Annotated in this window: 34 protein-coding genes and 1 tRNA gene (1 of these 35 running past the window's edge); 14 read left to right on the top strand and 21 right to left on the bottom strand. The window is 48.4% G+C overall.

Going from position 1 to position 57,671, the window contains the following annotated elements:
* Positions 1-1,209: the final stretch of a hypothetical protein gene (locus tag U2F10_RS33705; RefSeq protein WP_499874571.1), read on the top strand. 1,977 nt of this gene lie to the left of the window's left edge; only the last 1,209 of its 3,186 coding nucleotides appear in the window; its start codon lies off the left edge, out of view; the stop codon is at positions 1,207-1,209.
* 813 nt (positions 1,210-2,022) lie between these two features.
* On the opposite strand, the gene U2F10_RS33700 is transcribed toward U2F10_RS33705, so the two are convergent.
* On the bottom strand, positions 2,023-2,829 hold the full coding sequence (locus U2F10_RS33700; RefSeq protein ID WP_163663119.1) for a hypothetical protein: 807 nt from the start codon (positions 2,827-2,829) through the stop codon (positions 2,023-2,025).
* 765 nt (positions 2,830-3,594) lie between these two features.
* On the opposite strand from U2F10_RS33700, the gene U2F10_RS33695 reads away from it, so the two are divergent.
* The gene (locus U2F10_RS33695; RefSeq protein WP_499057886.1) at positions 3,595-4,455 is read left to right on the top strand and encodes a ParA family protein; all 861 of its coding nucleotides are present in this window, start codon (positions 3,595-3,597) and stop codon (positions 4,453-4,455) included.
* Positions 4,448-5,374 carry a hypothetical protein gene (locus U2F10_RS33690; protein WP_163663113.1) on the top strand — a complete coding sequence of 309 codons (927 nt, stop codon included), beginning with the start codon at positions 4,448-4,450 and terminating at the stop codon, positions 5,372-5,374. Before U2F10_RS33695 ends, U2F10_RS33690 begins: the two co-directional genes overlap by 8 nt.
* Positions 5,375-5,435: 61 nt before the next feature.
* Here the strand turns inward: U2F10_RS33690 and U2F10_RS33685 are convergent, their stop codons facing one another.
* Positions 5,436-8,222, bottom strand: coding sequence for an NACHT domain-containing protein (locus tag U2F10_RS33685; RefSeq protein ID WP_499874570.1), 2,787 nt, complete (start codon positions 8,220-8,222; stop codon positions 5,436-5,438).
* A gap of 162 nt (positions 8,223-8,384) precedes the next feature.
* Here U2F10_RS33685 and U2F10_RS33680 point away from each other — a divergent pair.
* A tRNA-OTHER gene (locus U2F10_RS33680) sits at positions 8,385-8,525 on the top strand.
* A 75-nt stretch (positions 8,526-8,600) separates the two neighbouring features.
* The gene (locus U2F10_RS33675) at positions 8,601-10,205 is read left to right on the top strand and encodes a TROVE domain-containing protein (protein WP_499874568.1); all 1,605 of its coding nucleotides are present in this window, start codon (positions 8,601-8,603) and stop codon (positions 10,203-10,205) included.
* 81 nt (positions 10,206-10,286) lie between these two features.
* Here the strand turns inward: U2F10_RS33675 and U2F10_RS33670 are convergent, their stop codons facing one another.
* The 4 genes from U2F10_RS33670 to U2F10_RS33655 form a co-directional block, all read right to left on the bottom strand.
* Positions 10,287-10,565: an HU family DNA-binding protein gene (locus tag U2F10_RS33670; RefSeq protein ID WP_163663104.1), complete on the bottom strand. Its 279-nt coding sequence runs from the start codon at positions 10,563-10,565 to the stop codon at positions 10,287-10,289.
* A gap of 196 nt (positions 10,566-10,761) precedes the next feature.
* Entirely contained in the window at positions 10,762-11,211 is a 450-nt protein-coding gene (locus U2F10_RS33665; protein ID WP_499874567.1) for a YaiI/YqxD family protein, read from the bottom strand.
* Positions 11,212-11,315: 104 nt separating this feature from the next.
* A complete protein-coding gene (locus U2F10_RS33660) occupies positions 11,316-13,370 on the bottom strand; it encodes a cation:proton antiporter domain-containing protein (RefSeq protein WP_499057875.1) in 2,055 nt (684 codons plus the stop codon).
* A gap of 141 nt (positions 13,371-13,511) precedes the next feature.
* Positions 13,512-14,537: a tyrosine-type recombinase/integrase gene (locus tag U2F10_RS33655; protein ID WP_499874565.1), complete on the bottom strand. Its 1,026-nt coding sequence runs from the start codon at positions 14,535-14,537 to the stop codon at positions 13,512-13,514.
* Positions 14,538-14,690: 153 nt separating this feature from the next.
* Here U2F10_RS33655 and U2F10_RS33650 point away from each other — a divergent pair, with 153 nt between their 5' ends.
* Both U2F10_RS33650 and U2F10_RS33645 read left to right on the top strand, forming a co-directional pair.
* Positions 14,691-15,287 (top strand): hypothetical protein, encoded by a 597-nt coding sequence (locus U2F10_RS33650; RefSeq protein WP_490794532.1) that lies wholly within the window; start codon positions 14,691-14,693, stop codon positions 15,285-15,287.
* Entirely contained in the window at positions 15,280-15,957 is a 678-nt protein-coding gene (locus U2F10_RS33645) for a hypothetical protein (protein WP_163659712.1), read from the top strand. The genes U2F10_RS33650 and U2F10_RS33645 overlap by 8 nt, the downstream gene beginning before the upstream one ends.
* Positions 15,958-16,333: 376 nt before the next feature.
* Here the strand turns inward: U2F10_RS33645 and U2F10_RS33640 are convergent, their stop codons facing one another.
* Positions 16,334-21,835: a CHAT domain-containing protein gene (locus U2F10_RS33640; RefSeq protein WP_499874564.1), complete on the bottom strand. Its 5,502-nt coding sequence runs from the start codon at positions 21,833-21,835 to the stop codon at positions 16,334-16,336.
* A gap of 822 nt (positions 21,836-22,657) precedes the next feature.
* Here U2F10_RS33640 and U2F10_RS33635 point away from each other — a divergent pair.
* Both U2F10_RS33635 and U2F10_RS33630 read left to right on the top strand, forming a co-directional pair.
* Positions 22,658-25,102 (top strand): cadherin-like domain-containing protein, encoded by a 2,445-nt coding sequence (locus U2F10_RS33635; protein ID WP_499874563.1) that lies wholly within the window; start codon positions 22,658-22,660, stop codon positions 25,100-25,102.
* A 342-nt stretch (positions 25,103-25,444) separates the two neighbouring features.
* Positions 25,445-26,224 carry a DUF4114 domain-containing protein gene (locus U2F10_RS33630; protein ID WP_163698968.1) on the top strand — a complete coding sequence of 260 codons (780 nt, stop codon included), beginning with the start codon at positions 25,445-25,447 and terminating at the stop codon, positions 26,222-26,224.
* 10 nt (positions 26,225-26,234) lie between these two features.
* Here U2F10_RS33630 and U2F10_RS33625 read toward each other — a convergent pair whose 3' ends face one another.
* The gene (locus tag U2F10_RS33625; RefSeq protein WP_499874561.1) at positions 26,235-35,189 is read right to left on the bottom strand and encodes a CHAT domain-containing protein; all 8,955 of its coding nucleotides are present in this window, start codon (positions 35,187-35,189) and stop codon (positions 26,235-26,237) included.
* Between the two features lie 713 nt (positions 35,190-35,902).
* Between U2F10_RS33625 and U2F10_RS33620 the strand changes: the two genes are divergently transcribed.
* Entirely contained in the window at positions 35,903-36,916 is a 1,014-nt protein-coding gene (locus U2F10_RS33620) for a ParB/RepB/Spo0J family partition protein (RefSeq protein ID WP_499874559.1), read from the top strand.
* Between the two features lie 693 nt (positions 36,917-37,609).
* Positions 37,610-40,966 (top strand): cadherin domain-containing protein, encoded by a 3,357-nt coding sequence (locus tag U2F10_RS33615; RefSeq protein ID WP_499874557.1) that lies wholly within the window; start codon positions 37,610-37,612, stop codon positions 40,964-40,966.
* 271 nt (positions 40,967-41,237) lie between these two features.
* Here U2F10_RS33615 and U2F10_RS33610 read toward each other — a convergent pair whose 3' ends face one another.
* From U2F10_RS33610 to U2F10_RS33590, 5 genes are all read right to left on the bottom strand, one after another.
* A complete protein-coding gene (locus U2F10_RS33610) occupies positions 41,238-41,768 on the bottom strand; it encodes a phage tail protein (RefSeq protein WP_163666445.1) in 531 nt (176 codons plus the stop codon).
* 17 nt (positions 41,769-41,785) lie between these two features.
* A complete protein-coding gene (locus U2F10_RS33605; protein WP_163666443.1) occupies positions 41,786-42,313 on the bottom strand; it encodes a phage tail protein in 528 nt (175 codons plus the stop codon).
* Between the two features lie 12 nt (positions 42,314-42,325).
* Entirely contained in the window at positions 42,326-42,829 is a 504-nt protein-coding gene (locus U2F10_RS33600) for a phage tail protein (RefSeq protein ID WP_163666441.1), read from the bottom strand.
* 74 nt (positions 42,830-42,903) lie between these two features.
* Positions 42,904-43,419: a GNAT family N-acetyltransferase gene (locus U2F10_RS33595; protein ID WP_163666439.1), complete on the bottom strand. Its 516-nt coding sequence runs from the start codon at positions 43,417-43,419 to the stop codon at positions 42,904-42,906.
* A 90-nt stretch (positions 43,420-43,509) separates the two neighbouring features.
* Entirely contained in the window at positions 43,510-43,803 is a 294-nt protein-coding gene (locus tag U2F10_RS33590; RefSeq protein ID WP_163666437.1) for a DUF6916 family protein, read from the bottom strand.
* A 518-nt stretch (positions 43,804-44,321) separates the two neighbouring features.
* Between U2F10_RS33590 and U2F10_RS33585 the strand changes: the two genes are divergently transcribed.
* The gene (locus U2F10_RS33585; RefSeq protein ID WP_163661781.1) at positions 44,322-44,501 is read left to right on the top strand and encodes a hypothetical protein; all 180 of its coding nucleotides are present in this window, start codon (positions 44,322-44,324) and stop codon (positions 44,499-44,501) included.
* A gap of 4 nt (positions 44,502-44,505) precedes the next feature.
* Here U2F10_RS33585 and U2F10_RS33580 read toward each other — a convergent pair whose 3' ends face one another.
* The 4 genes from U2F10_RS33580 to U2F10_RS33565 form a co-directional block, all read right to left on the bottom strand.
* Positions 44,506-45,093 (bottom strand): alpha-ketoglutarate-dependent dioxygenase AlkB, encoded by a 588-nt coding sequence (locus tag U2F10_RS33580; RefSeq protein ID WP_499874555.1) that lies wholly within the window; start codon positions 45,091-45,093, stop codon positions 44,506-44,508.
* A 231-nt stretch (positions 45,094-45,324) separates the two neighbouring features.
* Positions 45,325-46,941, bottom strand: a complete 1,617-nt coding sequence (locus U2F10_RS33575; RefSeq protein ID WP_499874554.1) for a hypothetical protein — start codon at positions 46,939-46,941, stop codon at positions 45,325-45,327.
* A gap of 131 nt (positions 46,942-47,072) precedes the next feature.
* A complete protein-coding gene (locus tag U2F10_RS33570; protein ID WP_499874552.1) occupies positions 47,073-48,698 on the bottom strand; it encodes a tetratricopeptide repeat protein in 1,626 nt (541 codons plus the stop codon).
* Between the two features lie 213 nt (positions 48,699-48,911).
* Positions 48,912-49,943, bottom strand: coding sequence for a GNAT family N-acetyltransferase (locus U2F10_RS33565; protein ID WP_499874550.1), 1,032 nt, complete (start codon positions 49,941-49,943; stop codon positions 48,912-48,914).
* 138 nt (positions 49,944-50,081) lie between these two features.
* Here U2F10_RS33565 and U2F10_RS33560 point away from each other — a divergent pair, with 138 nt between their 5' ends.
* Positions 50,082-50,453 (top strand): four helix bundle protein, encoded by a 372-nt coding sequence (locus U2F10_RS33560; protein ID WP_499874549.1) that lies wholly within the window; start codon positions 50,082-50,084, stop codon positions 50,451-50,453.
* Between the two features lie 262 nt (positions 50,454-50,715).
* Positions 50,716-51,348 carry a Uma2 family endonuclease gene (locus U2F10_RS33555; RefSeq protein ID WP_499874548.1) on the top strand — a complete coding sequence of 211 codons (633 nt, stop codon included), beginning with the start codon at positions 50,716-50,718 and terminating at the stop codon, positions 51,346-51,348.
* 335 nt (positions 51,349-51,683) lie between these two features.
* Here the strand turns inward: U2F10_RS33555 and U2F10_RS33550 are convergent, their stop codons facing one another.
* The 4 genes from U2F10_RS33550 to U2F10_RS33535 all read right to left on the bottom strand — a co-directional run.
* Positions 51,684-52,847, bottom strand: coding sequence for a hypothetical protein (locus U2F10_RS33550; RefSeq protein WP_499874547.1), 1,164 nt, complete (start codon positions 52,845-52,847; stop codon positions 51,684-51,686).
* Positions 52,848-53,399: 552 nt separating this feature from the next.
* The gene (locus U2F10_RS33545; RefSeq protein ID WP_499874545.1) at positions 53,400-53,825 is read right to left on the bottom strand and encodes a hypothetical protein; all 426 of its coding nucleotides are present in this window, start codon (positions 53,823-53,825) and stop codon (positions 53,400-53,402) included.
* A 122-nt stretch (positions 53,826-53,947) separates the two neighbouring features.
* Positions 53,948-56,245 (bottom strand): hypothetical protein, encoded by a 2,298-nt coding sequence (locus U2F10_RS33540; RefSeq protein WP_499874544.1) that lies wholly within the window; start codon positions 56,243-56,245, stop codon positions 53,948-53,950.
* 404 nt (positions 56,246-56,649) lie between these two features.
* Positions 56,650-57,671, bottom strand: a 1,022-nt coding sequence (locus tag U2F10_RS33535) for a Tc toxin subunit A-related protein (RefSeq protein ID WP_499874543.1), incomplete at its 5' end; no start/stop codon positions are given.

Genomic DNA, 57,671 nt, shown 5'->3' with positions numbered 1-57,671 from the left:
TTAGATTCGGGGCATTATAGTTATCCACAAGGTACGCAGCTATCAGTAGGGGTATTTGTTTTTGAGAGTCGTACCTTTCTTGTTGATATCACAATATTCTGCAAACGCAGACCTGAAGCTTATGAACAATGGAAATTAAAAACATTCCAAAAGATTCAACAGGCCTATGAGCGACGGGTATTGGAATATGAGGAGAAGGTAGCTGCTATCAGAGCGGAGCAAGCCTTGGCGCAGGCTGCAGCGGAAGAAGAAAGAAGTTTTGGGGCTCCACCGTCTCTCAATCGCATAACGGAGCGCAATGAACTAAAGAAACATGCCATATCTATTGTCACCGGTAGCCGTTATGAATTTATCAATGCGGTAATGGATGGTGCTCCACCTATTTTTGATTTTGATGAAGCGCGGGAAGAAGGAAGTTTGATCCGATTCTTTGAGCAGGTGTTTGAATGGGAACAAATGCAATATGTGTTTTACCCATACTTCTGGAGCCGTACCAATACCTGGGAAGATCGGTTTACAACCGACAATCCAGATCCGCAATTTCGTGAGTTTTTAAAGGCAGGTGCAGCTCGGGTCGTGATTTCTGTACGCCCAGGGTTTGAAACAGCGTTACAACATTATCTAGATACGGGTAAATTGTGGGACGGACAAGGAGAACCACCACAAATTACCAGTCCCCTCTATGTATCGATTGTCGATGAAATTAAAGAACGTACGGGGGCACCACAGGGTGAAATTCTGGTTGGTGAACCGTGGGATATTCGTGTTCCTACTAATTTGCTTTATGTACGAGCCAACGATGATCTGCCAGCCTGGGTCCAGAACCCTCCAGGGAGCTGGCAGTGGGAATCAACAGATTCAGAGCCAACACCTGCCCTGGCTATTATGGGCTTAGCACTTGTAGATGCTCAAACTCAAGCAGATATCCAGTCAATAGAAAATGGTGATGTGCTCAGCATTAATGATATGCCATCTATGATTAACCTAAGGGCAATAGCTGATCCGAAATACGTTGGTAGTGTGGTTTTGAATCTTAACGATGGCCAACAGACAAGAACTGAGAACACACGTCCTTATTTCCTTTACAGTAATAATGGAGTTCAACCTGTATTAGGAAATTATACGCTAAGTGTAAAAGCTTTTTCCAAGCCAGAAGGTCTTGGAATAGAGGGCAGAGAGAGAGTTGTTCAGTTCTCATTTATAGAATGATTTTTGAAGAACTTAGGCAGTCGAATTTACTATATGTACAGTGGTCGATCCGAACTCTTTGGACGGATCGCGCGCAGCGATTCAAGACCTTTTAGACTTTGCGATCGCAATCCATCCATCCCTTTATTCTGTATCAGGGTGCGCTCTCAAATAAGATAACCACTGTTGTCTTTGTTCACTCGTGAGATGGGCTAGTGAGGATACTGAGAAGCATGCTTGTAGCTCTTGACCTATGCGTTGTGGTCCCCAATCTAGTTGTTGTAGCTGCTCAAGGATGTTGACTATGGTGGATAGCGATCTCACCTGTTCTCTAAAAAACCCTGACTTTCCAGAAGCAATGTGATGCCACTAAAAGCTTTTCAACCTGCTGAGGAGACACAAGTGATTTAATACAGAGAGACATGTCTTATAATTTTTCTGGCTTTAGGGCTGAATACAGTCCGTAGAGCTGACGAAGGTTGGCTGTAAACCTTGACTTACAAGGAATATAGGTTTTCGGTAGATAAAGTAGTGACTATATGCGGATAAGACTGTCTTAAAAATTGAGACAAACTTACATTTGCTCTAGCCCTAGCGGTTCCAATCACTATCGTTACCAAGACGGTGAAGTGATCGAATACGGAGAATTTTAGCGATTGAGACAAGCCGTTAAGACAGCCCTGCTAACAGGTGAGTCGATACGGATAATGCTGTCTTATTGAGACAAAACTTTCGAGTAATTCTGGCCCTTTGGCCTATAGGTGAGCCGATACGGATTTGCTTGTCTTATTTTAAGATGCTCGGTCTGCAAAGCTTTTAACGTAAGTGCTGCTTTCAGTCGCCTAATCTTTCAGAGTCTAATCGCTGTCTAAATTTCATCTGGGTCATGCGAATAGCTTCATCATGGGCCTGCTCCAAATCGTCGAGTTCAAAAATAGCCACTAGCTTTTCGCAATACTCAACCATCTCCAATCCCAGCGTCTCAGGAATATAGTTGCGAGCAATGTGCCGCGAACCCGAGACAGGCGCTTCCCAGATTTGTTTGATCTCGCTGGCATCCATACCAAACAGGCCACGATAGACATAGTTAGTCCACTTACCAAATTTGTAGGGACTGTTTCCCCCTTGTTCGGCGACGGCGTAGGCCCAATCCTTTCTGGCTGGCTTACCTGCCTGCCGAGCCACTAGCCATTGCTGAATTCGTTCACTATCCTCGCGAGTGTACGTTTGCTTGAGAAATGTGTAGGCCTCAGCATATAGACCTTCAGCTGCAAACCAGGCCAAAAAGTCGATCAGTCCATTTTTTGCCTTTGCCCGCAGCTTTCCAGGATTCTTTGCCCAGTCGCTGACCAATTCTACCCAGTCAGATGCTTCGATTACCCGGTAGGTATTGCCGTCATTTGCTTTGATTTCTGACACCCTAAACTGCTTGCCAGATGGGAGCTTGAGGTAGTTCACCCCTTCGATTTCTGACACCCTATCAGCAAAGGTTTGGGCCGGTACATTGGTATGGCGACTCATGGTGCGATAGCCCACACCAATGGTGGGTCGGTCGGGGCCAAGTCCGTCTGGATCGATGATCACAACCCTGAAGTCGCGATCCTTAAATTTAATGGGGACTACCTGACCAGATTCGAGCATTGTGTGGACTAATAAGTACAAAGGTATTGATTATTGAGAATAGCCCCATTATGGGCTGACTTTTAATCGGGGGGCAGAAATCAAGGCAAGTGGTTTTTGATATTACAGGGTTGGGTAAAGATGCCGAATTTACGAATTTTAATTTTCTGACACCTTCTAGTGCTTATGCAATAAGTGTTTGAGCCTATTAGCCCTCAGTTTTCTGACACCCTATTCTAAAGCGTTTCCGCTGAGTTTTCTGACACCCTTTAGGCCTTGTTTTGAACTGGTTTCAGCCAATGAGTGGCTAGATTTCTGACACCCTATTTAAAGTTTTTCTACGCTCCAGATAAATTCGGTATTATCCTTACCCTCGCAGGTAAATCGGTATCCATACCGTTCAAAGGCTTCATATTCGAACACTCGTCGAACTGAATTGAACGGCGGGCAAACAAAGCTATAACCCTTGCAAAGTAAGGATTGCACCATGAATGATATGCCTAATTTGATCGTTGAGCGAACGGTTATAGAGTAGGCATCGTACATAGCATTATGGCTGGATGTCTTCGCCCTACTCAGGTTGAAGTAGGATAGCTTTCTGCCGTGCCGCTGCCAGATCTGCGATCCTATGGTGTGAGATCAAAACCGTCCACACCATAGGGTCTTCAGTGTTGTATCCACTGCCATATTTTTCTTGTAAGTGCAGACGTCTGCACTTAATTGCACTAATTCACAATTTTATGGTTCAAAATTGCAATACTGATGTATCCTGTCCGGTGTACAGTTGTGCAATTGTGGATTGGGACAATGATTATCGCGATCGCAGCAATTAAAGGAGGCGTTGGCAAAACCACTATTACGTTCTGTCTAGCTGCCACCCTAGCCCATCTGGGCAAAAAAGTTTTATGCATTGATTTAGACCATCAGGGGGATCTGTCCTCCGCTATGGGCGTTGAACGCGACGCTTCATCCCCTGATATTGGTCAAATCCTCTATGCTCCCAAGCGAGATCAGGCTGATCTGATGGCTCAGGGCATTATCGACGTGCAGGGGTGGTGTCACCTGCTTACTCCAGGGATGGATTTAGGTGGATATCAAACTGAAATCGAAAAAGGCTTATCCAGTGAGAGTCGTCTAAGGGATGCCTTGGCTCAGTTTAATAGTATTTATGAGAACTACGATTACGTGCTGCTAGATACTCCTAAAGGGGAAGGTTTATTTACCAAAAATGCTTTAGTTGCCTGTGATGAGGTGTTAGTGCCAGTGCAAACTGAGTACTTTGCTCTGAAGAATATTCCAGAACTATTGCAAATGGTGAGTCAGATTGCTGATCGGGCGAATCCTGATTTGCGAGTTTCCACATTGGTTCCGAACCGCATGAAGTCCACCAGTTTGCATAAGAGCATCCACCAGCAAATTATCGATTGGGATGTGCGTACCCATTTGCCCCATCAAACAGAAGAGTCTTGGACCTCTCCTCCCATTCGAGATTTAACCGTGTACTCAGAGCTATCGGCTCAAGGGGAGTCTCTTTATTCGTACAGCTCTGTGAAAGAAGAACATCGTAAACCGTTTGTTGCGATCGCAGAGTATTTAGAATCCCTACGTAGTTCGTCTAATCTTCTGGAGGTAGAGACCGTTGGCTAAAAAAAGTTTTTCCAGGGTAGCGACTGTTGCTGAGAAAGCCCCCGTACCTCGCAAATTAGCGGTTGTCCCCAAACGTAAGACGACAGATGAAGTTGTCAACTTAGAACGTGTGGACCTGGCCGATCGTGAAAATTGGTTACGGGCACTCGATATTTGTCAGGCCAATAATGCTCAGCCCTTGAATACGCTGTTGCATGAAATTGAAACCTATCAAGGTCAGATTGATCAGGCTCTCCAAACAGCCCAGGCCCAAAGCACCATATATGCCTATGCCATTGGTAGTCGCTTAGATGTAATTGAAGAGAAGCATCTCTATAAGGAGAAAGATTATGATAATCTCACTGCTTTTATTAAAGGTGGTGAAGTGCGTCGACCCAATGGCACGCCTATTACCACACGCCAGGTGTGGGCCTATCGGCGGGTGACTCGTGGCTTAAAAGAGTTCTTGCAAATTGCCGAGTCCATTCGTGATGGCAAGGCATTATCTACTGAACTGGAACAACATCTTAAATCCTTAGGGAAACAGGTCAATAAAGATATTGTTGAGTCCTTTTTAGATTCCTATGCCGATAGTATTGCTGGTGTTCTGGAACTGGGCGTATCCAAGCTAGAACAGGTTTACCGCTTGCCCGAACCTGTTGCGTTAACGGGGTTGCTTGCGGGTAAGTTGCCCCTTGAAGAAGACATCATTGCAGTGCATGAGGTGTCATTTTCTCAACTAAGAAAAGCGATCAGTACCCACGAGAAACAACGTAAAGCTAACAATGGCAAGAAGACAGTTAGCCAAATTACCAAAGCTGATCGCATGCTAGATAACCTGAACCATGCTGTTGAAGAGTTGGATGCGTTAGTTCTTAGCGATCTACAACTGCAACGATTAAGTGCCCTTAGGGATGCGATTGAACGTATTTTGTCATAGTCTACGAAATCCTGGTTAATAGTATCCGAAGGTGCAGACGTCTGCACCTGAATGCACTAGTTCACAACTCAGTTTCAGTGCTCTGCCAAGCTGCAAGAAAGTCTAGATAACCTAAGGTATCTGACCAAGTCCAGAGTAATTTGAAGAAGGCTAATTGTTGATCTTTGTTTTCGGCTATGGTGGCTTGTTCGTATATGAGGCGTAGTTTTGAGACGAGTTGGGGTAACTGAGCATCAGTAGCCGCACGTTGTAATGCGTTGCCAGCTTGTTTACGTTGCGTTTTATTCTCGCTAGTGATCAGGTATTGCCATAGTGTATTTATGGCAATAGGATGTCCGGCTTGCAGCTGGCTCAGCTTTTGGGCTAGTCGGAGGCGATTGCGATCGCCCTTTTCTATCCGAGTCACCAGACTGTCAATTTGTTTAGCAATATCAGGCTGGTACTGCTGTTTCTTGCCGCTTCGGTGTTGTAAGCGTCTAGGAGATTGGGAGGATGACTCTCTGTTTATGGGGACGGGATGGTTGGGGTTAAGGTTGACCAGCGCGTCTAATGTCGGTTTATCTTGAGGATTATGGGCTAGTAAGTCTTCTAAAGTTGCTACAGGTAAGGGATGATGGGGATCAACCTTTGCCAATCGTAGGGCCGCTTTTCGTTTTGCAATAGGTTGTTGACTCCTATGAATAATCTCTTCTAGTGTTTCAATGGCTAAACCATGGCCTGGGGATAGCGTGCCCAAATGACGGGCCATATCCATTTTGAGATAGTCACTACGTGCGGTAGGTAATAACGCTTCAAGGGTTTCGACGGCGACCTGACTCTGTGGATCGTAGCTGCGCCCTAGGCTGTAGGCGGCCATCCATCGATCAAAGAAATCCTGGTTGGGGTCTTGCGCGAACTGGGTAAGCACCTGGGTCACCTGACTCAGATCAGACTCAGCTAAGGCCGCTTTAGCCACTTCGATCAAGATGGGTGATATCTTGCGTGTTAAGTTAAAACGCCATGTTATCAGTTGTTGAATGATGCCATGGGCTTTGGGAAACTCAGAATATTCTCCCAAGGCTCTACCGGCAAGTAGCCAGGTGCGATGCTCAAAGAATCCACCACAGTTATCTTGGAAGTCAAGTAAGGCATTAATTAGCGCCGTCTTGTCAGCGTTTTCGATATCACTACGACCTAACCAGAGAAGAATCACGGGTTGCCAGTTTGGTAACACCATGGGTAATTGAGCGTCCTTTGGCGTCGTAAAATATTGCCACCCTTCGATAGCCTGGGCTGCAAAATAATCACGAAATGTACCATGCAGAAAGCCGTAGACTTTTTCACCTGTGGACGTTGCCAGGGGCATTAGCCAACCTAGTTGCATTGCCCGTTCAAACCAGGGGAGTTCTTCGGCTTGCAGGTGTTGAGTGACCAGCGGGAGATTCAGCTGGGTGGTCGAGGCTTTGAGGGTGACAACGGCGAGTTTTGATAGCACCGTATTGATTTGATGCTGTTCTAGCAGCGTCGTGGGTGAGGTGTCTTGCTGCCAGTCATAAAGAGCCGTAACAAACTGCTGGTAGAGCTGGTGTTGTGTGTTGGGAAGGTGTCCGCTATTTCCTAACCGGCAAAGTAAGGCCAGACGTAGGGGATTACGGAGATTGTGGCGAAGACGCTTGTTTTCTGGAAGTGAGAGTTTTTGACACAGGGCTTGTCCTTGTTCAGGCTGGTGGGAAAACCACTGACGAATAAAGTGTTGGATTTGCTGCCGATACTTTTCATAACCCAGCAGTCGGTAAGTGGGCCAATGACCCAAGGTATTTTTGCCTGCATCCCAAAGGTTGAGGCGACAAGTGACGATAATACGCCCATTACTCAGCCAACCCTGTAGTTGATTGGCGAGTTGAGTAATGGCTAAACTGCCACGTTGGTCCATTTCATCTACAGCATCCAACAGCAGCCAACCATGGCCCTGTTCAATGTGTTCAGCTAGGGCGTTTTGTTGCTCAGGGGTCACTGCTCGCTGGTTTAGGGCAAGTTTAAGCCAGTCTTGTAAGACATAGTCTTCAATCAGTGTGGTTCCTAAACGAGCCAGGGGAATCACAATGGCTAAATCAGAGGTTTGCTGTAGAATCTGCTGTGCCAGCTGTTGTAAGAGTGTGGTTTTACCTGACCCCGGTTCTCCCACAATGGCCAGAGTTTGAATCGTGCTGTTTTGAAGATAAGTCAGCAGTTCAGCTGTGTTGATGGTTTCAATATCTGATGGTTGCTTTGTAGATTGTTCTAAGGTGTGATCCACTAAAGCCAGCGGGATGTGTAGCTTGGTTGGGTCAACTCCGGTGTCAGTAGGCTTAAGCAGATTAAAGGTCAGTCCTGTTTGAACGGTAGCCGCCAGGGCTTGCTGACAATATTGCTGCCAGATGTCGTGTTCTACTGGTTTTTCAGCTTGGCCTTCTGAGGGAACAGAGCGACGCTGTTCCCAGGTTTGATCAAAGGTGTTGAGTAGGGCGGTGCGATCTCGACGGTGGTGCCACAACGTTAACGTAAAGTGCCACACCTCTGACCCCCGACGGCTGGTGCGATTATCCTCTAACAGCTCTAGATGGTTTTCCAGATGGTGAAGGGCGGTTTTAATTTGAGCTTTTGTTAGGGCCTGATTGCTATCTGATAGATGGGTGAGGGTTTCAAGATTACGGATTTTGGTGCGAACGATCAGCTGTCGGTCTGTGGTCCAGTGAAGATTGAGTTGCGATCGCAGCCGCTCCAGCGCCACGTCATCCACCTCCAGTTCATCATTGCCATAGTCCACCAGGGCCATGAGCAGTGTTAATGTGCGCTGTTTGGCCACCGGACCATAACTGATTTTGGGCAAAGTTGAGGTCCCCCCCTAACTGACCAGCACCCCTCAATTGTAAAACTCCTATTAATTAAGCCTGTGAGCTGCTTGAACCAGCATTCGCTTAGGGGTAAATCGCTTGCCTATTCTAAACATGTCGAGGGGCAAACGGGTTCCAACCTAGCCCATGGACACCAAGTGACAGTAGCTCAGAGGATAGAGCGCCTAAATTCCTTTTTCAACCCCCTTATTCGTAAGGGGCCTTATCCGCAAGGGTCGACGAATTAGGTTTATCGCCTTCTAAGCGGGAGGTCGGGGGTTCGAATCCCCCCTGTCACATTGAATTCAGATGCGGGTGCAACTCCTGCTCTACTCCCTTGTCTAATTTTGATGATTGTCCAGGAGGGCCGATAAGTGAAAGCAAACTACACCTTTTTTACTAAAGCAAATCGAACACCTCAAACTCAGCCAATTCCTGGTCGACAGGCGGATATGATCCAGGGTCGTTCCGGTGGATATCAGTTCAAAATTGACCTGTGGCAACAGCTACGTCGTTGTTTGTTATTGGGCACCGCCCAAGGTAGCTTTTATGCCAATAAGCATGAGCTGACTGACGAGTTTGTCAATGTCGTCACCCAAGCTGTGGTTATCGATTCGGCCCGCACGGCACAAGAGATTCTCTATGCCAGCGATGGCCATGCCATTAATAACAGTGCGCCTCTGTTTGCCCTAGTGTTGTTGTCCATGGGAGAAACCCCAGCTGCCAAGGGGGCATTTCAGGAGATCTTTTTGCAGGTCGTGCGAACCGGCAGCCATTTCTATGAATGGCTTAACTACACCCGCAGCCTACGGGGCTTTGGTAAGCTGATCCGTGCCTGTGGCAAAACCTGGTTGGCTAATCCTGATGCCAGGGCCTTGGCCTATCAGTTATTGAAGTATCAGCAGCGTCATGGTTACACCCACCGAGATGCGTTGCGTCTGTTCCACGTAAAACCTGAGACACCCGATCATCAGGCCCTTTACCAGTGGGCTACCCAGGGATGGACTAGCCTACCAGAAGCACCTCCTAGTGAAGCGATGGCTCAAATTTGGTGGTACGAGCGAGTTAAGCGTGACCCATCCTTAACCCTGGAAGCCATTCGTCAAGGGCGATTGACCCATGAAATGATTGCCCCTGTGGGGAACATGGATCGCGAGGCCTGGCAGCTCTTGTTCAAGGATATGCCCATGGGGGCGCTCCTACGTAATTTAGGGTCGCTCACCCATTTAGGTGTCTTGACCTTCAATAGAAGCAAGAACTTGAGATATTTAGCAGAACGACTGCAGAGTAAAAAGAATCTGCGCAAAGCCCGGATCCACCCCATTGATATTCTCAAGGCGCTCAAGACCTATCAGTCTGGTGGCAAGCTGGGCCGCAGTCAGAAAACATGGCAGCCTATTCCCCGTGTGTTAGACATTTTAGAAACCGCCCTGGAGCGTTCCTTTGATGTTGTTCAGCCGACAGGTAAGACAGTCCTGCATGCGGTGGATGTGTCTGGTTCCATGTCCTATTACACGGTTAGTTCCGTTGGGTTAACCTGTTGTGAGATTGCCACTACGTTGGCACTGGCTACGGCTAAAGCTGAGCAAAACTATATTATTCGTGGTTTTTCGACGGAGTTTTGCGATCTAAAAATTACGGCTCGCGATAGTTTTAGTTCAGCCCTGGCGAAAGCGTCTAACCAAAACTTTGGGGGTACGGATGCGGCTGTAGCCTACGATTGGGCTATTCGTCATCGGGTTCACGTTGATGTGTTTTGCTTTTGGACTGACTGTGAAAGTTGGGCAGGTAAGGCCCATCCTAGTCAGCGTCTGGCGGACTATCGCCGTCGGGTAAATCCTCAGGCAAAGGCGATCTATGTGACACTGGCTCCTTACAAGGTGAGTCTAGTGGATCCCCAGGATCCTGACTCCTGGGACTTTAGTGGCTTTGACCCAGCCATGCCCAAAGCGATCCAAATGATTGCAGCGGGGACGTAAATAAAATAAAAAGATAGGTGCACCACTGACGCACCTATCTTTTGGTCTCAATGTTGATTTGAAAGAAACGTCAAGATGGGACTATGGATTTTTTACCCGCTCCTTAAAGGCCTTCCCTGCGGAAAATGCGGGAATAGTCGTTGCTGGAATCTTGATAACTTCACCTGTTTTGGGGTTACGTCCATCGCGTGCTTTGCGGTCCCGGGGCTCAAAACTGCCAAAGCCGACCAACGTTACTTTCTCACCATTGGCGACAGTATCGACAACCGTGTCAACAGTAGCGGAAACAACGGTATCAATAACACTTTTAGGTAGGTCTGTAGATGTTGAGATCGCGTCAATCAATTCACCTTTGTTCATAGCAAGTTAGCCTGAAACAACTGGCCTTGTTTTAGCATAACCCAAAGTAGAACACAAGTACTGTTTTGGGTTTCGCAATACTAATACGAAATCCTGACTGATAGCACCCGGTATCGAAGGGCATCCACAAGGGAGTGCCCCTACAGGATGGTCTATTTTTAATCGGGTTTAATAAATTTGGATTTGGTATGAGGGGTTAATGGAGGTATTTCGTTAAAAATCGATCAAGTTGGTTAGCAAATGCTTCACGGTCTCGATGATTTAACGGTGGAGGTCCCCCGGTTTCCACGCCGCTATTGCGTAGAGTCTCCATAAAATTCCGCATCGATAGCCGCTCTCGGATATTGCCCGCATCATAAAATTCACCCCTAGGGTTGAGGGCAATACCTCCATTCTCAATCACGTTTGCGGCTAAAGGGATATCTGCCGTAATCACTAAGTCACCGGGTGCCATGTGCTTTGTGATGTGGTTGTCTGCCACATCAGCACCTGATCGGACTAGAACTGAATCAATATGGGGAGATGCTGGAATTTGCATGGATGCATTTGCCACCAGGGTCAGACGAATCCCTAAGCGTTTGGCGGCTCTATATAAAATTTCTTTAATGGCATTTGGACATGCATCGGCATCTACCCAAATTTGCATATGGTCTAGCCTCCCCTAGGGAAATTTATATCTATAGTTTTGCATCTAAATCGGTGTTCCATAAATCACGACGCTTCCGGTGCACCATAGGGATCTGCGAACTTTCAGGAATGCGGTTCGCCAAACAGGACGACGGAGCAGGTAAGGGTATCAATCACCTGATGGGTGACATCGCTGACGGCCAGCCCGCCTGCAGTGCGGCGACGCATCGAGCGCAAAATCACGAGATCCACATGGCGAGCCGCGGCCAAAATGACGGCAGCCGGATCATCATGGCGGACACATTTGATGCCGTACTCGACCTGGTCTCCCTCGGCCATGACCGCGCGCAGTTGGCCTTTGAAACGTTGAAGGTCTTGGGCGGGACGAATGAGATCGCTGACGTGCAGCAACGTAATGGAGGCCTCATGGGTAGCCGCAAACACCTGTCCAAAGCGGATTGTGCGGATGGTTTGCGGGGTCATAATCTTGACGGGAATCAAGATGCGTTTTAGCTCAATCGGAGTTTTTTTCAACCGAGTCACCACCACCGGGCAGTGAGAGGCCCAAAGCACATTGTCGATTAAGCTGCCTAAGAGGCGCGCCCGCAACCCTTCGGTCTGACTGCGGCCCATCACCACGAGTTGCGCATCATACTCACGGGCGGTGCGGCTGATGCCCTCGGCAATATCGTCGTCGATGCGGATTTGCGGGCGGGCTTCGGTGCCGACGGCATCGCTGATGGCTTGGGCCGTTTGCAGGATTTGCTGGTGATAGGTTAGAGCGTTCAGCAATTGCGGATCATCCATGTGTGCATGGGCGGGGGCAATCGCCAGCGGCACCACATAGCCTTTTTCATGTTGGGCAATGAAGGCGGCCATCTCAATCAAATAACGCTGTGTTGAAAGATTTGACAACGGGACGACCACAACAAACGGTTTCGATGGTGTCCCCGCCGGTTCGAGCCAGTCATCCGTGCCATCGGTGACTAACGGTCCGACGGGGAGGGGCAATTGGCTAGCAAATCGGCTAGTTGTTGTCGAACCCACCAGGGACGTGACCAACATCAGCACAATCACCGCGTTGAAGACCGGAGCGGTGATCAGCCCCACCTGCAACCCGACTAAAGCAGCGGCCAATGTGGCAGCCACCTGGGGCAAAGACAGTGACCACATGGTCAAGATTTGCATGGGGCTATAGCGAAACCAGAGGCCCGCGATTGCCGCTGCCAATAACTTGGTCAACAACAGTACGAGCACAATGCCAACGGTCAACCCAAGGCGATCGGTGAACGCTTCGATAAAAATCGGCACATTGAGCAGCAATCCCATGCAGACAAAAAAGAACGGAATGAACAGGACACTGCCAACAAACTCCACCTTTTCTTTAACCGGGCCATCGCCCACCACGCCATTTACCGCTAAGCCCGCGAGAAATGCGCCCACGACCTTGTCGACATTTATCATCTGCGCCCCGACCGCCGCCAAAAACACCGCTAGCAGCACGAACAAAAATTGATTGCCCTGTTCACTGCCGGTACGGCGAAAGTACAGACGCCCGGCCCAGTTCAGGCCAAAGAGCACAGCAGCGGCATAAACTGCCAACCCCACCATTTGCAAGGTCAACGAGAACGGCGAAAAGTCACCTCCCTGTAGAGAGACACACACCGCCAGCACTAGTAACGCCGCAATATCGGTAAAAATCGTCGCACCGACCGTGACGGTAACCGACTCATCGCGGGTGACGCCCAGTCGCATGACGATGGGATACGCCAACAGCGTGTGAGAGGACATGAGTGAGCCAATGAGCACTGCCGCTACCCAGCCAAACCCCGTCCAGCGCCCCAACAAAATGCCCCCCATTAGGGGAATGGCAAAGGTGAGGAAGCCAAATTTCATGGCGCGATCGCGGTTGCGCCTAAATTCCTTCAGGTCAATCTCCAAGGCGGCCACAAACATGAGATAAACCTTGCCCACATCGGCAAAGAGCTTTTCGATATCGCCCGCTGGGTCGAGTAGTCCTAAAACACTGGGTCCCAGTACCACCCCGGCAAACAAAAGGCCGACTAAGCCGGGCAAACGCAACCGCTCAAACAAAGGCGGCAGAGTCAGGCTCACCAACAACAACGTAGTAAAGGCCACCAAAGGATTATCAACGACCAATTCCCTGAGTCCATCCAAGGCAGTACCTCCTTTAAGCTGAGAAAGCCGCAAAACTAGTCCATTCTCTGTCCTTTACGCTTCGTATGACAATCTCTTGGTAGAGAGTACGAGCAATCGTAGGGTGGGCGAAACCAGTAGACTCAAAATCAAAGCACAGACTCACTCTTGTCTGACTTGTGCTGCTCTATATATTTCCGCATAGAAGCAACCATCACCAGACGCCCCATAAATCTCTTCAAACGCTTCCTCCATTTTGAGATCCAAGGCTCGGTCACTGTACCGAGCAAAAATTTTGTCAGAGCGAATGCGAACTGCTCGCTTAGCCAACAATGGGTTCATGCCAGCAGCGACGAGAGACGTGGCAAAGGTGTGTCTCATGCGGTGAGGGTGGATATCGTCTAACTCACTGGCTTGCGCTAAATCCTTGACCAACTCATAGATGCCGCTGTACCCCAGGCGTTGCCCCCGACTGTTATTAGACAAACTAATAAACAAGGGAGTCTCCTGGCTGACGACGAACCCATGGCGTACCAACCACCCCAGATAACTATCCAAGACGGCGACCGCCTCCGGCTTTAACGGCACCAGGCCATCACTGCCCCACTTAGCCCCACGCACCCTCAACCGCCGTCCATCATAGTCGCTGATATCCAGACCGCACACTTCCCTGGCCCGTAATCCATGGCTGAGCACCTGGAGAATTGCCCGGTCGCGCACTTCAGAATCACCCCGGTAGGCCAGGGCCTCAAATAGCTGATTAATCTGAGTTTCCGGTAAATCCCGAGGGGGCTTAGCCGGTTCTTTGAGAAACTCAATGGTGAGGGTGGGATTGCGGGTGATATAGTCCTTGACGGTGAGCCATTTGAAGAAACTCTTCAGTGTGGCCAGGGCCTGATTGATGGTGGTTGGAGCCAGCGATCCCCCTCGTTTGCTGGGCCGGTTCTTCAGGTATTGCTTGTAGCGGTCAATGTCGCGGTGGGTAATGTCGTGCCAGGGTTTATTCTGGGTCCAGGTATAGAAGAGCCGGAGCTGCCGTTTATAGGCTTTGAGGGTACTGGCGGATAGCTCACGCGATCTCAAAAACTCCACTACCCGCTGCCAGCCCAAATCCTCAGCTACCCGAACCGGTTCCTTAGCTGCCTGGCCAAACTCAATAAAGGTGGGCTCAGGAATGTCACGAGTCATTGGCAACTCCCCTTCTTTGAAACAACCCGCAGGGTGAAACGCCCAATCTAGCGTAGGCCTCTCCCCATGGCTCAAATTCTACCCAAACTAACCCCCTTTTTATAGATTACGCAAAAACTTACACTAAAAATAGTCTGCTGAATTTGAGCTATCATGAAGCTTGAAACTAGAGCGTTTTGTCGATTTCTTGGTGTTGGGTGGCAGATGGCACGACGGATTAACCCAAAATGTGTGGCTTGTGCTCAGTTGAGTGTGGCCATGGCCAGGCAGCTCCATGGGGCGTCTGGTGATGGTTGCTGGGTGGAAAAGCGATGTCATCGGCGACGGTCTCACTATCGGAATCGGCAAGGTTTGAATGAAAAGCGGCGGGTGGAGTATCGCCAGCAGGTGGCTGCAGCCAGGGCAGATGATGGGGTGGAGCGAATTTCGTTAGAGGTGGTGGCGAGTTCGTTGCCCTATGCAAATTTGTATATTTGGCGGGAAAAACGTAAGGATGCGCCGGTCCATGCGATCGCAGCTACCGTTATCCAAAACGGTCAAAAAGTTTTAGAAGTAGAGCCCATCCACTGCGCCGGATACCGTAAGCGTCAGCTAGAACGCTACATGGAACAGAAGGTAATGCCCTATTTGAAAGAACGTTTTGGGATAACTCACTTTTCCAATGAGATTCGATTGGAGCCCATCGAGTGTCCCCTTAAGGATTGTCCCTTGAAAGAAAGTTTCGACTCTGGCGGGGGAGTGGATGATTGATGTGCGTCAGCTAGAGCTGGACCTCGGGGATGCCTTTGAGGAGGCGGTGGATATGCCAGAGGAGGCGAATATTTTAGAGCTGTGGCAGCAGTTTGAGAGAGTGATGGCAGAGTTGCCCTGGCGAGAGCAGTTGCGGATGGGTGGGGACGTATTGGCGCAGTTGGCGGAGATATGTGAGGCAAAGTCCGAAGTTCTTTGGGAGGACTGGCAGGATGCAAATAATAGTGATGGACCTGTGATGGATGGGGACTGGCTGCGAGGATTAACGCGGCAGACTCAGGAGATAGACTTTTCTGAGTTAGTGCGGCGGTCAGATAATTATTCTGCACAACAGCCAGACGATATTTCTGATGGTGGGTCTTTAGTGGTTGACGTGGATAAAAAAGCGATCCTGGCGCTGGTGGATGAGCTGACCTTTGAGGAAACCAAGAAACAGGCGTTGTCGGTTGCTCATTCCGAGGACGTATCAGCTTGGATTGCTGCCATTTCAGCTAAACGCAAGTTGGCCCCTCAACGGTTAATAGAACTACAGCAGCAGTTACGGATGCCGTTGGTAGAAGTTTGGATCGCGGCACTGCTCGGAGGGTTTCAGTTGGAACAGCGGGGAGAATTTTATGAGACAGAAGAGATTTGGATGAGTGTACCTTGTTTGAATAGAGGAAAAGGGTAACAAACCCGCCACAGTGAGGCATCTCTCAATGATTATCTATTTCTGGTAGTGGCACGGGTTTATCCCCGTCCGGAGATTTGCATACCCTATTTTTTCTCCAGTCCTGAACATACAAACAAAGTTATTCAAATATGCCAAACACAGTGGCATCTGTGCAAAACCCTGAACGGCTTAAGCGTTTTCCTATGATCGAGGATGTACGCCAGCGTGCGATCGCACGGCTTCCAGACGCAATTCGGGGATTTCTTGAATGTGGTGGTGATATCATCGTTGATATTCTGACCGATGAACTTCTCAACAACTTACAACTACTAAGGATTGAATCTACCTCAAGTCTTCAACAATCAGTAAGTAACTCAAGCAGCCAAAGGAGCTATCATAACCAGTTACCTACCAGAACAAAAGGACTCCAGAAATAGGGAGAGGCTAACTGCGGGTCTTGCATAAGGGCTAGCTGCGCCTGACGAAATGCTTCGGCTTTAGTAGTCTCCGGTTGAGCCAGGGCCTTATAAAACTCAGCCATAAAGGTGGCTGCGGCCTGGTCATTAATGGCCCATAGTCCAGCTAAAGTGCTGCGCACCCCAGAACGGATCGCCGTACCTGCAATGCCTAGCACCGCTCGACTATCACCCGCTGCGGTTTTACAAGCACTAAACACCAATAACTCTACTGGGGAGAGGTCGCTGCGGTTTCGAGCTTGCAAAACTCGACTCATTTCCTCCATGGTAAGCTTTTCATCCCAGGTGAGAATAAACGTATCCTCGACGGTTGATCCAAACTCGCCATGGGTGGCAAGGTGCACCACACCTGCTGGGGCTGTTTTGAGGCTGTTAAGAAGATTGGTCTTAGTCAATGCTTGGTTGAACAGCACCTGGTTGTTAGGAATTTGTGTGGTGACCTGTTGCAGTTCATCAGGCACAAAAGGTAGGGCAGAAAAACCAGAGCGAGCTTCACTTAGACCCCCAGCCAGCATTGCTAACCCTTGTCGCTGTAGAGGACGTGGCTCTAAGAGACTCAGCCCAGGTGAGAGAACGACATTGTATTTCTCGATCAGATATTGCTCACCGTCATGCAATGTGGTCAGGGGTAATGTGCGCAAGACACCATCAGCGACAAAGACCAGGCTTTCAATGTTTTGCTGAGCGAGATAGTCCTCTGCGGGACCCAGGATCCAATCATAAACCTGTTTAAGCTGGTCAGTGGTGTGAGGTCGTCCTGCCCGAATGGGTGATGTGAACGAGCTAAGTAATTGTCGAACCATTTTTTCAATCTCTGCAGAAGCAACGGATTGACTGTAATGTTGAATGTCATCACCCACGCTGATGATGACATCAAGCTGGTCATTGAGGAGAATGGGGTAGATGATGGCGGCGGTTGGATCCACTTCATCCGCCAATACAGGAGACCCTTGGATACAGGCATCCTGGAAATAGTCATTGACTTCAGCGACCTGCAAGTTCTCGATGAGTTGCCTAGCGTGTCTCAACTCGTCTTTCATAGGAGAGTGACTGCCATTTGTCTGGAGTAGAAGTTTGACAAACTCGCGATAAATGGGCTCAATATCATCCCGGAACGTGAACTGGACATCATCGCTACTAGCGATCAGATCTTTCCGTAGAATCTCCAGAGCCTCAATGGCAGCATTGTAAGCAGTAATGGCTTGGGCACGTTTTCCTTGGGTTTTTTGCAGACGCCCTAGTTGTAAAGCCACAGGATATATCACTTCGGGGGCTTGGAGTGTTTGGGCCTGGCGAAATGCTTTTTGAGTGAATGCTTCAGCTTTATCCCACTGTTGTTTTTTCCCATAGAAGTCTCCCTGATAGCCGAGCAGGTAGGTCTGAGCAACAGTATCTTGTAACGATAACGCTTGCTGATTCGTACGATTGAGTAACGTGGTTAAACTCTCAGAGGCACCGGAAGATAGATTGTGTTGCAATAAAGTATGGATGAGATATAGCTGAGCGTAAATACTCTCTCTGCTGGCAGGGAGATTTGACAGTTGGAGCGTCGGTTCTAGATCAGCCCAAAGTTGCTGCGCTGCTTTGGGTTCTTGCGTTACCAGTAGTTGAAACTGACTTACACTGGCCTGTAGCTGATCGAGGGCCGTGGGAGCTATCTCCAAGGCTTGTTGGTAATAGGCAACGGCTTGGTCAGGGCTGGTTGGATTCGTGTGGCCTAGATTCAGTAAAATTTGGCTAACAAGAGCAGGTTGTTTCAGGTCTTGGGCAATGGCCAGGGCTGCTTTCAATGTTTGCGTTGCTTGGATAGTGTCACCACTATTACGTAAACCGTTTCCGAGGGTGAGTAAAGCAGTAGCTTTGAGGAGGGAGGGGGGCTGCTCCGCGAGGCTATTAGTAATTGTAGCCAGCAGTGGTTGGGCCTGACGATATAGGCCGAGAGACTGTAATGCCTGCGCCTGATTTAGCCGTGCTTGGAGATAGCCGACAATATCCTCAGCGTTACGATAGCTATCTGCCGCCTGTTGCCAATCGGTAATGGCCGCCTGGGCATTACCTTTGCTGAGGTGTAGATTGGCACGAGTATTGAGAATTTGGGCAATGATCTGGGGGGTGGCGTTGTCGGAAGTTAACAGTTGTTGGCTGGCGCTCATAGCAGCATCTGCCTGCTGCCAGTCGCCTAGTTGATGGTAGACAAGCGCTAGATTACTGAGGGTAGATGCATAGGTTAATGCGTCATCCCCTTGGGTAAGGATAGTTGCAGTTTGGCTCCATAGGGTGGCGGCTTCTGTGTAGTCAGTTTGATAGTAGGCTTGGGCAGCTTCCTGCAAAAGTGCATTGAGAAAACTGGTCTCAGAGGAAGAACCTGTTGTTAGGCGAATGTCACCATTCGAAGCGACAGACCATGCCTGGGCTTCTTGGAGAGTTGCATTGGTTTGTGGTGTTTGGTCAGTAGTCAGTCTGCCGAGGTCGGGTAATGGGGAAATGCCTGTGGGCTGACTGGTCGGTGTGATGGGCAAACCGCCGCGCCCGGTTGCTACAAATTGAGCTTGTCCTTGTCGATCGATGGAGCAGGCGTTGGCAATTTGGTTGCTGGCATCGGCCAGGTTTGCGGGCAGTTCGGTGGTACCCCTAGCTGGATCAAGATTGGGCGAGTCAATCTCAACGTCACCGTCTACACCAAATCGTGAAGACGCAGAAAACTCTCGAAATTCTGTTCCTAAGAGAGAATTGGCAATGATGTTGATATTCCCACCATCACCCCGATCGGCATTGGCAATGATTTGATTCAGACCTTCGGGAGCCGCTACAAAAAAGTCGGTTTGGATGCTAATATTCCCGCCATTACCCGTACCTCCTGGATTTTCGGCAGAGATGCGGGACTCATCCCGGAGCAAAACTGCATTCGGGTTCGAAATGGATATATTGCCCCCATTAGCATCCTCTCTGGCATTGGTGGAAATCTGGCTGCCGTTACGTAATCGGAGTGTGTCTTCAACATTCAGGGTAATGTTGGCTGCTTCACCTGCGATCGCATCCGCACTCAAAAAGCCACTATCTAACACAATATTGTTGGCCGTCACCCCAATGTTTCCGGACTCCCCTGAAGTTTCGCTGCTAACAGAAATCTGGGCGCGATCGCGCAACACCAGTTCAGGAGTTTCAATCTCAATATCCCCTGCATCGCCCATTCCTGGTGAGTTAGCGAAGATACCACTAGGTAAACCCTTATCATTAGCAACAAAGTTAGACTCTTCTTCTGCAGATAGTTCGATTTGAGCATTTGAGCCCGCTAATGTAATTCTCTCACTAGCCCGGATTATGACATTACCTCCCGGACCATTCCCCAAGGTGGCCGCTGAAATTTGACCACCGTCTGCCAGGCTCAGTTCAGCCGTGTCAATCACAATGTCTGCCCCTGCTCCAGTCGCATTCTGGCTGAGCTGGGTGAGAATGCGACTGGGCTGACCGTCCGGCAGTGTTCCTTGCAAAACAATATCTTCTTCAATATTCAAGGTAATGGTGCCACTAATGCGAGGTCCATTGATATCAGCCTCAGGTTCTGCCACACCAGCGTCAATAGCAGAGCCGTTTTCAACAATCAGACGTCGAGCATTAACTAAAATATCACCACCTGTTCCTGACGGGCTGCTCTCCCGCACTGCGCTGGCAATTGAGGTTCTGCCAGAGGCTTCGGTTGTAGTCAGAGTGACGGTATCGCTAGCGTTAATCACCACCGCTCCACCCTGGCCCTCACCCAGAACCGTAGCACCAATCCTTACCCCGATAACGGTTAAATTATCTGTGGTAATGTTTACTGTCCCGCCTATTGCATTCCGGCCACCGTTACCCACAGTAGAATCAATTCCAGGTGTACCATCACCCAGACCTCGAAGGCGAGCCTGATCTTCAAGCAGAATGCTGCTAGCTCGGATATTCACATCACCTGCTCGGGCTGTACCATTGGCGACGCTATTAACCGAGGCACTTGATAGCAGTTGAAAAGAGTCACTCTCAAAGGTGATATCCCCGCCTCGAACCGGACCATCATGATTAATTGAAACCCGCGCCTCGCCCTCTAAAATTATCTCCTGAGCCAGGAGAGTAATATTACCTGGCGCACCTGACTCGTTAGCTCGAGAGCCTGAATCAATCAACGTTCTGGGTGCTCGCTGCGACCTTTCAGGTCTGCTTTTATCAGGCTTTGGATTGCCAGCGCTATTCCCGCGACGTCGATCGTCGAGTTCTTCTCCCCCCTGCACCAGAATACGATTCTCGACATCAATTAAAATATCGCCTGCTCTGCCACTGCGAGGAGTCTGTGTAGAAATATCGCTGCGATCGCTCACATTAAGATTATTTGCTCTGATGGTAATATCCCCACCATTACCTAAAGAGTTATTCCTAAACTCATTAACAATTTTAGAATTCTGAATAATTTGAATATCTCCAGTCGCATCTAAGATAATCTCACCAGTTTGACTTTCAGGTGTACCTGAATTATCTCTGATACCAGTTTCTAAGACACTCGCTGTCAGAGTGATGTTTTGGGCGGTAATGAGAATGTCTCCATTCCCTTCAAACTGGTTGGAAATTCTGGCATCATCCAAGGTGACATTTGCCCGATTCACACCAGTTTGAAGGCTAACAACATCCTCAGACTCCACTGCATCAAGGTTTAGGGTTAACGTACCTGGGCCAGATAGTCCCCCCAACACCACTCGTCCTCCCTGCACTCTAAAGTCTGCCCCATTAATGGCAGTAACATCTCCACCTACTAAGGCCAATGGATGCCCTGTCCGCATCCTGAGCGATGCTCCATCTACCGTAATGGCTTGCGGATTAGCTCCAAACTGTAGTCCGATGGGGGTACTCAGGGTTAGTATTGGGGGAGCCTGTGGATTAACGGCACTAAAGCTATTACCACCTGGGAAGAGAAACTGATCAGCAGTAGACACCACCAGGGAGCCATTTAGATTTAATTCGGCGTCAGGGCCAAACACTACACCATTTGGGTTTAAGAAAAATAGATTGGCTACGCCATTAACCCCTAACAAGCCATTAATATTAGATAGCCGTCCTCCAGTCACTCGGGAAAAAATATTTTCAACATCAGCTGGATTAGCAAATCGCACTTCCTGATTGGGGTTAACGTTGAATTGATCAAAGCTATGAAACAATGTGGTGTTGCTCTGTGTCCCTCCCTCGATCACGACATTAGGTAAAGTGCCTGAATCAGCTCCAGTTGGAACAGTCGAAGGATTTGGCAAGGTACTATCGGGCACAATTTGAGCTAACCCTGGCTTTTGGGGGAGTAAGATACAGATAACCAGCAATAGCAGCCGTAGAGTAATGACCGGTACATTAGCGCAATCTTGACTCAAGAGTAATTTATGCAGTACGGGCTTTAGTCCAAACATTGTTTCAAAACTGTAGGAGTTTTAGGTCGATTATCTATCTATCTGATTATCTCAGATAAATCTTAGGACTTTAAAGAAGTATTACAGTCAGGTGCTTCACGGTTGGAGAAAATATGAAATAAACGAGTTCGGTGCATCGTTGCACCGAGATGAGTAATGCAGACTCAGTAATAAGGCCTAAACTCACACTGAGCAAAAATTGTGCTCTGCATCAATCTCTTGCCATGATTACAATCACCGATTCTTCCAAAACCTGAATAAATCTGAATATTTACCTGAACAATCCTGCAGCATTCAGGATTGTTTGCACTAAAAATATCGGTAGTCCTTAAAGAGTAAGGATATCGACGATGGTATCTGACTAAAAACAATAAACTCAGTTCTATGTATGTTTCCCTAGTCTAGGGTTGGGCTATAAGTTGTGTTTGAGTTCTTTTAGGACAGTTACGATACTGTTTCTTTCAGCACCTGAATAAACCTGAACAATTACCTGAATAAATCTGAATGTTTCAGGATGGTTTCTGTTAAAGATTTTAGCGATATTGAAGATGTCCAAACGGGGACAAGACTTACTAGTCCCTTCTATGCCCTTTATTACACTCATTGGTAGTTTTTTAATAACGAAACAGGCCAAAGATAATGCAATAACAGTTAGCAGATAAATTCTGCAACAATCATCAATTCTGATGATTGTTTACGATGTTGTATCAAATCTTTTTCAGGCCTAAAGTAGTCGTTTTGATCTAAAAGAAACTGCAGGTTTCAACCTGGATGTGGTTTAGGCATTCTACCCAAGTTGTTCTTTCAGGGAAAATTTCAAAGATGGCTCAAATCATCAATGTCAGCTCACCTAACTCCAATCAAGCCTATACAGTGGGCGATATCATTACCATTAATGTTGAGTTTGACAACCCTAACTTATTTGTAAATGGAAACCCACGACTTTTATTGGAGACTGGCACCACTGATCGATTTGCTAACTTCAGCGGCAGAAATGGATCCAACACATTACAATTCACTTATACTGTTCAGGCTGGAGATGTCAGCTCTGACTTAGACTATTTCTCAACAACAGCTTTTGATCTCAGTGAAGGATCTATCGGCATCATTGAGTCTCCCGATATTCCTGATTTGACGTTACCTACTCCAGGAGAGGCAGGATCTCTGAGTGCTAACAATGATTTAGTCATTGGTAGCATTAATCAAGCCCCCAGTGCAGTAACTTTGACCAATCGTACTGCTGCTTTACGGGAAGACACAGATACGACCACTCGCATTAAGGTTGCCGATATTAATGTTACCGATGATAATTTAGGCACCAACACGCTTGGACTCACAGGGACTGATGCCGCTAATTTTGAAATCGAAGGTACTGAATTATTTCTAGTCGCTGGCACTAACCTGGATTTTGATGTCCAGTCTGAATTCAACATTAATGTTTTTGTTGATGACCCCACCGTAGGGGGCACTCCAGATGCAATTGCAGACTTTAACCTCAGTGTTAATGACTCAGGGTTCGACTTTCGCAACCTCACCCTAGGAGACGGTTTTAGTAATGTGGGGCTGCTTTCGGCAGAATCACAAGCTCTGATCAAGACGGCGTTTGACCTGCCCGATTCTCTCGGTCTAACCACCTTTAACCCACTCTCAGCTGCGGCCAATGGTGATTCCGTGGGAGCTGAGGTATTAGCTGATTTGGTGTCTTTGCAAACCCTGATTGTCCAGACTGGGGAGACCCTGTCAGGGGCGTTACCAGATAAGTCACCCATGACGCTGCAGCTCACGACTGCCATGACAGCCCTTGAGGTGATTCAACCTGAGGCAGAAGCCGGAAATGCTGTTGACTTGGGTGATGTTGATACGGTGAAGACTATCCTTGAGGCAACGGTCACCAACCTTAAAAATCAGGATCCTTCGCTCGATTTAGACACTGTTAGCAACAATAGTACTGCCATCAGTGAGGTGATTGCGGCCAGTACGGGAGAAATCTTAACTACGGCAACCAATAACTCTCCTCAGGATGCAGTAGTCAACATCTTTCAGGCCCAGCAAGTTACCCAAAATCAAGTCGCCAATGACCTGGAGGCTGCTGTTGTTGGGACCAAAACTTTTGATGATGTGATTACTGAAAATACTGGCACCAATCTCGATACCCAAATTGAGTCAATTGCGACTAATCTTATCCCCATTGCCGTCGATGATGTCTTTGCCTTAACCAGTACTGACTCGTTTGCGGGTAATGTGCTATCGGATAATGGCCAGGGTTCCGATTTTGACTTTGAGGGCACGTCCCTTACAGTCATTGCTGCCAATGACAATGATACGCTGATCGGAAACCCAATACAGCTAGACTTTGGTAATTTAACCCTCAATAGTGATGGTAGCTTTATCTATACTCCTGATAGCTCCTTGGGAAATGGGGTTGTAGAGGATAGCTTTACCTATACAATTGCTGATGGGACCGGTGCAATCGATACGGCCACTGTCAATCTGAACATTGCCATTAGTGGTCCTAGTAATGAATCTCCCGTCGCTGTTGACGATATTGCAACGGCCAATCAAAGCCTCAACAATCCTAAGACTATCCTGGCATCAACTCTCTTGGCGAATGATACCGATGCTAACGGTGATGGCCTGTTGATCACTGGAGTGACAGCAAATGCCGTCAGTAGGAATGGCAAGACAGTTGGCACAGTGACTCTGAATGATGACGGCAATATTATTTACACTTCGACTAATAAAAGATTTAGCGGTGTTGCTACGTTCGATTACACAGTCAGTGACGGTGAACTTCTGGACACTGGAACGGTCAAAGTACGAGTTGGCAAGACCCAAAACGGGGGCAATGGGAAAGATATCCTGACCGGAACATCTGGAGACGATATTCTCAATGGAGGCAACGCTCCAGATAGGCTCTCGGGCGTTGATCAACCTTCACGCAATCCAGGAAAAGGTGAATTTGATATTTTAACGGGCGGTAATGGTAGAGATACCTTCGTACTGGGGAACGACAAACATGTTTTCTATCAGGGTATGGGTGATGCTGATCTGGCTGTGATCACTGATTTTGGACGTGGTCCAGATCAGATTCAACTTCAGGATCTGTCTTCTGTGTCCAACCAGAGCTACGACTTTACCTTTGTCGAGGACTTTAACGGTCTGGGGGCAGGCACGCAAATCAGCTATGTAGGACTCGATGACCAACCAGATTTGATTGGTTTTGTTCAAGATGCCAACATATCTGTTGCCCAGGCGCAGTTTGTTTAACCGATTGACCAAGACAAGTTTTGCTATAGCTAGTTTTGCTATAGATACTGGTGTTGTCATGGTTCTAGTTGTCTTTAACTATCTGCAAAAGATCAACCTGGCATCGAGTTGAGTTTTCTATGGGCGATTAAAGCGAGTGTGGATAGTTCCATACTCGCTTTTTCTTTCCCAACACCTGAATAAATCTGCTTTTTTCCTGAATAAACCTGAATAAACCGGGATTTTTTCTGTTGTTGCCATTGGCGATAGTGGATATATCGCACAATCCACTATCGTCGCTGCGGGAAAAAATTAATGAGTATAAAGTTTACACAGGTCTTCACATCATGTTGTGCTGCGCTGATGGCAGCCACAGTATTTACCCCAGGTGCAGAGGCTGCCAGTCTTTCTAAAGTGGCCTATGAGCAACAGCTAGGCCATCGCTATGGGCTCAGCTATGCTCAATGGTCATTATTTAATCGACTGGCCACCAATCAAGAGGGAAGTGCCATTAGTGATGCCGCCCTTAACCCTGTCAGTCTGGACGATGTTACCTGGGAGACTGGGGTAGATAACATTGAAGTCTTCTTTATTAATGAAGGAGCTGCTATTAGGAGCCAGCTGTTCTATTCAACAGATGCTGGCCATCATTTAAATACTATTTGGAATGATATTGCCTCCCCCTATAGCTTAATCCCTGAGGCCGATGGCCCCTTATCGCTTGGCCAGGGAAAGAGTTTGGGGGCAATGCCTAACGGTACCGTTGTCGATTTCTTCTTACAGGCTGATGGCAACCTGTTTGGTATGGATGCTAGTAAAAATCCTGATGGTGAAGCCCATATCGCTAGCTATAAATCAGGTGAATTTTTACTCTTGGGATTTGAAGATCGCATAGGTCGTCGCAATGATCGTGATTTTAATGATGTTGTTATTGCGATCAGAGGGTTTAACAGCCCAGCAGCCGATGTGATTCCCACTCCTGTGGTTACGCCTCCTGTTACGCCCCCTGTGCTGCCCGCTGTTACTCAATCTGTAATGCCTACGGTTTCTGAGCCTGCAACTCAATCTGTGCCTGAACCTATGGGCACAGCCGCTGTCTTGGGTATGGGCCTATTTGGGTTAATGTATCTGCATCGTCCTTAGACACAGCAGCTTATAGCCAGTTCCCTACCAGGACAAACGGACTCCAGAAGTAGGGAGAGGCTAACTCTGGATCTTGCATCAAGGTTAACTGTGCCTGTCTAAAGGCTTCTGCCTTAGTCACTCCTGGCTGTGCCAACGCCTGGTAAAACTCACCCATAAAGGCAGCGGCAGCTTGATCATTAATGGCCCATAGTCCGGCTAAGGTACTGCGTACCCCAGAACGAATGGCTGTACCAGCAATCCCTAAGACAGCTCGACTATCGCCGGATGCTGTTTTACAAGCACTAAAGACCAATAGCTCTACCGGGGATAGGTCACTACTATTTCGTGCCCGTAGCACATGGCTCATTTCCTCCATGGTGAGTTTTCCTTCCCAAGTCAAGATAAATGTGTCGTCAGCTGTTGCCCCAAATTCTCCATGGGTAGCCAAATGCACCACATTGGCTGGGGCTGTTTTGAGGCTGTTCAGCAAATTAGGCTGAGTTAGGGTCTGATTGAGTAAGACTTGATTATTTGGAATTTGCGCCGTGACGTCCTGGACCTCTTCTGGGACAAAGGGTAGAGCGGGGAAGCCAGAGCGAGCCTCACTGAGTCCACCCACCAACATGTTTAGGCCCTGCTGTGGCAAAGGCTGTGGGTCTAATAGACTTAAGCCTGGAGAAAGAACAACATTATACTTTTCAATCAGATAGTGTTCTCCATCATGGAGAGTTGTCAGTGGTAATGTGCGTAAAACGCCATCTGCCACAAATACGAGGTTTTCAATATTTTGTTGTTCTAAATCGGCTTCTGCTGGACGGATTATCCAATCGTAGACTTGCTGTAGCTGTTGAGTAGTGCTAGTTCGTCTCGCTCGAATAGGCGAGGTCAACGATCCGAGCAGTTGTTGAATGGTTGTTTCTACTTCGTGAGAAGAAACGGGCTGACTGTAATGCGTTAGATTACCGCCAACGCTAATAATAACGTCAAGGCGCTCCTCCAACAGAATTGGATAAATAACGGCCGCCGCTGGGTCAATTTCGTCAGCAAAGGTAGACGATCCCTGCACACAGGCGTCTTGGAAATAGTCATTAATTTCAGCGACCTGTAGTGCCTCAATCAGTGCTCTGGCCTTCCTTAGATCGTTTTCTTGGGGAGAATGGCTGGTGTTGTCTGACAATAAGAGTTTGACAAATTCCCGATAAATCGGTTCTACATCATCTCGAAAAGTAAATTGAACATCATCGCTGGTGGCGATCAGGTCTTTGCGTAAAATTTCTAGTGCATCAATGGCGGCCCCATAGGCATCGATGGCTTGGGCACGTTTACCTTGAGTTTTGTGCAACCGACCTAGCTGCAGAGCAACAGGATATATCACTTCTGGGAGTTGAAGGGTTTGGGCCTGACGGAATGCTTTTTGTGTCAAGGCTTCGGCTTGTTGCCACTGTTGTTGTTGACGATAAATTTCTCCCTGATAACCCAGGGTATAAGCTTCCGCAATTGGATCTTGCAGGATCTGAGACTGTTGAGCAAGCTGATCGAGCAGAGACAAGAGATGAGCCGGTACCGGCTCAAGGCTAGAGTTCAAGACGGTGTGAACCAGGTTTAATTGGGCATACATGGCCTCATGGCTCGTGGGCAGCTGAGATTGCTGGATTGTGGGTTTGAGATTGGCCCAAAGACGCTGGGCAGCTGCGGGGTCTTGATTGGCCTGCAATCGAAGCTGGCTAATACTGGCTTGAAAACGACTGAGTGCAGTGGGTGCGATCGCAAATGCCTGTTGATAATAGGCAAGGGCTTGATCAGCCTGGGTAGCATGTCCCAGATTAAGTAAGATCCGACTCGTTAACCCTGGCTGATTGAGTTGTTGGGCGATGGCCATCGCAGTTTCCAGGGTGGATTTTGCCTGGGATAGTTCGCCACTGATGCGTAGGCTATTGCCCCATGTCAACAGTAGGATTGCTTTTTCAGATGATGGGGGCTCGTTCTCTAACGATGCCCAAATGTCTTGTAGCTGAGCTTGAGCCTGACGGTACAACCCTCTTGATTGCAGTACTTGAACCTGATTCAGCTGAGCCTGCTGGTATCCTGAACGATCACCAATATGGTCATAGATGGCGGCGGCCTGTTGCCAGTCGGTGATGGCCATTTGTGTATTTCCCTGACCCAGGTTGAGGCTGGCACGGGCATTCAAAACCTGAGCCAGCAGTTGGGGGGTAACCACATCAGGGGTGAGGAGCTGCTGACTGGCCACGATGGCGGCATTTGCCCGCTGCCAATCCCCTAGCTGAGCATAGGCCAGGGAAAGATTACTGAGGATCGCTGCATAGGTTAAAGGATCATTGCCTGAGCTGACTTGGATTGCCGCCTGTTGCCATTGATGAATCGCCTGTACATAGTCCGCCTGATGGTAGGCACGGGCGGCTTGTTGCAGCAGATGATGCAGACTATTGGCGGGCTCGACAACATTTTCATGGGGGTTCCCAAACTTCACTTCTTTGGGCTGGGGTGTTTGTGAAATGACGGGTATCTGACGAACGCCTAGGTCAGATAGTAGATAAAAGCTGGTGGCCAGACTGGCGGGTGTTGTGGGTAAACCGCCACGGCCAGTGACAACAAATTGGGCTTGACCCTGTTGATCAATAGCGCAGGCATTGGCAATTTGATTACTGGCGTCGGTCAGATTAGTGGGCAGCTGGGTTAAGCCTCTAGCTGGATCAAGATTGGGGGAATTAATGGAGACTTCACCATCTAAGCCAAACTGGGAAGAGGCGGAAATATCGAGCACCTCTGTACCTAGCAAGGCAATGGTAACAATGTTGATATTACCGCCGTTACCCTGAAACGCTTCAGCCGTAATCCGGTTTTGACCTTCCCGCAGCGCAACAATAAATTGGGCGTTGATGTCGATATTTCCGCCATCTCCCCCGGCAGCCGCTGTACCAGCTGTGGCATTAATTTCACTGCGATCGGCCAGGATCAGGGCATCTTCTGCTTGAATGCTGATGTTGCCGCCGTCGGTACTGGCGGTGGTGGCACTAATGTCCGATTGATTTCGCAGAGAGAGCAAATCGGCATCAACGGAGATATCGCCTCCTTGCCCTGCGCCCTGGCTATTAACGGTAATGCTGCCATTACTCAATCGGGCGGTGTTAGCCGTTACATTAATGTTACCGCCGCGACCGGTGGATGTGGATGTGGTGTTGGCTGCGATCGCACCCCCATTCAGTCTCAAAGTATCGCTGACATTGACGTCAATCGAGCCCGCATTGCCAATTCCTTCAGTATTTGTCTGAATGGTTGCCCCGTTCGTAATGTTGGCCGTATCGACATTCACCCTGATATCCCCCGCATCCCCCGGACTACTAAAGCCAGACGTCCCCGTATTGGGAAGAGGCAATGTACCAAAGGTGGAGGCAGAGATCTCTACATCATCGGTCAGCGTCAGCTGCTGTGTTTCAATCTCAATATCTCCAGCATCCCCTACGCCCCTAGATTCAACGGCCAATCTTCCGGGACCGGCAATGGTAATCGCTTCTGGCGCAAATACCTGTAAACTTCCCCCCTGTCCCTGTCCAGATGTCGAGGCAGAAATGTTGGCACCAGGTGCTAGAAGAATACTTAACTCAGGATCTAACACAGCAGCCCCCTGTCCAAAGTTTGTATCAAACGGCTGTAGAGTCAATGTACCAGCCGGTGTCTGCCCTTCTGTTTCAGCAAAAACTCCCACTTCACCTGCCAAATCCATGCTAGAGGCATTTAGGGTGATACTGCCGCTGCCCTCAATACCCGTCGCTGTGGCGGTTGCTGTGGCCGTAATCCGAGCATTGTCTGCCAGAGTTAATTGGGGTGCATTGAGCAAAATATTCCCCGCACTGCCCTGGGCATCGGTCACTGCTGACAAAAATGTGTTGTCCCCTGTAACCAAAATCTCTGTATCTGAATTAATCGAAATATCCCCAGCGGCACCTGAACTCACCGTATTGCTAGAAATCTGAGTCTCGTCTTGAATCGTGATCAATCCTGGACTGGTAATGCGTACATCCCCTGCATCGCGGATGCCCTGGGCACTACTGATAATGCTGCTATTACCCAAGGTTAGATCGCCATTGCCAATAATATCGACATCTCCCGATTCTCCAATCCCATCAATTTCAATAATCAGCGGTGGACCAGAACCAATATTCACGGAGACTGTGGCACTGGTGATGAGATCAACATTATCTAACAGCAGATTACCAGTGCCATTCACTAACAAGTTTCCTGCCTGACCTTGGGAAGAAACCGTCAAAATATCTAAACCTGAAATCAAATCCTGAGCCGACAGGATGACCTGGCCCCCACTACCGCTCCCTGCCGCATTTTCAGAAATGGAAAATGAACGTAGGGAGAGCGCCTCACCAGTTAGCACATTGGTGCCTAAAATATTACCTTGTTCTGTAATCAGAGAGATATCTCCCCCATTACCTGATGCTCCTGCTTCTGAGAACGAGAAGGTGGATATCGGAACATTCAGATCGATCTCACCACTGTTGGAGAATATAGACAGATCGCCTCCATCGCCTCCAACTGCATCATCACTGTCGGCAGCATTGAGAGATGCGAACGTACTTATAGAATCAGTAACGGTAATATCTCCAGAGTTGGACGATAGCGTAATACTTCCTCCATCGCCTCCCTGGGTACTTCCGGTTGAAGAAGATGTACTGGCAAACGTCCGCAGAACCTGAGTTGTAATGTCGCCAACATCGTTAGTAATTGAGATATTTCCCCCATCTCCCCCCACAATTGTTGGGGCTGTTTGAGCAGAAGAAGACGTATTTGAACTGGTTTCTAAGCCGGATGTGACAAGGATATCTCCAGTTCTATTTGTAATTGAAATATCACCACCGCGACCTCCCATTAATGTCCCCGTTGATGAGCTTTGTGATGTAGACGTATTAATAGTTTGGAGATTGATAGTACCTGCCTCGCTAGCAATTTCAACCTGCCCTCCAGTACCGGCAATCAAATTCTCCGTATTTCCACTTATGATTGTCGTGGCTTGCAAAGACCTGCTAGAGATATTGCCAGTCACGGTTGAGAGCAGAATGTCTCCCCCTGTCCCTCCAGAAACTACAGCACTAGAAGAATTACTATTACTGGTTGTGGAATTTAAAGATACGCCTCCTACATCAATATTGCCGGAGTCTGTGAAAACAGTAAGGTTGCCTCCAGAGCCACCTGAAACATTATCTCCTGATATATCTGACGTTGACGTAATGCTTCCAAGGGTTACATCACCGGAGAGGGTGGCAACAGAAAAATCACCTCCGCTGCCGTCCGTTGCATTATCCCCACTGGATCTTGTTCTTGCATTAGCAGTTGAGATATCGATATTGCCGGAAGTGGTTGTAATGGCAATATCGCCACCGTTTCCAGCGATGAGATCATCTGAAGCATTGGCGCGAGAAATGGTTAATATGGACGGGATTTGGATGTTACCAGAGGTGGTGGACAGGGTGATATCTCCCCCCTCCCCCGCTGTCAGGTTACCCCCTGTGGAATTGGTATCCGTGGTTAACGTGCCGGTTAAAATATCACCTGAGGTGGTTGACAAGGCAATATCGCCTCCCGATCCTGCAATGGCATTGTCACCACCAGAAAATGTTTCTGCAGAGACATCTAAATCACCTGTTAGGAGATTTCCTTGACTTGAGATGGAAATATCTCCCCCATCTCCTCCGACCGCAATATCGGCAAATCCAGCTAATGTCCGAGCCTCAGTATTTAAATCACCTATTGTAACGTCGCGTTGACTTGAGATGGAAATATCTCCCCCATCTCCTCCGACGACAGCATCTTCGGCGGATCCACGGAATGTCACAGCCCCAGTCGTTAAATCACCTATTGTAACGTCGCGTTGACTTGAGATGGAAATATCTCCCCCGCCGCCACTGGCAGAGGTGTCAATATTGGCTAATGACAACAGCCCACCTTCAATAACAACGGCTCCGCCTTGCCCCCCTGCTCCATTACTAGAGGTGATGATCTCATCGCTAGAGATAGCTCCTGTTCGCGTTGAGAGCCTAACGTCTCCCCCCGTTCCTCCAGCACTGTTAGAGGAACTACTCCTGACCCTGGAATCTGACGATAGGGGTCCAATATCAAGGTTACCGGAATCTGAGGAAATGGTAATGTTACCGCCAAAGCCACTTGTAACGTTATCGCCATATACCTGTGATATTGCAGTTATACTACCAAGGGTCACATCGCCAGAGATAGTTGACACTGAAAGATCACCCCCGCCTCCACCTGTTATATTATTGCCAGTGGCGAGGAGTCTTGAAACAATACTTGAGATATCAACATTCCCAGAGGTTGTTGTAATGGTAATGTCGCCACGCTCGCCAATATCAATGATATCCCCAGAAGCAAAGTCATTGGAAAAGGTGCCCAGGGATGAGACTTGAATATCTCCAGATGTAGATGACAGGGTGATATCTCCACTATCTGCACCGGTTAAGGTGTTGCCAGACATGCCCTGGGCGTATGTGTCTAATCGGTTCGCAGAAATCGTGCCCAGGGCGGTTGACAGGGTAATATTTCCTCCCCTGCCCTCAACAACATTGTCAGCATTACTAGAAAACGTGGTGGCTCCTGTGGTTAAGTCGCCTGTAAGGATGCTACCCTGAGCTGAAATCTCAATATTTCCACTATCTCCACCAAACACATTGTCAGTACCCCCAAATGTCTGCATAGAGGTATTGCCATTTCCAATGGCAACGTTCCCCTGACCCGCAATCGTAATATTTCCACTATCTCCACCAACTACATCGCCTATCCCGCCAAATGTCTGGGCAACGGTGTTGAAATCATTGATGGAGATATTGCCTTGACTTGCGATCGCAATATCTCCACCACCACCATTGGCAGATGTATTAATATTGGTCAATGACAATGCTCCACCGGCATCAATCACCACTGAGCCGCCTTGGCCCTCGGCACCCACTCCAGAAGTTGTAATATCATTGGCTAAAATATCTCCCGTCGATCTAAGCTCTAACGCACCACCGTTACCTTCAGTCAAAATAGCAAACAACAATTGTGTGCCAGCCACTTCCCCCCAGGGGGCAACATCTCCAGCTTTAAACAGCTCGCCAGAGTCTCCGCCAACATTATCAACAATATCTAAAATCCAAACCCCGTCGGCTACGTTTCCGGCAAACAGATCTAAGTCTTCGTTGGGCCTAAGGGTGCCAATAAACGGTGCCGTTCCATCATTAATAGAACCGGGTGCATCATCATCGAAAAGCGTATCTTGAAAATTATCACCGTTACCCCCCACTCTATCAAAGAGGATCAGTGAGTCATCATCAGGACTTGTTAGCGTTACCGTTAAATCTGCATCAAAGGTGTGGGCAGCAGAAAATCGAACATCCAGATCATCTACAGTGCCGACTCCGTCAGGAACAGTAAAGCTAAACTGGGCAGACCCCGATGTACCTGTGGCTGGAATTGGGCCTCCGGCATCAACATCCACCGTTATCTCTTCAGATAAGGTGGATGTGTCGATGTTGCCGAGCAAAAAATTGGCTCCAGAGATAGTCAAATCTCTACCATTGGTTGCTAAAGTATCTTGTAAATCCAGCATCACCACATCCCCAATGCCATCTCCATTAGCATCGGCAATAAAGGCGATGCGACCCGTTCCATTGGAAAAACGCAGTTGGTTATCCGCTAGATCTTCAACCGTAATGCCATCGGTTGCTTGCAAAATAACATCGGTATCCCCAGACAGACCTTCCAGCTCAGATTCAAAAATCGTGCTGGGACTGACATCATTAATCGCGCTTAGGGGAGCACTCAAGACCTGTCCTGCCAACCCAGAGGCATTCCCTGCAAAGCTATCTGTTCCGTCTGCTGCACTATCGGCTGTACCGTTGGCAATGGTAATCGTAGTGGGGTCTAGCAACAAAATGCCCGTTTGACCAAAGGGTGCGGTTGTATCGACAGCGCCACGAAAGATTAAATGGCCGCCACTGGACACTTCTACAAACCCGCCATTAGAGAACTGTACTGGGTTATTAGCGCCACGAGCCGTAATATCGCCATAAAAACCCGTCACCTGATCGGACCAGATGGCAACCGTACCACCGTTACCAGATTGCAGGGCATTGGCAATAATGCGAGTGTTAGGACCAATAAATGTGCGTTGAGCATTGAGTTCTGGATTCGCACCTTGTAAGAGCCCACCAATTAAAACGGTGCCCCCTCCGTTGCTCTCCGAGACATCAATCAGCGCGCTATCCAGTATCCCTACTGTTTCACCAAATAGCCCTACCGTGCCACCAGGAACCATGAGATCACCTGTGTGGGTAATGTTGCGTCCTTGCAACGTGAGCGTTTGTCCGGTTGATACTGCCAGACTACCGGCATTGGTAATATCCCCCTGACCCAGCTGAACTCCTGGGGTAACACTTAAGGTCAGCAAAGGCGGCGCTTGAGGATTGGTCGCACTAAATTCGACATCATCACCAAAGGTAAATGCCTCTGCCGTACTAGCTGTAAAGGAGCCAGGAATATCTAGACTGGCACTGGGTCCAAAGATAATGCCGTTAGGATTCAGTAAAAAGAGATTGGCACTGCCCAGAACCCCTAACGTGCCGTCAATACTAGAGGTGTTTTGTCCAGTGATTCGTGAGAAAATGTTACTGATATCCAGTGGATTGGCAAAGTAAACTGCCTGACCAGGGGCAATGTTAAATTCTTGAAAGCTATGGAAAAGATTATCGCTACGGATCGTGCCCCCCTCGATTAAATCCGATGGCAAGCCTCTCACATTAACGTTGGGCTGAATCTGGGTATTTGTAGTGGCATCAGGAATCAGTTGAGCTAATGCTGGCCTTGTTGGTAAGAGACTACAAAAGCTAAGAATTAACAACTGTTTCAATTTTTCTGAGTGTTGCTGATCCTTGATATGGGTTGATTTCTGGGAGCTTGACATGTTGCTATTCTGGTTTTCAGATGCACCTCTAAAGTCAATCATGACCTTTTGTAAGGTGAGCACTGTGCTCAATATTTTCCAACCAAGGAGTTTACTGAAGTTACCCTTTATAGTGCGTGACTTGCCCATCATTGTGAGAATTGGTTCAATGTGATTTTGCCTATGGACACCCTGAGGAATTCGAAACTCGATGATATTGTATCGAAATGTATAAGGTATATAAGGAACCCTTCATAAAAACTCATTCTCTTACATACATCAGAGGTAAAAGCACCTGAAATACAAGGAGATGCGTCAATCCGATCGGGTAAGGAAGAACATAACTAATTCCTCTCCAGGACCCATTGAAGCTTTACTATGGCAGTTGACTTGACCCGGCCATAATGGAGTCAAGTTTAGAAACGGCTAGGACCAGTGATGAACTTCACAGCTGTCCGGAGAAAACGGTGATCTGAGCAATCTGGCGTCATGATTGCAGTCACTCATCCCTCTAATTACTTAATAAACCTGAACTTTTACCTGAACTTTTACCTGAATAAACCTCAACTTATCGGTATTTTTTCTGCTCTCACTATTCGGCATATTGGGGATGTGAGTTATCAGAGTTTGTATTTTACTTTAGCAATTTTGGTGAGTAGAGTGCACATCTTTCACCATGGCGTTGTTCTTGAAATCAATGAAAACCTAACGATGGCCAGCCAGGAAACCGAAAAATGCTTAAAGACGATCTAAATACTTTATCTACGAGTTCTACTGTTCAGCTACCCGATGGACAGAGTGATAGTCTCATATTCCCTATTGTTGAAAGTCAGAGGGAAATTGAGGGTGACAAACAATGCTTAAATGAAAGACGATTAGATAATGTGTCTATGGAGCAGTGGATAGCTGTTGCGAATATTCAATCTGGAACATTGCAACCGCGTCAGTATTTTGATGAGTCGGAAATCGATAGCCTGGCCAAGAATTTTAGAGAGAATGGCTTTAAGGGGATACTCAATGTTAGACCGTTAGATACTGAGCGATATGAGCTGATTGCAGGGGAACGTCGTTGGCGAGCTGCTAAAAAAGCAGGGATTAAAAAAGTTCTCTGTTTGGTAAATCAGTTTAGTGATGAAGAGGCGTTACAGTTTTCGCTGATTGAGAACATTAAACGAGTTGATCTCAGCAAATTAGAGGAAACTATGGCCATCTTGCGATTGATCGAGATGCGTTATGGACTCAGTCAAGCTCAAGCCTCTAAAATTATACGAACAGAAGGGCATCCGGATAAACGTTCCCGGTGTGACGTTGCACCAAGCCAAGAATTGCAAAATATTGAAGCAGTGCTGCGGTCCTTTGATATTGAACTACAAACGTTTCGAACCCGAAACTTGCGTAGTCTTTTCCTACCGAATGAACTGATTCAAGCTCACCTGAAGGGACAAATCTCGTGGTCAATTGCTTTAGAGATGCATAAGCTTAAGGATACAACAGTGCGTCAGGCATTGCTGGAGGAGATCTTAAACCGAGAGTCTACATCATTTCGGTGGGTGCAGCAGAGGGTGAAAGCATTAAGAGCAGAAGTATCTGAACCGATTAAACAAGCTTCAGTCTCTCTTGGTCATCAACTAAAAGTTGTCGCTCAACAGATAAATAAGGTTGAACAACAGCTCAATCAAGATCAACGACATCAGCTTGAGACTATTCTACAGACATTAGATGATTTTTTAAAGAATGCTGGTGAATAGTTTTAAGGCGTGCAATAAGGATGTTTAAGATACTTTGATAGATGCCTGATTTGAAGGTCAAATGCTGTCAATGCTATTGATTGTAGTGCTCAATCTCTTGTCAACTTGATGGTTAGTAACTATTTTAAGTTGTCTATTAGTGAAGTAACTTGAGTGATGCAGATTTGTATGCTGAGCATGTATCTCTCTTAGAGCCTTTGTTGAGTAAATTATTATTTGGATATGGAATAGGGCAATGCCATTCATCAGATGCCAAATCTGAGGAGAGACTTAGGGTAAAAAACGTACTTAGGTAGAGACTCTCTTATAAGAGGCTGGCTGTCAAGGAATAGCCAGCCTTTTTCACTGAGGAAAGACTGTATTATGTTCTTGTAATGGTCTGACTCAAATTGCGTCTAGTTTCTTTTTGGACGGTTACCTTTGATGGCTACCTACTAATCAATTGCTAAGTGTGATTTGTGTTAACCCCATAGATTGACACAAATCACACATGTTTATAACACCTGAATAAATCTGAACTTTTATCTGAACAAACCTGAACATTTCAGGATGTTTTCTGCTAGAAGTTTTCGCGATAGTGAGGTCATTGACGTAAGTAAGATAGGTTCAAACAACGTTGCAATGATCTAGCCACGGGACTGCATCAGAAAAGATTACTCACTTATTTTTTAACTGCTTTAGGAGACTAAGTAAATGTCTGACGGAGTTTTTAACCCAGAAGTCAATGGCGTTGTCCTCACCGGAGATGGTGGCAATAACGTCTTGAATGGTACCAACTTAAACGATCAACTGTTTGGTCTGGGTGGTAATGATCGCCTCAAAGGGATGGCCGGGGCCGATTTACTGGAAGGTGGAATTGGTAATGACTGGCTTTCCGGTGGTAGAGGAACCGATAAATTAGAGGGCGGTGTTGGTAATGATGTATTGCTAGGTGGTAAAGGCCACGACTGGCTCTTTGGCGGTGAGGGTGCGGATTCACTTTGGGGGGATGGTGGCAATGACAATCTCAGCGGCGGTGATGGTAATGACTTACTGCTTGGTGGTTCAGGTAACGATCTTCTGGATGGTGGATTAGGTAACGACGTTATCCATCTTGGTAAAGGCTCAGATATTGTTTTGCTAGCTCCTGGCAATGGATTTGACGTACTAACAGACTTTAAGGATGGACAAGATAAAATTCAGTTAGAGGGCGGTCTCACCTTTGAGGATTTGGATATCCGCAAACACGGTAAATTCAGTTCAGAGATTCGCATTGATAAACCAGGCGACCCGAATGATGGTGAGAGATTGGCAAAACTTGTAGGAATTCGTCCTAATAAGTTAACTGAGGATGACTTTATCTTTGATGACGGCGGCTCTAATAGTGCACCAACCATTACGAGTTCAGCCACGGCTAGTGTTCCCGAGAATCAGACCAGTGCGATAGATGTGGAGACATCGGATGATAACGATTCCGAAGGATCTGGCTTGACCTATAGCCTGAGTGGAGGAGCAGACCAAGCCTTGTTCTCGATTGATGCCAACAGTGGTGTTGTTACCTTTACCAATGCGCCAGATTTTGAAGCGCCTGTTGATGCCAATGGCAACAATGACTATGAGCTTCAGGTTACGGTTACAGATTCCTCTGGTTTGACCGATACGCAAGACCTGGTCATTAGTGTGACGGATGTAGCTGAGAATGCAGCACCCACCATCACGAGTTCAGCCACGGCTAGTGTTCCCGAGAATCAGACCGGTGCGATAGATGTGGAGACATCGGATGATAACGATTCCGAAGGATCTGGCTTGACCTATAGCCTGAGTGGAGGAGCAGACCAATCCTTGTTCTCCATTGATGCTAACAGTGGTGTTGTTACCTTTACCAATGCGCCGGACTTTGAAGCGCCTGTTGATGCCAATGACAACAATGACTATGAGCTTCAGGTTACGGTTACAGATTCTTCTGGTTTAACCGATACGCAAGACCTGGTCATTAGTGTGACGGATGTAGCTGAGAATGCAGCACCGACAATTACGAGTTCAGCCACGGCTAGCGTTCCCGAGAATCAGACCAGTGCGATAGATGTGGAGACATCGGATGATAATGATTCCGAAGGATCTGGCTTGACCTATAGCCTGAGTGGTGGAGCAGACCAAGCCTTGTTCTCGATTGATGCCAACAGTGGTGTTGTTACCTTTACCAATGCGCCAGATTTTGAAGCGCCTGTTGATGCCAATGGCAACAATGACTATGAGCTTCAGGTTACGGTTACAGATTCTTCTGGTTTGACCGATACGCAAGACCTGGTCATTAGTGTGACGGATGTAGCTGAGAATGCAGCACCCACCATCACGAGTTCGGCGACTGCAAGCGTTGAGGAGGAACAGACGAGTGCAATTGATGTCAATGCGACCGATGATAATGACTCTGAAGGCTCAGGCTTGACCTATAGCCTCACAGGTGGTGCCGATCAAGCCCTGTTCTCCATTGATGCTGATACTGGTGTAGTCACGTTCAATGCAGCACCTGATTTTGAGAATCCTGGAGATGCTGGTGGCAATAACGTCTACGACATTCAGGTCGCCGCAACTGACTCGGGTGGTTTAACGGATGTTCAAGACATTGCTATCACGGTTACCGATGTGGTTGAAAATGTGGATCCTGTTGCCCAGAATCAGTCCTATTCCACCTTTGGTAATACGGTGCTAGAGGTTGCCGGTGCAGATATTCCTGGTAATGAGGTGGCCTCTGTAACCAGTGCAACTAGCCTGCTTACCGGTGCGACAGATGCCAACGGTGATACATTGTCTGTTCTTGAGGAGACGAAGACTACTACGGAGGGTGGAAGCGTTACCATTAATGCCGATGGTAGTTTCTTCTATACTCCTGAGGCAGGCGATGCCAGCGTTGCCGATACCTTCACGTTTACTGTCTTAGATGGCAATGGCGGTAGCAGCACGGCAACGGCGACGATTAATGTGAGTAGCGATCGCATCTGGTATGTTGACGATGATGCAGCAGCTGGCGGCGATGGCACGTCAGGGAACCCGTTCAATAGCCTAGTTCCCATTAACACTGGCGGTAGCAGCGACGGCCTTGATGGTGCTGGCGATACCATCTACGTCCTGGATGGCTCCTATGGTAGCGGCATTACTCTGGAGAATGGTCAGTCCCTATTGGGTCAAACAACCGATTTAGTGGTTGGTGGCACCACTCTGATCTCTGGGGCTAACGCCAATCGACCGACAATCACCGGTGATATTGGCCTGGCGTCGAGTAATACGGTGCAGGGGATTGACGTTGACGGCGATATTACTGGCTCCAATGTCGGTAGCCTGACCCTTGAGGATGTGGTCTTTAGTAACAACGGAAGTAATCTTGCGATTACAAACAACACGGCTGGTGCCACACTCAACATCCTGAATAACACCCTGACTCCAGTCAATCCAACAGGAACAAACCTGACCCGGTTCTTGATTGACAACAATGCTAACAATGCCATTGTTAATATCACCGGCAATACGATTGATCGTGGCACCTCAAGTGGTGCCGATGTGCTGCGGCTTGAAAATAGTGGCGATGGTGTGACGGCGACGATCAGTAACAACGACATTGATGCCGATACTGGCACGCTAGGGGCCGGTTCAGGCATTGAGGTCATAAACTTTGCAGGTGTTCTCGATGTCTTAGTCGACAACAACACCGTTGATGGTACCGGTAACTTCCATATTCTGATTGACTCAGAGAATAACGGTACCATTAATGCCACGGTGACTAACAATAGTGTGCCGTCAGCAATAGCACCGAGTATTGCCAACAATGCTAGTTTGGCGTTGAATGCGGAGGACAATGCCACGTTAAATATCAGTGTGACTGGCAACAACATGCAGAGTGACAATGGCACCACCGGCACTGGTAATCTCCCGTTTGAAGCAGACATCTTCTTCATTGATAGTGGTGCAAATGCCGTCGTAAATGTTGCCCAAGCCCTGGCCGATATTTCCGGATTAAATAATGGTGATTCGGTGGGGCAATTTGGCAATAACGTCAACTTTGGTGTATCTTTTTAGGTCGCTCTAAATCAGCTGTATTATCTGACCTGATCAGCATGGGTTAGATAATCTCTGGGCAGCTAACAAGAAACCGTCGCTGGTCTAAACCAGCGACGGTTTCTTACTAAGATTCACGTCGTCGTGCTCACGTGCCTCACTTCAAAGGGCGCATGACGTTGCACCTCAATGGATATGGCAAATAGCCTACCGTTTGCTTTCAGTCAAAAAACAGGTTAGCGTTCTGAGGCGCTAACCTGCTGTCATTGCGTGTATTTTTCCAAAGAAGGCTTTAGCCCCGGCTTGGAAAGATACCAGTAAGGGCAATGAGAAAATTGAGGCTTAAGTAGGGTTGTTCATTATCAACCGTACTCGACGAGTCAGAACCGACTGAACTCAGGCTGCTACTTGCCATGTCAACAGGGCTAGTGGCACTGCCATAGATGTTGATATCTGGCTGGGCCAAAATATTGTTGGATGCAGTTGTTGATCCACCAAAAGCGGTTGGTACTTCTACTGCTGCTGCCTGATGGGTATGAGAAGGCATGTTGCTCTCCGTGAGAGTCACTGTGGCAGAGCCTCCATGTTGCCCAATGTTGTAACGATTAAGGCCTGGTCCTTGACCCATGCCAACGGGAGCTCTGCCCTGGAGGTTGGGTAGACCAAGGGTGTTACGGCCATCCCCACCAAAGGTGGTGCCAAGTACGGCAAAGAGGGCCTGGTTTTGACTAATACTCACGGTTGACCCATTACAAAATGCCCAACCCCGAATGGCGTAGGTACCGCCAAAAAGTCTGATCTCGCCAATAAATGGTTCTGCCATGGTAGTGGATCTCCTAATTACGTTTGGGTTGGATAGATACCCGTAAGGGCAATAATAAAGTTAATGACCTGGAAGGACATGAGGTTGTTCACTGAGGAAGCACTCCCTCCACTGCTAGCAATCACTGACGATGACATACTACTAGTGCCTGAAGCATCTTCGGCATAGATAGGATGGGCATCAGGAGCCGTGGCAAGAACTTTACCAGTTGGCACAGTGTCGGTAGCAGAATTGCTGGAAGCCTGCCAGACATGGGTATGGTTGGGGATGTTACTAGCCGTAAGAGTGACTGTTTCTACGCCTGATTTTGTTCCAATAGGACGATTGGTGAGCCCTGGTCCCTCGCCATAATGCATAGGCACTCGCCCCCGGAGATCGGGTAGCCCAAACGTAGTACGGCCATCGCCACCATAGATGGTACCGAGCAGTGAGAACAAGGCGTCATTTTGCTGAGTCGACAATAGTGAACCATCACATAGGGCCCAACCAACAGGGGCAAAATTGCCCCCAAACATGCGAATCTCGCCGATATAGGGTGTTACCATGAATTAATCTCCTTAATTACGTGGAGGGAATGTACCCGTCAGAGCAATACAAAATTCGACCGCAAGGAAGGGCTGCATATTATCGATAGCCTGCCCACCACCGGCAGAACCAACCGTATTTGAATTTAGAGAAACCAGATTTGCGGCATCTGCATAAATGTTTACGTTGGCAGTGTGGGCTAAGACCTGATCGATTGGGGTAGTGCCCGAAGCATCAGCGCTCGTTGCCTGAACCGTGTGGGTGTGGGATGGCATGTCAGATGTTGTCAGGGTGGAACCTTCTTCACCGCTCCGTTGCCCCTGGGGATAACCACTGCCAAAGCCGATGGGCACCCGTCCCCGTAAGCCTGGTAGGGCAAAAGAGGTCCGACCATCGCCACCGTACGTCGTGCCTAATAGGGAGTACAGTGATTGATTTTGATTAATCGCTAAGGTCTCCCCATCGCACTTGGCCCACCCCCTTGGGGGAAAGTTAAAGCCAAACATCTTAATTTCCCCTAAAAAAGGTTCACTCATAACGTGATCTCCTGGTTTAAATTGACATGTTGTTGACATGTGGGCATTAGGCCCTAAGAGAAAAGGAATCAACCTTAAGGTGTCCATTCCATCAGGTTATAAACACCTGCATCTCCTATTTGCCTGAATCCAAGGCGGTGATAAAGGTTTAGAGCACGGTTGTTGGGCTCCACATGAATCCTGACAGGCTGATTTCTAGCCTGTGCTTCCGCCAAGATTGTGTTCAACAAAGCTGTGCCGATGCCACAATCGCGATAGGCGGGCAACAAAGCAATGTCGATAATGCAAATTTCATCAGCGCGTCGATCTAAATATAGTCGGCCTATCGGTGCACTTGATTGCTCAATAACCCAATAATGAGCCTGCTTAAAATTGTTCTGATAAAACGTATGTTGGGCGTTGAACTGAAACTCTAAAAATGCCTGTTTTTGTTCCTCTTGCCAAGGAACAACAGCCAATTCTTCCTCGCGAGTGCTGTTATAAACCTGCCTGAGAAAAGGTTGATCGGCATCGGCGATGGGTCGCAGTGTAAGCTCGTAACGAGCAATCGCCTCTCCTTTTAGCAATGGGTCTGCTGAGACATAAACCATAGGTTATCGATGTTGTTTGTGTGGAATAGGCTTGGCCTGGCAAGGACGTAGGAGCACAAGACTGTGCGCCCCCATAAGAAAGGATCGAAATCAGTTAAAGATCGCTTCGTAACGTATTCCATCTGATGCACCGGCCACAGGTACTAGAAAGATACTCAGATCACCTAGATCTGAATGGTTCATGGAATAAAGCTTTTGAGGTAACACAACATCACTCGGCCCCTTAAACAGAAGGGAAAATGATTCAGAGCGAGCGCTTGAAGACGAACTTAGTTCAACAGCTTCCAACAACTCTAATTGCAAAGAAGTATCAGGCTCAGGACAGACTTGAAACGAACTACCAACTGTGGATGAAAAATCAGATAATGTCAGCGTTTTGAACATCGGAGCTTATTCCTCGTAGTATTGATCTTTTGAACTCCTGCGTGCTACGCAAATTTACCTAGGTAACTATCAAGCTATCGTATTCTAGCTGACAACAAAGCTTAAATTTAAATTTCATTACTCTACTTTACTGATATTTGTACCTTGTTGAATTGAGTTTGTAATAACAAAACAAAACTGAGACTTTCCCCCACTTGGTCGAATAAATTGAGGGATGTAAACACCATGGGAAATAGAGAAAAAGATCGAAAGACAGGGGGTAATTGAATACGATCACTGAGAGAAACGGCAGAGTTTATTAAATTCGTCATAATTGCACTGTCAGAATGGCTGAATACAATTCACTATTTTGGAATTGTATCTAGCATTTTGGGAGAATAATACTTCCATTTACAGAACTGGACAGTGCGAAGTTAATCTCCACCAGATGAGAATTTCTAGAAAAAGAACATCCCTGTAGCCAACTGGCAAGGAATGTCCGAAACTGGCTGAAATCATACCAATCAGCCGGTTTTATTATGGAGTTATATGAGCGCATAGAGCAAATAGTTTTAACATTCCGTCCAGTCTTTAGCCGTGAAGCTAGTTTCGAGTGGTTTGTCCTGCTGCTATGGGGGGTACTCTTAACGACTCAACCGTCTGGGGTCACCAGCTATGTGAATGGGATTGGTCTGAGTGAAGGCTATTATCATCCTTGAAACTCTATCCCCAACCATATTTCCTAAAAGTGAGATTTAAACGAGGTTGATTGCATTGGGGATCTGCAATCAACGCATGCTCATAATTTTCCTGGCAGCCTTTGCCCATAAAGAGCAGACTGCCCGAGGCAAGGGGAATAGCAAAACTTTCGTTAGGGTTGGTAGTCTTGCGGAAGATAAATTCCCGTTCGGCTCCAAGGCTGAGGGATGCGATCGCAGATGTATCTCCATAGGCTGGCAAGTCTCTATGAAAGCCCATACTTTTGCTACCACTTTGGTAATACACACATCGCGCTACCTGAAATCGAACACCTGTCTTCCGCTCAATGCAGTCTCGCACATTTGCCAGGGTCTGAGGCCAAGCTGACCGTTTACCCCATACTTTTGGAAAAGCTTCGAATGAAGTTAGTTCCGCGTCAGCAAATAGGTAAGTGCCTAGTTCAGTGATTTGCTCGCTCCCATCGGCCATTTTGACAGTCTTGTTGGTAACATCAAAGCTAGAGATAATCTCGTCAAAAAGTGACTTCGCTTTGGTTCTGCCTAAAAAATCAGCATCATAAAACGCTTCACAGTCTATGGACAGTAGTTTCATTAGTTTGATATCTGCATAATCTCGCCTCGGTGCAACGTCACACCGAAATTTGACCTATGTCCAGTAGGCCCTATCGTACTAACATTGTGGTTAAGAGATAAGAATTTTATAAATTCCAAAGGTTATGGCTGAAGCAATGAATACTTGCTTACAAAGCTCTTTTTAGTCTAAAGAGCTTGTAGTACGGTTAATTCTTGAGCAATTAGAGTATGCACTGGAGTTTGGCAAATTTTAATCATCGGTAACAGTAAACGTTCGAGTGACTGTTCCTAGCTCGGTTCCTCCTAGCTCCTCTTCAGAAAATAGGGTAAACGTAATTGTATGGGTACCCTCATTTAGGAATTCTTCTCCACCAATGGACTTACTGTTTTTCTTGCCAAATAGGCTATAGGGGGGAGCATTTTCAGTTCTTACAATTTGACCATCATTTAGATTAACTTCCATACTGTTTACCTTATCCAACCAAGGGCTATTCTCAGGAAGATTGGCAGCAATCGTAATTTCGCAATCATCAATCTCATCCTCAGATATCTGGGTGTTATTCTCTATTACGGTGAGTACCCGTTGTTTATCTGTCCTGACCAGGGTGACTTCAAGATCAAGGGGTATTTCTGTTTCGCTTAGCTGGACTGAAAGATTTGTGATGTCTGCAATACAGCTGATGGCGTCGTCAACATCAATCTTCAGTCTTTCCGCCGTGGCCTGATTAAGTTCAATATAATCCTGCTCTGATTCCTCATCTGGCATTAGCTGTAACGCACCGGCAAATTCTAGGACATGAAATATACGCTGGCATTCAGTCCGTTGCTCCAGGATTGCGATCGCACTTTGTAAGCTGGCCAGGGTTTCAGCATCAATAACACCGGCTGGCCCCTGAGCTCCGGTTTCACCTTTCTCACCCTGGAGACCCTGAGCCCCCTGAGCTCCGGTTTCGCCTTTCTCACCCTGGAGACCCTGAGCCCCCTGAGCTCCGGTTTCGCCTTTCTCACCTTGTTCACCTTGGGGACCCTGGGCTCCGGTTTCACCTTTCTCACCTTGTTCACCTTGGGGACCCTGGGCTCCGGTTTCACCTTTCTCACCCTGGGGACCCTGGTCCCCAGGGTCCCCCTGCCCCGTTTGGGATACGCTCAGCACGGCCAGCAGGAAGGTTGACTCAGAGGAGCCATCGGTAATGGTGATCTGATGAATACCGGTCGAGAGCAAATCTGACGAAAGGCTGGTACCGCTACCTAGCACACCATCGATGCTGGAGGTCCAAATGGGGTCAGTAACCTCGGCGGGAATGGCGGAAAAGACTACAGACTCTCCTGCGGTGACAATCGCACCGTCGATGGGGCTGGTAATGCGGGGGCCGGTAATAAATGAGAAATCATCCAGCACCAGGGTGGCAAAGCTGCTGCCAGGATTCTGGATCACAACAGAGGAAATAGGCGTATCACTAACAAACCCAATAAAGCCCTCAGAATTTGTGGCCGGAAAGTCATAGGTATCCTCGTTAAAGGTGGCCTGGGCTGAGTCACCTACGGACTTGGGAGCTGAGTAGTTTGCCCCCCAGGCTAAAACAGGTTTAGGGAAGTGAATAGTCAGGGATGCCTGGGGATTACCATCAAGACCCAAGTAAAAGGCGTTGGTGGTGTTAAATGCATGGGAGTTGGTGGCGTCGATGATCACCATACTGCCCGTCGCGCCCGTCGGTCGTATGGTCTCTATTTCTAGAACACCGACGGTATTGGTATCGTTATAAATTAACGGGCGAGGACGCTCGGAGGCGAAGGTTTCTATGGTTAATGGGTTGTCTTTTATTTCGGCTTCCCAGGCGGTGCGAGTGGAAAAGGTGGTGGTGGTCATGGTGGGGGAGGGGGGGAATTAACGAGTGATGAGTAACGAGTAACAAGTAACAAGTAAAAAGTGGCGAGTAACAAGTAACGAGTAACAAGTAACGAGTAACGAGTGACGAGTAACAAGTTAGGGGATGGTTTCTAACTATTTATGTTGGCTAGTAGTTTGTTGGCTTGTTTGTGGTTGGGGTCTTGGTTGAGTATTTGTTTGAGGAGGGTGTTTGCTCGGTGGTTTTGGTTTAGGTGCTGGCTGCATAGGGCTGTGTTGAGCAGGGTGTTAATTTTTGGGCCGTGGAGTTGTAGTGATTGTTCGAAGTAGGTTAGGGCTCGTTGGTAGTCTTGGAGTTGATAGCAGAAACTGGCTAGGTTAAAGGCAAAGTCGTTGTTTTCGCCGATGGGGAAGTAGCGCTGCCAGACTTGATCGATGGTGGTTAGGAGGGCGGTTTGTTCCTGGGGGGTAATATCGGGGATAAGCTGCTGCAGCCGGGGGAGGTAGCGGTTAAATTGATGGCTGTCGTACTGGCTGAGGCGTAGGTAAGCCAGAATGTCGGCCACTGTTGTTTGGTCCAGAGTGTTGTGTACGTGTTTGGTAATGCGGAAAAAGTCGTCGGGGCCAAAGGTTTGGATGTAGTGCTCATAGGCCCACTGGGTGTGGTGGTAGTGCTCTGGGTGCTGACCCATGATCAGGGCGATGACGCAGAGGCTGTGGTGGGTGGTCGGTATCAGGGCAATGCCTCCCTGCTGTTGGCAAAGGGTTTGGAATAGGCCGTAGTTGACGCTAAGGGAGAAACAGCCGTGGTGGGTGACTAACCTGGGGGGGCGATTGCCCTGGAGGTGGCTGAGGTCGAGTTTACCTTTGTCAGCGGAGAGCAGCAGCAGTCCTTGCTGGGATAGTGCCTGCAGGCGTTTGAGGCAGAGAAAGCCAATGTTGGGCACCAGTAGATGGGTGTCGGTGAGGCGATTTTTATAGTGGTGCAGCAGGGATTGCAGCGTGGGGTCTAACCGGCTGAGATCGGTGGGTTGGTAGTCGTAGTGGAGTTCGATGTGCTCCAGCAGCTTTGCCTTGTCAAGGGTTTGGGGATTTTGTTGGCAGAATAGGGAGACAAGACAGGTGTGGATCTCACCGTTGTTGATGTAGTACAGGTCCTGGGGGATGCTGTCAAAGAGATAGTTGGCAATGACCACCAGGGGGCGTTCAAGGGTACCGGGTCTGATGGTTTGGCCACTGTGTTGCAGGGTAAGGTGGTCGTCGTTGTTGATATCAAAACGGGCGGTATCGAGGATGTCCTGTTGGAAAAACGATTGAAACTGAGGATGACGCTTCCAGGCATCAAGGTTGGCCTGGGCAAAATCGGTCAGGATATAGCGGAAGTGGGTGAGGGGCAGCTGGTGTTGCTGGCAGAGCTGGGTAAGGTGGGTGAGAAACTGAAAGGCAAAGCGTCCGGAGCCTGCACCCAGTTCACATAGATAGAAGGGCTGAGCACTGGTGATGTGCTGGCTTTGATCTTGCCAGTGGGCAAAAACAATTTCTGCGTAGGCGGTAGCAATGGTGGGGTTACTGGTGATGTAATGGGGCACTTCGCCCTGGGACCAGGCGTTGATGCCTCGCTGGGTGAAGTAGTCACGCTGCAGGGTCCATAACAGAGACTGGGAAAATGGCTGAGATTTTTCGATGCAGTAGCCTCGGTGGTCGTGGCTGGCGGCGTAGCCGTTTTGGGTACGGTGTCTGGAGTGTCGTTTTCGTTTTTTGCCGATGCAGTGGGCCATGGGAGTGGGAAGTAAAGAGTAAAAAGTAAAGAGTAAAGAGTAAAAAGTTGGATGGGTTGGCGTTGGGAGAAAAGTAATGAGTAAAAAGTAAGAAGTAACAAGTAATGGGTTGGCGTTGTGGGAAAGTAACAAGTGAAAAGTAATAAGTTAGCTGGACTGGGTTTTCTGCATACAAACTTGTTACTCTCTACTTGCTACTTTTTACTTTCCCTCTCACGCCGCTAATCCAACCCCTCTCCTCCTCCCCACCGGTACCACTTGTCCTTCAAAATCGCGTGCTATAAAAAGTCGATTAATCTCAGCAAATAAGGCCCTGTCGCTTTTCTGGTTGCCTCGATAGAATATATCTTCTTCATAGGCTGGGTTGTTGGGGAGGACTACTTTTAGGGGGATGGGTTGAAAACCAATTTTGGCGAGGGCTTTGCGGGAGGGGATATTGTGGCGATAGGTGGTGGCGTAGCAGCAGCGTAGACCTAAGTAACGATGTGCCCAGTTGAGCAGGGTGGTGACGGACTGGGGGCCGTGGCCCTGGCCTTGGAAGTTTTGGCCGAGCCAGTAGTGGAAAAAGCCGATGTGTTTGAAGTGTTCGAGGCCGACGGAGCCGATCAGGCCCCAGTGGCGGTGGTTGACGGCGAACAGGTGTTTGGTGGTTGTTTGGTTGGTGTGGAGCCATTGTTGCCAGTCTTCGTCTTGGTTGTTGAAGTCGGGTAGGTTGCACAGCTCGGCGATGGTGGGGTCGGCGTATTGCCAGAGAAAGTTGTCTTGGTGGTGGCTTTGGAGGGGGGTGAGAATAAGTGGGTCGGCCTGTAGGGTGTCGATGCCGTTGGGTAGGGTTTTGGTTTGTTTTTGTAGTTGTTGGTAGGTGTCGAGGAGGTTTGGGGGGGGGTGGTCGGTATGGTTGATGGCTCGCTGTAGGGTTTGTTGGGCTAGGGGGTACAGGCCGAGGTGTTGGTAGGCTTGGCTGAGTAGGTGTAGGTTGTTGAGGCTGTTGCGAGAGGGTTTGTTGTTGTCGGCTCGGTCGAGGCGGGTTTGGTATTCTTGGCAGCAGTGGATGATTAGGGGCCAGTCTTGTAGGTGCTGACTGGCTTTGATTAGGAGGAGGATGGTGGTGGTGGGTAGGGTGGTGATGGGGTTGGGGAAGAGTTTTTTGCGTAGGTGGGTGATGTGTTGGTGTCGTTGTTGGGCGTTGAAGGGTTTCTGGTATAGGGTTTTGAGGGTTTGGTGGGAGATGGAGGAGGAGGGCATGGTGGGGGAGGGGGTGGGGTGGGAGTAAAAAGTAACGAGTAAAAAGTAAAAAGTAAGAGGTAGCGGGTGGGGAGTGATAAGTGGCAAGTAAAGAGTAAAAAGTAACGGGTAAAAAGTAAAAAGTAATGGGATTGGGGTATGAGCGATCGGGTTAGTGTGCAGGAAAGGTCTGAGTTATTTGCGGTTAGGGTGGTTAGGGCTTATGGGGAGTTGAGTAGACGATCGTTTGATGATGCTGGGAGGGTTTTGTCTAAGCAGTTTTTGAGGGCTGGGACGAGTATTGGGGCGAATTGTGCTGAGGCTGAATTTGCTCAGTCGCGTAAGGATTTTATTTCGAAGTATTCGATTGCTCTAAAGGAGGCGTCGGAGTGTCGTTATTGGATCAAATTATTGATTACGTCTGGAATTGTTTCTGAACAACAATTCTCGCCAATGCTTTCGGAATTGAATAGCATTATTAGGATTCTTGTGTCGAGTATAACGACGTTGAAAGAAAAGAGTAACGAGTAGCAAGTAGCGAGTAGCAAGTAACAAGTAGCGAGTGTCGAGTGTCGAGTGGAAAGTAGCAAGTAACGAGTAGCAAGTAACAAGTGTCGAGTGGCGAGTTTATCAACGGAAAACTCTACCTACCTAAACTTTTTACTCGTTACTTTTCACTTATTACTTTTCACTGCCTCATAACCCAGCCCACCCAGCTTTTTACTCTTTACTTTTTACTCCCTCCTACAGGCTTAAGATAGACTTAAAACCGTAGATAGACAGTGAAACGGTTATGGTTCAGGCGCGGATACCAAATCCGATGAGCTTTGAGGACTTCCTGGCGTGGTATCCGGAGGATGGACGCCGGTTTGAGTTGATTGAGGGGTGTGCTGTTGAGATGTTACCGACCGGACCTCATGAGGATGTGGCTGGCTTTATCAGTGCAGAGTTAAGTTTTGAAATTCGGCGGCATCAGCTGCCTTATTCGATTCCTCGTACTTGCTTGGTTAAACCTCGCTCGGAAGGTTCAGGATATGTGCCAGATGTGGTTATTCTGAATCGTGATTTATTGCAGCAGGAGCCACGTTGGCCAACGGCGTCGGTGATTCATCGGGGGGAAACGGCTCCGTTGGTGGTTGAGGTGGTTAGTACAAACTGGCGGGATGATTATGGTCATAAGTTTGTGGAATATGAGGCGATGGGGATTGCTGAATATTGGATCGTGGATTTTCGGGCTTTGGGTGCGGTGCGGCATATTGGGAAGCCGAAACAGCCAACGATTACGATTTGTCAGCTTGAAGCGGAAGAGTATACGATGCGACGATTTTTGGCTGGGGAGCGGTTGGTTTCTGGCATATTTCCTGAGCTAGCGTTGACGACAGATGCGGTTTTTGCGGTGGGGGAGGGAGGGGCGAGGGGGAAGTAAAAAGTAACAAGTAGCGAGTAACAAGTTTATAAACAGAAAACGCTATCTACTCAAACTTTTTACTTGCTACTTTTGCCTAAACTTTTTACTTGTTACTCCTTACTTTTTACTTTTTATCCCTCTCTGCATTGAGACATATGTGAATCGGTGGTGGGGGTGGGTTAGGGGTGGGTTAGATGGATTGTTATCATCATGGTCGGTTGGGGTTTTGTTGGGTGATGCGGTGCGTTATGGCAAGGCCTACCGCACCCTACCTGCCTTACGGCAGGGCGTTACGTACCCTATATGGTCGGTCGCAGCGCGGCACGCTTTGTGGTGACGGGCCTCGGTTGCCCTTATCGCCTATAGGTGGATGGGCCGACATGTTGAATTAGGGGGCGGTCGTTACGATGTGGGACGTATTTGATTAGTATATGATTGTAATTAGCATTGGCATCGCTGTACTCGCTTGTTGGTGAGATGTCCACACTATAGCGGTCGGGGTCGCGGTAATGAATGTTGTTTGTATTCGTTAAGTTGTCGCGTAATAACTTTAGAACCTCCTCCTTGTGGACGGAGGAACTGGTACTAAACCATGCCGCCGGGGTGTAATGTTTGGAATGGTTTTCCTTTTTAAACTCAAAAACGTCGTCGTAATCGGCGTGGTACAAAGCACTGTCGACCAGAGCTCCTAAGCTTTGCACATTCTCCTTGGCAGGTTTGCGCCATATTGTGTGGTCTCGTGACGCGTTGTTGGTACGGTTCGCTTGCGGTCTGCGGCTTCTGTCCGCTTTTTTGCTGTAGTGGCGGGCGATCGTCGGGGCATATGGTCGATATTGGCGTTGAACGTGTTGGTCGATTTCCGTGGGTGGGGACGCCGTGCCGAACATTGAACGTCTGAGGGATGCGTTCGCTTGCCTGCGTAGCTCGTTGTGGGGTGGCTCCATAGAACCAGTGAGTCCTGCCGATCCAAATTGAGGTCGTGTTGGTATCATTGTGCTTTTTTCGTCGTCCTCGTCGGGCGTTGTTCTCGCCTGCTCTTCTTCTTCCCGCACCAACATCGTTGCCGGTTGTGCGGTCACGGGTGCTTGAATAGGGTGGGGAGCATAGTCCGTTTCAGGGCTGGGTTTGTTGTCGGTCGGATTATCGAGGTGTGGAGCCGCATTGTGTGATGACTGATGGTCGTTGACTTTGGGTGCGGACCCTTGTTGCATGTCATCATATATTGGGTTAAAGCCACCGGTGCCGCTACCGCTGTTGGTCGTGTCGGTCTGTTGGTGTGTTTTAATGTCCTTCGCGTTTGCTCTCTTAGCTCCGTTACGTCGATTATTAAGTCTACGCTGGTATTCTCGTCGTTTGTTTTTTCCGCCCGGTGCCTTGCGATGCTTGGGGCGTTCTTGGGCTCGCGTCTTCTGTTTAAGTTGTGTGGTCCTTTTTTTTCTTCGCCTGGACAGTTCTTCTTTGAGCTTTTTAGCCCCGGGCGTCAGATTTTTTTCGCGTATTCGCTGGATGTCGTCCATTGTGAGGCCTCTGTATCCAAGGTCCCTTATAGTCTTAGGTTTAGTAGTATTTACGGTTCTATTTGAATCCTGTTTGGGTGGATGGTTTCCCGTTTCTTGGTCCGCTGATTGGTTGTCGTCGATATAGGACACGGGGGGTGGTTTAGATGCTTCGTAGTCCGTTGCCTGTGTGTCGTTGTCGTTGTCTGATGCATTGAAATAGGGCAGCGATTCTTTTACTCTTTTTTCGTGGTCTAGCCTTTTATTTTGTCTATAGGCACGTCGGTTGTAATGCCTTGCGCCAGATCTCGTTGTCCGATTTTGGTTACTCATGTTGTCTCCTATCGCGTGTGTCGTCTAATGTCTTTCCTTGGGCCGATATGGGATGAGTCGTCTGGTGTTAGCTTCTCGGTTGGGTGTTGAATTAGCCCTTGGATGCCCGTTATTTCATGGGAAGCTCCGACTACCCTGTCGTGTAGGGTGGCTTTTACGGTCTGCAATCAAAATGAATTTCACGTCTTTATGGAGCGTCTATCGGTGATGGGTGACTCGCCTGTATGTCTCTGTGTTGTTCTACAAGTTATCGTTGGCGGTAGTCACTATAACCGTGTATAAATCTCCTGGTTTTTTTCGTGTTACATCTCGCACCCTCCTATCCATTGGTCTCTCAACAAAAAAAATGCGATTGTGTCTAACTTCAAATTGTGGCAATTCATTACGCGTGGAAATGGCCGAAGCCAGGAGAGCCGGTTGAGGGATGCCCCCATACTCCACATCTCGCCCTGCCGAAAGAGCCTTGGCCACGGCCTGACTAATCATTGGATGTTTCTGTGTTATCCCATCGTCGGCAGTTGGCGCAGGAAAAGCCAACGACCGTTCATAGGCATCCCTCGGCCGATTTCGTGCCTCAGCCCTCGCATTCATTTCTGTGCGGTGAGCGATTCCGGCCATGATTCGCGCCTGACTTTCTGTCGCGGCAGTCCGCGTTGATGGGCTCATGGTTCTTCCTCACTATCTGCTGCGGCATTTCGGGGGGCTGTCAAACAGCATGTGTTATTATGACGCGCCCGGAGATCGGCCAGCACGGCCTGTTACAGGTCATGGCTACCCTCTGGTGGGCTTCAGCCATCCCACTGTTCCGTGACATCCAACGACTGCTGGTCGGGCTTGGGGGGCGTATCAACTTTACTGCGATTGCCCCCATCGGAGAGACTCTTCGCACGGTTGCTTCGACTTAACTTTCGTTCAGCCTCATCTGCCTTGTTAGCCGTGCGAAGCAACTTACTCTGGTGCTCGTCCAACACATCATCCGGGATATACCCCCCCAGCTCTCTCTCCTCAGCCGTCGCCTCACTTTTCCTCGGTACATATCGCGTCTCTCCTTCTTTCGTAATCACCGCAAAAATCTTGCGATTGTGCCTAACATCAAACCTTGGTGCATCATTACGCATCGCATTTGCCGGACCTAGGGGAACAGTTAGACTGATCGCCCCATCCTCCACATATCGCCCTTCCGAACGCTCCTTGGCCGTCGCCTGACTCTGTTTTGGCCAATACTGTGTACTACCATCATCGGTGGTCACCGCAAACAGATCCCGCCGTTGACCAAAGTCATATCGAGGCCGCTTGTTCAACACCTCCTCTACCATCGAATTTTTCTCTGGGATATATTTCCCCGTTAGCAATTCCTGCTCTGTCGCCTCACTTTGGAGGGGCAGATATTCCGTCTTCTGTTTCCCGAACCCATTGGTGAGTGTGGTGGCAAACACCGTTCGCCCCGAAGGAAACTCTGTGACCGTTGGTCGCTTATACTGCGAGGCATCTTCGATGGTATTTATCGGATCTTTGGCGGCAAATCCCTCCAGATATCTCCCCTCTGCTAGCGCTTGAGCTGTGGCCTGATTTTGTTTTGGAAAATATTGAACACTACCATCGACAGCTTTTGTCGCAAACAGTTTGCGTTCCGGATTATCTGGGTCCTTTCGGGGTGGTTGAAATAACTCTTCCCCCGCGATTGAGGCTTTCTCTGGAATATACTTCCCAGCATTAAGCTCCTCCATTGTAGCCTCACTTTGTCGAGGTAGATATTCTGTTTTTATTTTGTTACCATCACTGTCTAGTACGGCTGTAGCATATACAGTCCGTCCCGTACGAAACTCTGTTACCGTAGGACGGTCTCCGTCTAACTCAGATGGCTCCAACAGCCGATTGACGGGAGCTTTTGCGGCAAATCCGTCCAGATATTGGCCGTCTGCCAGTTCTTGGGCCGTGGCCTGATTCTTACGAGGTAAATATTGAGTTTTGCCATCTGCTCCTGCGATGGGAAACAGCGTGCGATCCGGATTATTTGGGTCAGATTGGGAGGGTTCGTCTAGTGCCTCCCCCGCAATCGAGACTTTTTCCGGGATATACTTGCCAGCATTGAGTTCTTCTATGGTGGCGTCACTTTGTCGGGGCAGGTATTCTGTCTTGGTCTCTTCGCCTGTATTGCTCAATGCTGCGGTTGCAAATAACGTCCGCCCTGTTCTGGCTTCAGTGGTCGTGGCAGGCTTGCCGTTCAGGTCCGCTGGATTTTTGAGCTTGTTTACCGGGTCCTTGGCAGCAAATCCCTCTAAATATCGCCCTTTTGCCAGTTCTTTGGCCGTGGCCTGATTCTTTTTTGGCACATATTGAATACTGCCGTCTGCCGCCTGAGTGGCAAACAGTTTGCGATTGTTGTTATCGTCGTCAATTTTGGGGGGCTGATCTAATTCGTCGCCGACGGTGGAAGATTTTTCTGGAATATATTTCCCAGCACTTAACTCCAGTGGGGATGCCTCACTCTGGCGCGGGAGATATTCTATTTTCTCGTTACCTGGACTGTTTGTTGTTGTGGCAAATAATGTGCGCCCTGTCTTGGCATCGGTGACAGTGGGTTGCTCAAAGTTTGATGCATCAGCAATGGTATTCACCGGCTCGCTGCGGACCGACTCATCTTCTACAAAATTGCCCGCCTCGATTTCAAACTCACTGGCTTGACTCCGAGCAGGCAGGTACTTTGTTTTTCCCCCCTCAGTGACCGGATAGATCATCCGTCCTTTGCCCAGGTCGATTTTGGGCTTCGGTGTTTTGGCGGACTGAGCCTGACTGCCATCCTGAATAGCCTTTTGTCGCCGTAACCCCGGCGGCTTTGCCACCGTAATTGTTGACCCTCGCGAGACTACGGCATTCGCTCTTGCCTGTCGCGCTTCCACCCGCCCTAATGTGGGAGCGCTTTGACTGCGGGACCGTCGAGAGACTCCCCCTGAACCATCACTGTTGTCTCCTTGGGTTAAGCGACGACGGCTGGCACGACCCTTGAGCAGCTTCGCGCTTTGGCTTCGTTTAAGCGCATCTTGCTTCTTTTTACGTTTTATTTTTTTCGTACGTTGACTAGGCATAATCTCACCTCTTGGTGATTAGAGAGATTTATTTGTTCCAGATCCCCTCCTGGGAGGGGTGGGTTTCTTGAGAGGGATAGGTTCTCCTGGTGTTGGTTCCCCTTGCCAAGGCTACCGTGTATACACATCTCGGAAGTGAGTTCAAAATCCTGCATTACCCCCTCTAACTCCCCCTTGGTAAGGGGGGAGATCCGGTTCTCCCCCTTACCAAGGGGGAGTTAGAGGGGGTAATGCAACCGAAAACGCTAGTTTCCAGTACTTGTGTGTACACCGTAGCCTTGCCAAGGGGAACCGTCAGGGAGGGGTCTGGATAACTGGCGCTAACGACCGAAGACCCCTCCGTTGGTTCCCCTTACGCTACGCTTTAGCGCATGCCCTTTGGGCTATAGGGGAACCGATGCTAGCTAAACCTTCGCTTTATAAACCAGGACCATCTCGGCATTCTTTAAGGTGCTGCCATCGCCCTTAAGCATAAAGGTCCAGCTGCTGCCGTTTTGGCCCACGTTGATGGTGTGGGGTTGCAGGTAGGTGTTGTTGGGCACCTGTAGATCATCGTTGATGGTAAAGATCGCTCCACCTTGGTCGTCGGCGTATTCATAGTTCATAAACAGGCCAATAATCTTGCTGCTGCTCATATTGGGGAACATGTCGCGGGTAAAGGTAATCTCGGCTTCATCCACATCGCCGCTGGTCAAGGCTGCCCACTGATCGGGGAAGTTATAGGCCAGGTCAAAGAAGCTGGTGGCATGGTACGGCTTCAGTACGCCTTTGACTTCGTTGGCAAAGCGGCTGCCGCCTTGCTTGGCGGTATAGCGCAGCTTGACGGTGACATCCAACAAGTCTGCCGGGTTGTAGGACCCTTTCATGCCGTTAAGTTCTAAGCGCCAGTTGGAGACAGCCCCGGTGCCTTCAAAGGGCAGATAGCGCTCATCGCCAAAGTTCAGCTCAAACATGCCGTTGTTTTCGGTGTATTGATCCACATGGGAGAGGGCCACTTGCTGGTTGGCGCGCCAGTTGACGCGGACATTGGGGGTGGCTTCATTGGAGGGATCAATCAGATGTTTCACTGCTTTGATGTCCGCTGCCGTAACCAGTTTGCTGCTGAGCTGGCTCAGGGTGGCAATGACCTGCATTAGTTGCATTGCTGCTTGGGGAGAGATAGCGACAAGGCTAATGGTTTCAGTATCCCTAAGCAGCTGATGACTATGGTCTTTACCCCGTTGATAATGGCCGTAGAAAATATGGTTACCAGACGTGAAATTCTGGCTCGATGTTCTTGAAGAGTCTGTAAAGCCACTTGCGGGATATGCCGTTGGGGTATCTAGAAATGTTGTTTGTTGATTGAGCCAATGTTCGTCTTGAGGCAATAGGTCAAAGCAGGGGATGAGCATGGCAGGGGCTTGAGGGTCCCGTAGCAGAGTGTACT

This window comes from Leptothoe sp. EHU-05/26/07-4 (genome assembly GCF_043421015.1).
GTDB lineage: Bacteria > Cyanobacteriota > Cyanobacteriia > Phormidesmidales > Phormidesmidaceae > Leptothoe > Leptothoe turfae.
This window is presented reverse-complemented; position numbering and strand designations above follow the sequence as displayed.

What these genes read in the sequence shown, in the direction of transcription:
- U2F10_RS33655 (WP_499874565.1), bottom strand. Translation starts at nt 14,537, where the DNA reads ATGACTCGTGACATTCCTGAGCCCACCTTTATTGAGTTTGGCCAGGCA.
- U2F10_RS33560 (WP_499874549.1), top strand. Translation starts at nt 50,082, where the DNA reads ATGAGCGATCGGGTTAGTGTGCAGGAAAGGTCTGAGTTATTTGCGGTT.
- U2F10_RS33570 (WP_499874552.1), bottom strand. Translation starts at nt 48,698, where the DNA reads ATGGCCCACTGCATCGGCAAAAAACGAAAACGACACTCCAGACACCGT.
- U2F10_RS33585 (WP_163661781.1), top strand. Translation starts at nt 44,322, where the DNA reads ATGGAGTTATATGAGCGCATAGAGCAAATAGTTTTAACATTCCGTCCA.
- U2F10_RS33625 (WP_499874561.1), bottom strand. Translation starts at nt 35,189, where the DNA reads ATGTCAAGCTCCCAGAAATCAACCCATATCAAGGATCAGCAACACTCA.
- U2F10_RS33580 (WP_499874555.1), bottom strand. Translation starts at nt 45,093, where the DNA reads ATGAAACTACTGTCCATAGACTGTGAAGCGTTTTATGATGCTGATTTT.
- U2F10_RS33610 (WP_163666445.1), bottom strand. Translation starts at nt 41,768, where the DNA reads ATGGCAGAACCATTTATTGGCGAGATCAGACTTTTTGGCGGTACCTAC.
- U2F10_RS33630 (WP_163698968.1), top strand. Translation starts at nt 25,445, where the DNA reads ATGGCAGCCACAGTATTTACCCCAGGTGCAGAGGCTGCCAGTCTTTCT.
- U2F10_RS33555 (WP_499874548.1), top strand. Translation starts at nt 50,716, where the DNA reads ATGGTTCAGGCGCGGATACCAAATCCGATGAGCTTTGAGGACTTCCTG.
- U2F10_RS33615 (WP_499874557.1), top strand. Translation starts at nt 37,610, where the DNA reads ATGTCTGACGGAGTTTTTAACCCAGAAGTCAATGGCGTTGTCCTCACC.
- U2F10_RS33600 (WP_163666441.1), bottom strand. Translation starts at nt 42,829, where the DNA reads ATGAGTGAACCTTTTTTAGGGGAAATTAAGATGTTTGGCTTTAACTTT.
- U2F10_RS33545 (WP_499874545.1), bottom strand. Translation starts at nt 53,825, where the DNA reads ATGAGCCCATCAACGCGGACTGCCGCGACAGAAAGTCAGGCGCGAATC.
- U2F10_RS33650 (WP_490794532.1), top strand. Translation starts at nt 14,691, where the DNA reads ATGAAGCTTGAAACTAGAGCGTTTTGTCGATTTCTTGGTGTTGGGTGG.
- U2F10_RS33670 (WP_163663104.1), bottom strand. Translation starts at nt 10,565, where the DNA reads ATGAACAAAGGTGAATTGATTGACGCGATCTCAACATCTACAGACCTA.
- U2F10_RS33575 (WP_499874554.1), bottom strand. Translation starts at nt 46,941, where the DNA reads ATGACCACCACCACCTTTTCCACTCGCACCGCCTGGGAAGCCGAAATA.
- U2F10_RS33565 (WP_499874550.1), bottom strand. Translation starts at nt 49,943, where the DNA reads ATGCCCTCCTCCTCCATCTCCCACCAAACCCTCAAAACCCTATACCAG.
- U2F10_RS33605 (WP_163666443.1), bottom strand. Translation starts at nt 42,313, where the DNA reads ATGGTAACACCCTATATCGGCGAGATTCGCATGTTTGGGGGCAATTTT.
- U2F10_RS33540 (WP_499874544.1), bottom strand. Translation starts at nt 56,245, where the DNA reads ATGCCTAGTCAACGTACGAAAAAAATAAAACGTAAAAAGAAGCAAGAT.
- U2F10_RS33590 (WP_163666437.1), bottom strand. Translation starts at nt 43,803, where the DNA reads ATGTTCAAAACGCTGACATTATCTGATTTTTCATCCACAGTTGGTAGT.
- U2F10_RS33550 (WP_499874547.1), bottom strand. Translation starts at nt 52,847, where the DNA reads ATGGACGACATCCAGCGAATACGCGAAAAAAATCTGACGCCCGGGGCT.
- U2F10_RS33635 (WP_499874563.1), top strand. Translation starts at nt 22,658, where the DNA reads ATGGCTCAAATCATCAATGTCAGCTCACCTAACTCCAATCAAGCCTAT.
- U2F10_RS33620 (WP_499874559.1), top strand. Translation starts at nt 35,903, where the DNA reads ATGCTTAAAGACGATCTAAATACTTTATCTACGAGTTCTACTGTTCAG.
- U2F10_RS33700 (WP_163663119.1), bottom strand. Translation starts at nt 2,829, where the DNA reads ATGCTCGAATCTGGTCAGGTAGTCCCCATTAAATTTAAGGATCGCGAC.
- U2F10_RS33665 (WP_499874567.1), bottom strand. Translation starts at nt 11,211, where the DNA reads ATGCAAATTTGGGTAGATGCCGATGCATGTCCAAATGCCATTAAAGAA.
- U2F10_RS33645 (WP_163659712.1), top strand. Translation starts at nt 15,280, where the DNA reads ATGATTGATGTGCGTCAGCTAGAGCTGGACCTCGGGGATGCCTTTGAG.
- U2F10_RS33640 (WP_499874564.1), bottom strand. Translation starts at nt 21,835, where the DNA reads ATGTTTGGACTAAAGCCCGTACTGCATAAATTACTCTTGAGTCAAGAT.
- U2F10_RS33595 (WP_163666439.1), bottom strand. Translation starts at nt 43,419, where the DNA reads ATGGTTTATGTCTCAGCAGACCCATTGCTAAAAGGAGAGGCGATTGCT.